Raw genomic sequence first — 51,795 nt, 5'->3', positions numbered from 1 at the left:
GGGCGGGGAGCGGGCGCCCGACTCCGGGGCGCGGGGGAATCGGTTGCCTCTTCACCTTTCTGTGTGGGGAAGTCCACAAAGCGGTCTAAGGATCTTTTCGGGCTGCGACCCTGCTCTGAACAGGTGGGACGGCCGCGCCCCGGAGGGCATGCGGCAGCCCGCCGCCCCCTTTCGCGGTTTTCGGCATCTGCTGTTGTCGCCGTTTTCACCGTCCACTGTTCATCCGCGCTCGGCACCACCCGTCCTCGGGAGATATCGACGCACGACCCGGGAAGCAGACGAGGTCCGTGACCGCTCTGGCTCGCTGGTGTCTCAGGCGCCGCATCGTGGTGCTCCTGCTCTGGCTCGCCGCCTTCGCGGGGGTCGCCGTGGCCGCGGGGGTGACGGGGTCCGCGTACTCGAACAACTACGAGGTGCCGGGGACCGAATCCAGCCAGGCCTCCGCCCTCCTGGCCAAGGCGTTCCCCGGGAGCTCCGGGGACAGCGACACGATCGTGTGGCACACGGACTCCGGGACGGTGCGGTCCGCCGGGGTCACCAAGACGATGACGCACACGCTGGAGAAGGTCGCCGGTCTGCCCGGCGTCTCCGAAGTGCGCAGCCCCTACGACGGGTCCCAGGCGGGCGCCTCCCACGGGCAGGGCGGGCGGCAGATCAGCAAGGACGGGCACACCGCCTATGCCTCGGTGGTCTTCGACCGGCCCACCGACGAACTGGACGCGGCCCAGGTCCGCAAGGTCGTCGACACCGCGCAGCGCGCGTCCGGCCACGGCCTCCAGGTCGAACTGGGCGGCGCCGGGATCGCGCTGACCGAGGCGCCGCGCGCCCAGCTGCCGGAAATCATCGGGCTGTGCGCCGCGGCCGTGGTGCTCTTCCTCGCCTTCGGGTCGCTCGCCGCGACCTTCCTGCCGATCCTCACCGCGGTGGCCGCCGTCGGCACCGCCTCGGCCGGCATCTCGCTGCTCAGCCACGCGATGACCGTCGCCGACTTCGCGCCGATGCTCGGGATGCTGATCGGCCTCGGCGTCGGCATCGACTATGCGCTGTTCATCGTCACCCGGCACCGCAAGGGTCTGCGGGCGGGCCTGTCCGTCGACGAGGCCGCCACCCGTGCCGCCGCCTCCTCCGGGCGCGCGGTCGTCTTCGCCGGGGCGACCGTCTGCATCGCGCTGCTGGGCATGCTGATCCTGCGGCTGAGCTTCCTCAACGGCGTCGCCCTCGCCGCCTCGCTCACCGTCGTGCTGACCGTGGCCGCCTCCGTCACCCTGCTGCCGGCGTTGCTCGGGCTGATCGGGATGCGGGCACTGAGCGGCCGCGAGCGCCGGCAGCTGGCCGAGCACGGCCCGCGTCGCGGGCGGCCCACCGGCTTCGCCGCCCGCTGGTCCGGCTTCGTCGAGCGGCACCCCAAACTGCTGGGCCTGACCGCCGCCGTCGTCATGCTGGTTCTGGCACTGCCGGCCTTCAGCCTCCATCTGGGCACCTCCGACCAGGGCAACAACCCGGCCACGTCCACCACCCGCAAGGCGTACGACCTGCTCGCGGGCGGCGGGCCGGGCGCGGAACGGGGGAGCGGCTTCGGGCCCGGATTCAACGGGCCGCTGACGCTGGTCGGCACCATGGACGGCGCCAAGGACCGGATCGCCTTCGACAAACTGCCGCACCGGCTGCGGGAGGTGCCCGGCGTCGCCCAGGTCAGCGGCCCGGAGTTCGACGGCGGCCGCAGCACCGGCGTGATCACCGTCGTACCGGACAGCGCGCCGCAGTCCCGGCAGACCTCCGCCCTGGTGGCCCGGCTGCGTGGCGAGGTGCTGCCCGCGGCCGAGCGCGCGACCACGCTGGATGTGCGGGTCGGCGGCATCACCGCGGGTTACGACGACTTCGCCGGGATCATCGTCGGCAAGCTGCCGCTCTTCATCGGCATGGTCATCGCCCTGGGCTCGGTCCTGCTGCTGTTCGCCTTCCGCAGCATCGGCGTGCCGTTGAAGGCCGCGCTGATGAACATCGCCGCGGTCGCCTCGTCCTTCGGGATCGTCGTCGCGGTCTTCCAGTGGGGCTGGGGCAGCGAGCTGCTGGGGCTGGGCAGCGCCGGGCCCGTCGAACCGTTCCTGCCGGTCATCATGGTGTCGGTGCTCTTCGGGCTGTCCATGGACTACCAGGTGTTCCTGGTCTCCCGGATGTACGAGGAGTGGCAGCTGACGGGCGACAACCGGCGGGCCGTACGGGTCGGCCTCACGGAGACCAGCCGGGTGATCAACTCGGCGGCGGTCATCATGATCGCGGTGTTCGCGGCCTTCATCCTCAGCGGCGACCGGACCATCGCGATGTTCGGCATCGGCCTGGCCTCTGCCGTCGCCCTGGACGCCTTCGTGCTCCGTACGCTCCTGGTGCCCGCCTTGATGCACATGCTGGGCGGCGCCAACTGGTGGCTGCCGTCCTGGCTCGGCCGGTGGCTGCCCCGGATCAGCATCGAGCCGCCGCCGGAGCAGCCGGGGGCCGGTGCCACGGCGCCGCCCGGCCCGCGGGACGGCGAGAAGCCGCTGGTGGAGGCCTGAACCAGGGGTGCCGGCCGCCCCGGAGCGGCCGGCCCGGACGGCGCGTCGCCGCCCCTCGGCCGCCCGCCGGAGCCGTTCTCATCCGACTCTCAGACACGGCACCTACGGTCGCGCCCATGGGAACGACCAGGACGACCGAAAAGCGAACCGACGAGACGACCGTGCCGGCACAGACCGCCACGGAGAGCGACGCGGCGACGGACACTGCTGCGATCCCGGAGACCACCGAGGCGGAGGCGGCCGGCAAGGCCGCCGCCAAGGCGGACGAACAGGCCGATGACAACGCCGCCCTCGCCGAGCAGGACGAGGCGAGCGAGCGCGATGCCGATGCGGCCGAGGACAGCGCGGACGGGGCGGGCACTCCCGCACGGACCGTCGGCGGGGTCGCCGCCGGTGCCGGTGCCGTGGTCGCCGCGGGGCTCGGCCTCGCCTCCGTGACCGGCACCTGGCTGGGCACGCTGATGGCCGAGCGGCAGACCCTGATGGGTCAGATCGGCCTCCAGACCGGCAAGACCAGGGACCAGATCGCCGCCGTCTACGGCACCCCGTGGCACACGACCGCGCTGGTCAACGGCGTCTTCGCGCTGCTCGCCGTGATCGCCGCCGTAGTGGTGCTCACCGGCCGGCGCGCCACCTGGGTGCGGGCCGTGGCCTGGGGCGGGCTGGCGCTCGGCGTCCTGGGGATCCTGATCTCCGCGGGCATGTACCTCGACCTGTTCGCGAGCATGCCCGTCGTCCCGAAGGGCGCCGGAGGCGGCGGTGGCCCGGCGGCGCCGTAAGGAGCCGTGCCCGCGACGAGCCGCCCGCGAAAGACCCACCGGTCCAGCCGGTGGGTCTTTGTCGTTCCGGGATGGGGTGGACGCGGCGGGCGCGGCGGGCGCGATGGACGAGGTGGACGCGGTGGATACGGCGGACATTCCCAAGTCGATTGTGGCCCGCACACTCACCGATCTAACATGAACAACTACCCTGCGTAGGCGACTGGTTGACCATCGAGGTGAGATCCGCGAACCCTTCCATCGAACCACCGTCCTTCCCCGACGATGCCGGTGCCGACTACTTCATCCGCGAGTACCGCACCGCCGTGAACCCCGCCCGGCGGGACCTCCTGGAGAACAAGCCGCCGCTGCTCGTCCTGAGCCCGCCATCGGCCGGCCCGGACGCCCGCACCCGCCGGGTGCTGGAGGCGCTGCGCTGGGCCCTGGGCCCCGAGCACAAGCGGGTCCCCCATGTCGTGCTGCACGCCGAGGAGGACGTGCCTCTCCTGAGCCTGCAGGCGGGAGCCGGGCTCGACTTCGACGTGCCCCGGAACTCGGCACCGGACCGGTTCCCCAACTTCTGGCTGATGGCGGACGTCGTCGCCCACATACAGGAAAGCGGGCCGGGCAGCAGCGGCCTCGGGGCACGGAAGTTACGTGACCACGTCTACCGTCAGCGGGCCGAACGGGGCGGGCTGCCCGGCTTCCTGTGGCACCTGGGCGGCACGGACACCGCACCGATCGGCGGTGTACGCGGCTTCTTCGTGGGGCTCGTATGGCACTCGCTGACCCGGACGCTGCCCCGTTGGGCCTGGGCGCGGCGGCAGAACCGACGGCTCGTCAGATCCAAGCGGAGCGGCTGGCTCGGCCGCCATCTCAATGCGACCGCCGGCGGGGCGCCGGTGTTCGAGCTCCTCGACCAGGTAGGGGCCCGGCAGGCCCCCCGGCTGCATCTGGAACCCAGCCACCCCCGGCACAAGGAGGGGCTCGCCGCCCTCGAACTCCTTTTGCTGCGCGCCCTGCTGGAGGATCTGCACAAGCCCGCCGTGGGGCGCTTCCTGCCCAAGCGCCGCCGCCGGGTGTCACGCCCCGTCCTGCTGGTGGAGATTCCGCCGGAGGGTGCCCCGGGAGCTGATGCGGCCGAGCGCTTCCTGCGCTCGTTCCACACGCTGCAAGCCGGCCTCGACGGGCCGGGCCCGCTCGTGATCGCGGTGGGCAGGCCCTCCGCAGCCCTGCAGACGGACCTGGGCGCCGAACGCACCAACCTCCGCCGGGCCAGCACCTTGCTCCACTCCAGCAACCCGCGGCCGCTCATCGTGCCGCTGGAGGACGAGCCCTTCGGACGGCCGGGACTGCAGATTCCCCCGGTGCAGCCGCGGAAGTTCCGGATGGGCTGGCGCGCGGTGACCGCAGTGGAACTGGCGGTGCTGGCTGCGGCCCTGGTGGGCGGGGCGACGGCCCCGACGCTCTGGGAATCGACGCGGGACCCCCGTTGCGTCGGTGGGGACCGCCCGTTCGCGGGTGCGGGGAAGAGCACGATCAGCGAGGTCAAGCCGAGGGACTGGTACGACGAGGCGCTGGAACGGATCAGGAAGCAGAACCAGGTTGCGGAGAACTACGCCAAGAGCCGGACGGTGCGCACCGTTGTCCTCTTCGAGTCGAGCCTGCCGAAGGACACAGACGACTTCATTTTCGACGGGTCCATCCCCGAATTGCGCGGCATCGCCATGTGGCAGGACTGGCTGAACAAAGACGCCCGTTCCAACCACTCCCGGGTCATGCTGCGGGTGGACGTGCGGCGGATCGAACCCGGCTTCACGAACGCGGACGCCGTCGCGGATGAGGTCATCAAGGAAGTCGGCCAGGAGGACAAGGCCGCCGCCGACAAGCGGATCGTCGGCGCCCTGGGCTTCGGGCAGAGCACGAAGCAGACACAGGCCGCCGTGGCACGGCTGGGCAGGGCCGGGATCACGATGCCGATGGTCGGCACGACCGCGACGGCGGATGAGATGCAAGGCGACAGCTACTGGCCCTTCACCCCGGTGAACAGCCGGGAGTCGAAGATCGCGGCCGACTTCGCCGGGCAGTCCAACATCGTGGAGCACGCAGCGCAGACGACGTCGCGGTCCGCGAAATGCGTCCCCGCAGAGAAGGCGCTGATCGTGCAGACCCCCGGCGATCTCTACAGCCAGGGCCTCGCCGAAGGGTTCCGTCAGTCCTTCAAGGGAGAAGCGCAGAGGATCTACTTCACCCAGGACCCGCAGCCCATCGAAAAAACGCCCGCGGGCAGCCAGAAGGCGACCACGCCGGACCGGCTGGTCGGCCAGGTCTGCCAGTTCCTGAAGGAGAACCCGCGCACCGTCGTGTACTGGACCTCGCGGGCCAAGGACTTCACCGCCTTCGTCAATGCCATGGACGTCAACGGAACCTGCAACGAGAACGGTCTCACCGTGCTGGGCGGCAATGAGCTGACGAATGTGGCCCTGGCCGGTGAGTACGACGACAATTCCTGGCTCCGGCTGTACTACTCCGCGCACCGCCTGCCCGAGGGAGACTCCCGCGCCAGCGTGCAGACGAACCAGTTCATCGGCCGCTACAACCATGAGTACCCAAGGGACCCCTGGAAGCAGGACGGACACTCCGCGGTCGCCTACGACGCGTTCCATACGCTCTCCACGGCGGTGGACGCGGCCCATGTGAACGACGACGTGAAGCGGGACACCGTCGTGACGGCACTGCGCAACGGTGTGCATTTCGACGGTGCCACCGGTGCCGTCAAGTACTCCGAGGACAGCAACGAACCTCCGCTGAACAAGACGCTGGTGATCCTCAGACAGTTGGCGGCCGGGCCCCGGGCGGTGGTGGCCTGCGGGGCCTACAACCCGGCGGTGCTGAAGGAGAAACAGGGGCCGCCGTGTCCTCCCTGACCTTCACCACGGCCGGGCTCCGGAATCCCTACGGCCTCCGGACACCATGCCTAGGCATCCCCCCACGCCCTGCCTAGGCATCCCACCGTCCGTGGCCACCGGAATCTAAGGATCACACGGGCCCGAAGATCGGGAACTCTCCCGATGTGGCGGACCCCCCTTGGCGACGAGGCTGGAGCACATCGACAAACGTCGAGGCACCACCTCACCGTCGTCAGGGAGACACCATGTTCCACTCCGAGCTGGAGATCCGGGTCCGTCACGAAGAACTGCGCCGCGCGGCCGACCGGCAGCGCCTGGTGCGCGAGGCGACCGCCGGCCGCCGCGCCGCCGCCCGCTCCGGGGACGACGAACCCGAAGGGCGGGTGAGGGCCTGGGGCCGGTGGGCGCGGGTACGCCGCGCCGCCGCGTGACCGCGGGCCGCGCATGACGACCCCCGCTTCGGCCCCGCCGCCGGCCCGCGCTCCGTCCGCCCGGTCCCTGGTGCTCAGCGCACCGGGCCGGGCGTTCCGGCTGCCGAAATCCGCTGCCGGACTGTCAGACCCCTGTGCGATGCTCGGCAGCGTGGAGACCAGGTCCGTCAGTCCCGTGTTCGTCGGCCGCGCAGCCGAACTCACCGCGCTCGGCGGCGCGCTCGCCCGCATCGCGGCGTCCGGCGAGCCGCAGGCCGTGCTGATCGGCGGGGAGGCCGGGGTCGGCAAGACCCGCCTCATCGAGGAGTTCAGCGAGTCCGCCCGCGCCCAGGGGGCGCTCGTCGCGCTCGGCGGCTGCATCGAAATCGGCTCCGAGGGCCTGCCCTTCGCCCCGTTCTCCGCGATCCTGCACACCCTCAACTGGCATCTGCGTGACGAGCTGGCCGCCGCCGTCGCCGGCCAGGAGGGCGAACTCGCCCGCATCCTGCCCGAATTGGGGGAGACACCCACCGAGGCGCACGACGAGGAGATCGGCCGCGCCCGCCTCTTCGAGCTGACCGCCCGCCTCCTGGAGCGGCTCGCCGTCCACCGCACCCTGGTCCTCGTCGTCGAGGACCTCCACTGGGCCGACCGCTCCACCCGCGAACTGCTCGCCTACCTCCTGCGGGCCCTGCACGACGCCAACGTCCTCCTGGTGGCGACCTACCGCTCCGACGACATCCACCGCCGCCACCCACTGCGGCCCTTCCTCGCCGAGATCGACCGGATGCGCACGGTCCAGCGCATCGAGCTGGCCCGTTTCAACCGCGACGAGGTCCGCTCCCAGCTCGCCGGGATCAACGGCAGCGCTCCCGAAGAGGACACCGTCGACCGGGTCTTCAAGCGCTCCGAGGGCAATGCCTTCTTCGTCGAGGAGCTGGCCCGCGGCCTCGCCGACGGCGCGCTGCACGGCCTGAGCGACCCGCTGCGCGATCTGCTGCTGGTGCGCGTCGAGGCGCTCCCCGAGGACGCCCAGCGAGTGGTGCGCACGGCCGCCGAGGGCGGCTCCACGGTCGAACACGAACTCCTCTCCGCCGTCTGCCGGATGCCCGAGGACGACCTCATCGAGGCGCTGCGGGCCGCCGTCGGCAGCAACACCCTGGTCCCCACCCAGGACGGCAAGGGCTACCGCTTCCGGCACGCCCTCGCCCGCGAGGCCGTCGTCGACGATCTGCTGCCCGGTGAGCGCACCCGCCTCAACCGCCGCTACGCCCAGGCCCTGGAGGCCAACCCCGCGCTGGTCCGGGCCGACGTCTGCGCCGCCCGGCTGGCCAGCTACTGGTACAAGGCCCATGACGCCGCCAAGGCGCTGCCCGCCGTCCTCGCCGCCTCGGTCCAGGCCCGCCGCCGCCATGCCTACGCCGAGCAGCTGCGCCTGCTGGACCGTGCCCTGGAGCTGTGGGACGACGCGCCCACCGAGGTCCGCCAGGGCGTGCGCCCGGTCGACTACACCGAGGCCTATCCGGCCTGCGGCTGCGACGACGACGCCCTGCGCTTCCTCGATCTGCTCGCCGAGATCGCGGTGGCCGCCCGCCTGTCCGGCGACGCCGAGCGGGCCTTCACGATCACCAAGCGCGCCCTGCGGTGCCTGCGCGGCGAGGACGACCCCCTGCGCAGGGCATGGTTCCTGATGCAGCGCTCGCGGCTGTGCCAGTCCACCGGCCGCGGCGACGGCTGGGAGGACCTGGGCACCGCACTGGAGCTGGTCCGCGGCCTGCCGCCGTCCCCGGTACACGCCGCCGTGATGGCGCACGTCGCCAGCTGGGCGATGCTGCACGAACCGGGCCCGGGCACCTTCGCGACCGCCGAACGCGCCGTGGAACTCGCCCTGTCCGTGGGTGACGAAGAAGCGGAACTCAACTCCCGGGTGACCCTGGGGAGCCTGCGGGTGGACGCCGGAGAGGCCGAGGCCGGCCTCGCGGAGCTCCGCTCCGCCCTCGACCGTGCCGTCGACCGCGGCTACTTCAGCATCATCGGGCGGGGCCACGTCAACCTCCCGTCCGTCCTGGAAAGCATCGGCCGCTCCCGTGAGGCCGTCGAGGTCACCGAGCAGGGCGTCGCCCTCGTCACCCGCTACGGCCTCAAGGACCGGACCAGCTGGGTGCTGGGCAACCGCGCCGAATCGCTCCAGTCGCTGGGCCGCTGGCAGGAAGCGGGCCGGGCCGCCGCGGACGCCCGCCGCTTCGCCCAGAGCCCCCGGTCGCTCGCGCTGGCCGCCAACCGCCTCACCCACCTCGCCCTGGACCGCGGCGACCTCGCCGAGGCCGAACGCGAACTCGCCGTCACCCGCGAGCACTACGGCACCCACGACCCCCAGCCCCAGCACACCATCCCCCTCGCGCGGCACGCCCTGCGCATCGCCGCCCGCCAGGGCCGCCTCCTCGACGCCCGGTCCCTCTTCGAACGGGCCCTGGACGCCGGCTTCCCGCCCGGTACCCAGCGCTATGCCTGGCCGCTGTTGTGGTCGGCGACCGCCGCGGAGTCGGACGCCCGGGGCCTGCCGGCCGCCGAGGCGGGACGGGCCGCGGTCCTCGCCGGCATCCGGCAGGCCGCCAAGAAGCTGCCCCGGCTCCTGCCGGTCTGGGCGGCGTACGGCCTCGCGGTGGATGCCGAACTCCGCCGCGCCGAGGGCCGCGAGACGCCGGACGCCTGGGCCGAGGCGGTCGCCGCCTTCGAACCGCTGGAGCGCCCGCACGAGCTCGCCCGGGCCTGCTACCGCTGGGCCGAATCACTGCTGCACGCCGGCGAGCGGGCCACCGCCGGGCTACAGGGCCGCACCCCGCGCGAGGCCGCCGTCCTCCTGCTCGCCCAGGCGCACACCGCCGCCGGAACGATGGGCGCCCGCCCGCTGGGCGAGGAGATCGAACTCCTCGCCCAGCGGGCCCGTCTCCCCCTGCCGGGCCTGATACCGGCCGACGGCGCCGGAGCCGGCCGCGGCGGGGCCGAGGAGCCCGCCGCCCCCGCTCCGTCCCTCGGCCTGACGCCGCGCGAACGCGAGGTGCTCCGGCTGGTCGCCGACGGGCGCAGCAACCGCCAGATAGCCGACGCCCTGTTCATCTCCCCGAAGACCGCCAGCGTCCATGTCTCCAACATCCTCGCCAAGCTGGGCGTCTCCGGCCGCGGCGAGGCGGGCGCGGTGGCCCACCGCCTGCGCCTCTTCGGCGAACCGGCGCCGGGCCTGCCCTCGTAGGCCCGGTCGTCACCCGACGCGCCGGGACGACGCCACCTCACCCGTCCGCAGCCTCAACCGTTCCCCACCACCCCGGACCGCGCCCCTACTGCCCGTCCGGCGGATCCTGCTGCCGTCGCGGCGCCTTGACGACCACCGTCCCTGAGGAGAGGTCGATCGGGCCCTTCGAGGGGTCGGCGTTCCCCACGTCATCGACGACCAGCGACATCTTCTGCCGCTCCTCGTCGGTGTGCTTACGCCCCGGCGCGAACAGCTCTTCCACGACATTGAACATGGTGCCTGTCCCCTCTTCGGCGTGACGTGCACCCGTCCCCCTGTACCCGAGTGTAGGCAGCTCGCACGAAAAGGGGATCAGTCGTGTCAGCTCACCGTGAGGCGGAGGATCCGGTCATCGCCCTTGTGCGGCGTGCCCCGTCCGTCCGTGTTGCTGGTGACCAGCCACAACGTGCCGTCGCCCGCTGCCACCACCGTCCGCAGCCGCCCGTAGGTGCCCTGGAGAAAGGCCTGCGGGGCGGCCACCGGCCTGGTCCCGTTCAGCGGGATCCGCCACAGCCGTTCGCCGCGCAGCGAGGCCATCCAGATCGAGCCCTTGGCGTACGCGATGCCGCTGGGTGAGGCAACCGCGGGCTTCCACTCCTCGACCGGGTCCACGAACCCCGAGCCCGCCGCCGCGCCCTTGGCCTTGCCCTCGGCCTCGGGCCAGCCGTAGTTCCGGCCCGGCTCGATGAGGTTGAGCTCGTCCCAGGTGTCCTGTCCGAACTCCGAGGCCCACAGCCGGTCGTCGTCGTCCCAGGCCAGTCCCTGCACATTGCGGTGGCCGTAGTCGTACACCACCGAATCGGCCTCGGGGTTGCCGTGTACCGGCTCGCCGTCCGGCGTCATCCGCAGGATCTTGCCGGCCGGGGACTTCTTGTCCTGGGCCAGCCCCTTGTCGCCGGTCTCGCCGGTGCCGGCGTAGAGCATCCTGTCCGGGCCGAAGGCGATCCGGCCGCCGTTGTGGATCTCGCCCTTGGGAATGCCCTTGAAGAGCGTGTCGGGCGCGCCCAGCTGATTGCCCGGCGGGCGCTTCTCGTCGTAGACCATGCGGGCGATGCGGTTGTCGGAGGCGGTGGTGAAGTACGCGTACACCTGATGGTCCGCGCCGAACGACGGGGACACCGCGATCCCCAGCAGACCGCCCTCGCCGCCCGGGTCCACGCCCGGTACCGACCCCAGCTCGGTGATCTTCCCGTTCTTCGCCGAGACCCGGACGATCTTCCCGGTGTCACGGGAGCCGACCAGCAGATCCCCGCCCGGCAGCACCGCCACGCCCCACGGCGACTTCAGCCCGGTCACCAGGGTGGCGGTCACCTTCACCGAGCCCTTGGCGGGCGGCGCGGCGGACGACGGGGAGGCGCCCGGAGAGCCGGCGGCGCCGCTCTTCGCCGGGGCCGAGGACGTCCCGGTGCCGTGCGGCGCCGCGCCACCGGACGAGCAGCCCGCTGCCAGGAGCAGCGAAGCGGCGGCCAACACGGCGGTGCGGGTGCGGCGTTCCACGGCGGGTCCTCTCGTCGGCAAGGGCGTGGACAAGAACACCACATCGCACCGCGCCACGCCCGCACCCCAGGCCGTCCGGAGCCACTCCCACCTGCCGCGATCCGACGCGGCCGGGCCGGCAACGAGCGCGTGCGTCGGGGCGGGCAGCCGGCAAACGCCGTGGGCCGGGCGAGACTTGGCGCGGCGGGGCTGCCATGGCCGTCCGCTGGGTCGGGGTCTGAAGGCCCTAATACCAGGACCCGCGCGCCGGCGGCAGTACGGCGATCTCCGCCAGATCCTCGCGGGTGAGCGTCAGTGCCGCGGCCTTGGCGTTCTGCGCGGCCCAGCGCTCCTTCTTCGTGCCCGGAACCGGGACGACATGCCGCCCCTGCGCCAGCACCCACGCCAGCGCCACCTGCCCCGGCGTCGCACCGTGCCGCGCGCCGACCCGGCGCAGCCCTGCCACCACCGGCTGGTTCGCGGCCATCATCTCGGCGGTGAAGCGCGGGTGACGGGCCCTTATGTCCTCCGGCTCGAACCCCTGCCCCGGGGTGAGGGTGCCGGTCAGATAGCCGTTGCCCAGCGGCATCGCCGCCAGGAAGCCCACACCCCGCGACTCGCACCACGGCAGCAGCGCCTCCAGCGCCTCCGGCGACCACACCGACAGCTCGGCCTGCACGCTGCTGACGGGGAACACCTGCTGGATGCGCTCCAGTTGGGCCAGCGTGCCGTCGTGCATGTGGGAGCGCCGCGGCCCGCCGCCGGCCGGCCGCCGCTCCGTACGGGCCGCGCGGGCCGGCCGTACCGCCCGTGCGCCCACCGCACACAGCCCCAGCGACCGCACCTTCCCGGCCGCCACCAGCTCCGCCATCGCCCCCCAGGTCTCCTCGATGGGCACCTCGGGATCGGCCCGGTGCAGCTGGTAGAGGTCGATACGGTCGGTCTGCAGCCGCCGCAGCGAGGCGTCGCAGGCCCGCCGGACGTAGCCGGGCCGCCCGTTGGCGACGATGTGCGCTTCCCCCACCAGCAGACCGCACTTGGTCGAGACGAACGCCTCCGCCCGCCGCTCCTTGAGCACCCGCCCCACCAGCAGCTCATTGGTGAACGGGCCGTACATGTCGGCGGTGTCGAGCAGGCTGCACCCCCGGTCCAGCGCGGTGTGCACGGCCCGCAGCGAGCTGTCCAAGCTGCGCTGCGACTCGGTGTACCCCCAGCTCATCGGCATACAGCCGAGTCCGATGGCGCCCACTTCGAGGGCCGCCGCACCGATTGTCCTGCGCTCCACCTGGTTGTGCCTCCATCCCCTCGCCCCCGGTCAAGGGCCAGACCAAACTAACGTCTGAGCAGAACATCTCTTCGCATAGCCTGCGGTCATGGCAACCGCAGACCAGCGCACCGAGGCGCACGACGTATGGCTCCCGATCCCGCCCGACGGCATCGAGGGCCTCCCCGCCGGTCTCCGCTATCTCCACTGGGACGCCGGCCTCGACTACCCGGCCGATCCGGGCCGCTGCGTTTTCTATGCGGTCCCCTATATGAAGGGCGCGGAGGTGAGCCTGCGCCCGCTGTCCCGGATGAGCCGGGTGCGGGTGGTGCAGACCCTCACGGCCGGTGTCGACGAGATGCTGCCGGGGCTGTCCCGGATGCCGTCGGGGACCCAACTGTGCAACGCCCGCGGACTGCACGACGCCAGCACCGCCGAGCTCGCGCTCACGCTGATCCTCGCGGCGCTGCGCGGCGTTCCCGACTTCGTACGGAGCCAGGACGCGGGGGAGTGGCGGCCGGACGTCCGGCCGGCGCTTGCCGACAAATCGGTCCTCATTGTGGGCTATGGTTCGATCGGCAGTGCCATCGAAGACCGGCTCACACCTTTTGAGTGTGCGCGGGTGGCGCGCATCGCACGCACCGCGCGTGACACTGTGCGCGGCCCCGTGCATCCACTCTCCGACCTGTCCGCCCTCCTGCCCGACGCGGACGTCGTCGTGCTGGCGACTCCGCTCACCGAAGCGACGCGTGGCCTGGTCGGAAGCGATTTCCTGGCGCGGATGAAGGACGGCGCACTGCTGGTGAACGTCGCGCGCGGCGGGATCGTCGACACCGCGGCACTGCTCGCCGAACTCCGGTCCGGGCGGCTGCGTGCGGCGCTCGATGTCACCGATCCGGAACCCCTGCCCGCCGGGCACCCGTTGTGGCACGCTCCCGGCGTGCTCCTCACTCCACACGTCGGCGGCCCCAGCTCTGCTTTTCTGCCCCGTGCGAAGCGGCTGCTGCGTGATCAGTTGACGCTTTTCGCGGCCGGCGAGCCCCTGCGGAACGTGGTCGCCACCGCCGGCTGAAGCGGTCGCGGGTAGCGCTACGAGTCCGTAAGACTGCGGGGAGTATGCGAATTCCGCCCTCAGTCACGCTCCGTAGAGACGCTATGTCCCTGAGTGACGGAACTGGTGTATCGTCCGAGCGGGGACGACGCCGGGAGCGACACGGCGCGTGCGAAGGATCCGGGACTCGAGGGGGGCGACGGGCGATGTACGGCCGATGGACGATTCGCGAGAAGCATGATCCACGAGCGCCCGCGGGAATACTGCGAGGCCCCCAGGAGCGCCGCTCGCGCCGCCGCCCGGTACGGGTGAGCAGGAGAATCCGGTGAGCGCCCCCGGGGCGATGCTCTCCCGGCCGCCGGCACCGGCCGGCAATCCGCCGAGCGCGGTGCCGCAGATCGTCCTCGCCGTGCTCTGCGGTGGCTATGCCGTCGGCGCCGCCTTCGGCTGGGGGTCGCCCGAAGTCGCAGCGTTCATGGGGGACTTCGGCCTCAGCTTCGCCGCCCTGCTGGCGGCCGTCTCCTGCGGTCTGTACGCCCGCAAGCGCCGCACCCGCTTCCGCCCGGCCTGGATGCTGTTCGCCGCCTCCTCCGGGATGGCCGGCCTCGGCAACGGCGTATGGGGCTGGTACGAGGTCATCATGGGGACCGCGGTACCCAGCCCCTGCCTGGCCGACTTCTGCTTCCTGCTGTTCGCGCCACCGGCCATCGTCGGTCTGCTGGTGCTCGCCAAGAGGCCGGTGACCAGGGCCGGTTGGGTCTGTCTGGGGCTCGACTCCTGGCTGATCGCCGGGTCGCTGGTCACCCTCTCATGGAGCCTCGCGCTCGCCCACACCGCGCATTTCCAGGGCCGCAGCGTGGCGCAGAGCGCGCTGTCGCTGGCCTATCCGCTGCTGGACATCGTGCTGGTGAGCATGGTGCTCGTGCTGCACTTCCGGCGCTCCTCGGTGCACCGCTCGGCGATCAACACCGCGGTCGCGGCCCTGGCGCTGACGGTGCTGTGCGACGCCCTGTTCAGCTCCCCGCTGCTGCGCGAGCACTACCGCTCCGGCCAGATCCTGGACGCCGGATGGTTCGCCGGCTCGATACTGCTCGCGTACGCGCCATGGGTCGCCCGTCGCGCGGGCGACGAGCCCACCCAGGAGGAGACCAGGCCCGCCGCGCGCCGGGTCCCGCCGCACGGCAGCCGTCCCATCGCCGGCTCGCTCGCCGCACTGACCCCGTATCTCGCCGCCGCCGTCTGCACGCTGGGCATCCTCACCAACGTCCTGGACGGGCGGCGCATCGACCGCGTGGTGCTGTTCACCGGCTGCACGGTCGTCCTCGCGCTGGTCGTCCGCCAGGGCATCATGCTGCTCGACAACATCACCCTCACCCAGGAGCTGGCGCAGAAGGAGAACCACTTCCGCTCCCTGGTGCAGGGCTCCAGCGACGTCATCATGATCGCCGCCCCGACCGGCGTGCTCCGCTATGTCAGCCCGGCCGCCGCCGGTGTCTACGGGCGCGACGCCGAGGAGCTGGTCGGCTCCGAGCTGGCGTCGCTGATCCACCCCGAGGACCTGGGCCGGGTGGTGCACGAGGTCCGCAGATTCCTCGCCGCCGCCCCCGAGGACGAACCGACCACCCGGATCGAGTGCCGCTTCCGCGCCGGCGAGCAGCGCTCCGGGGGCGACGGCTGGCTGAACGTCGAGTCCACGGTCAACCGCCACCACGGCGGCCTGATCTTCAACTCCCGCGATGTCACCGAACGCGTCCGGCTGCAGGCCCAGCTCCAGCACAACGCCTCGCACGACGCGCTCACCGACCTGCCCAACCGCGCCCTGTTCACCGAACGCGTCACCCAGGCCGTCACCGGCCGCCGCGCCAGCGACCACGACACCGCCGTGCTCTACATCGACCTCGACGGCTTCAAGCAGGTCAACGACACCATCGGCCACCAGGCCGGCGACGAGCTGCTGATCCAGGCCGCCCGCCGGCTCGGTGACTCGGTGCGCGCCGGGGACATAGCGGCCCGGCTGGGCGGCGACGAGTTCGCCGCGCTGATCACCGGCGACGGCACCCGCGACCTCGCCGCCCGCGAGTTCCGGATCCACGAGATCGCCGACCGGCTGCGCATCCGGCTCTCCGAGCCGTACCGCATCGACGGCCGCGAGGTGCGGGTGGCGGCCAGCATCGGCGTGGCCTTCGCCGAGCCCGGTGTCAGCCCCGCGGGCCTGCTGCGCAACGCGGACCTCGCGATGTACCGCGCCAAGCAGGCCGGCAAGGGCCGGGTGGAGCTGTACGCCCCGCAGATGCAGACCGAGGTGGCACACCGTGCCGAGCTCGCCACCAAGCTCCGTACGGCGCTGCACGACGGCGCCTTCTCGCTGCTGCACCAGCCGGTGGTGGAGCTGTCGAGCGGACGGGTCACCGCGGTCGCGGCGCACGCCCGCTGGCGCTCCGCCCAGGGCATCTTCTTCACCCCCGCGGAGTTCCTGCGGGTCGGCGACCGCGGACGCTTCACGGAGGACGACGGCGACCGCGCCGCGGAGCTGGACCGCTGGCAGTTGGAGGCGGCCGTCGAGCAGGCATCGGCCCGCCATCGCGCCGGCTATCCGGTCCCGGTCGCGGTCCGGCTCCCGGCCCGGCGGCTGCTGGACCAGGCGCTGTCCCCCAAGGGCGTGGAGTCGCTGCTCACCCGGCACGGCCTGCCCTCGCGCGCGCTCGTCCTGGAGCTGTCCGAGAGCGATCCGCGCATTCCGCTGGACGACCTGGAGCGCCGGCTGGTCGCGCTGCGCCGGCTCGGCGTACGGATCGCCCTGGACGGCTTCGGCAGCGGAGTCGCCGCGATCAGCGCGCTGCGCCGGCTCCCCGTCGACGTCCTGCGGCTGGACCGCGGGCTGGTCGACGGCGTGGTGGAGTCCGCCCGGCTGCACAAGATCACCGCAGGGCTGCTGCGGATCGCCGGAGACCTGGGCATGCAGTCCGTCGCGGACGGCGTCGATCTGCCCGAGCAGGTGCTCGCGCTGCGCTCCATGGGCTGCACCCACGGCATGGGCACGGCCTTCTCCGGGCCGCTCGACGAACACCGGCTGCGGCGGTCCCTGACGCACGCCCACTATCCGGTGCCGGACCTCGCGGTCCAGGGCCGGGCGGTGGTGCTCACCGGCAGCGGACTGCCCGCACGACAGGGCGGCCCGGCGGGCCCGGAATCGCTCGTGCATCCGCCATTGCGCTCAAATAGTGAGACCTCCGTCCCACCCACTTGACACCCGGTGCACGGCGGGGGGAGGGTCTGTGCCATGCGCACCCGAATTCTCGTACTTGGAAAGCGCGTCGGCTGAGGCCGGGTCACTGACGAAACCCGGCTAACCGCACCGACGCGCTCCCCTCGCTTGCCACTTGGCACGGGGGGTTTTTTGTTGCACAGCAACCTCACAAATCCGTCAAAACCCTCAGCTTCGAGAAGAGACGCAGATGACCGAGCAGGCCTCCGGGGCCCACCATCCGCAGCCGCGGGCCCGTACCTCCGGCGGACCGCAGCAGCCCGCCGTCGAGCACGTCACGGGCGCGCAGTCGCTGATCCGTTCGCTCGAGGAGGTCGGGGCCGACACCGTGTTCGGCATTCCCGGCGGCGCGATCCTTCCTGCGTACGACCCGATGATGGACTCCTCGAAGGTCCGGCACGTCCTGGTGCGCCACGAGCAGGGCGCCGGCCATGCCGCCACGGGATACGCGCAGGCCACCGGCAGGGTCGGCGTCTGCATGGCGACCTCGGGCCCGGGTGCCACCAACCTCGTCACCCCGATCGCCGACGCCCACATGGACTCCGTCCCGCTGGTGGCGATCACCGGCCAGGTCGCGTCCAAGGCGATCGGTACGGACGCCTTCCAGGAGGCGGACATCTGCGGCATCACGATGCCGATCACCAAGCATAACTTCCTGGTCACCGACCCCGCCGAGATCCCCCGGACGATCGCCGAGGCGTTCCACATCGCGGCCACCGGCCGGCCCGGCCCGGTCCTGGTCGACATCGCCAAGGACGCGCTCCAGGCGCAGACCACCTTCGCCTGGCCGCCGCACACCGAGCTCCCCGGCTACCGCCCGGTGACCAAGCCGCACGCCAAGCAGATCCGCGAGGCCGCCCGGCTGATCGTCGAGTCCAAGCGCCCGGTCCTCTACGTCGGCGGCGGGGTGATGAAGGCCGGTGCCACCACCGAGCTGAAGGTGCTCGCCGAGCTGACCGGCGCCCCCGTCACCACCACCCTGATGGCGCTGGGCTCCTTCCCCGACAGCCACCCGCAGCACGTCGGCATGCCCGGCATGCACGGCTCGGTCACCGCCGTCACCGCACTGCAGAAGTCGGACCTGCTGATCACCCTCGGCGCCCGCTTCGACGACCGGGTCACCGGCAAGCTGGACTCCTTCGCGCCGTACGCCAAGGTCGTGCACGCGGACATCGACCCGGCGGAGATCGGCAAGAACCGTGCCGCGGACGTGCCGATCGTCGGTGACGCCCGCGAGGTCATCGCCGATCTGATCGTCGCCGTCCAGGCCGAGCACGACGCCGGCCACCGGGGCGACTACGGCGCCTGGTGGAAGGACCTCAACCGCTGGCGGGAGACCTACCCGCTGGGCTACGACCTGCCGGACGACGGCAGCCTCTCCCCGCAGCAGGTCATCCAGCGGATCGGCGAGCTCGCCCCGGCCGACACCGTCTACGCCGCGGGCGTCGGCCAGCACCAGATGTGGGCCGCCCACTTCATCGACTACGAAAAGCCCTCGACCTGGCTGAACTCCGGTGGCGCGGGCACGATGGGCTACGCCGTCCCCGCCGCGATGGGCGCCAAGGCCGGGCAGCCGGACCGTACGGTCTGGGCGATCGACGGCGACGGCTGCTTCCAGATGACCAACCAGGAGCTGGTCACCTGCGCGCTGAACAACATCCCGATCAAGGTCGCGATCATCAACAACGGTGCGCTGGGCATGGTCCGCCAGTGGCAGACCCTCTTCTACAACCAGCGTTACTCCAACACCGTGCTGCACTCCGGCCCCGAGTCCAACGGGCTCGTGACGGCGGGCAAGGCCAGCGGTGGCACCCGCGTCCCGGACTTCGTGAAGCTGTCCGAGGCGATGGGCTGTGTCGCGATGCGCTGCGAGGACCCGGCCGAGCTGGACGCGGTCATCGCCAAGGCCAATGCCATCAACGACCGCCCGGTCGTGATCGACTTCATCGTCCACGAGGACGCCCAGGTGTGGCCGATGGTCGCCGCCGGGACCTCCAACGACGAGGTCATGGCCGCCCGGGGCGTGCGTCCCGACTTCGGCGACAACGAAGACGACTGATCCCAGGACGACACGGACGCACGGAAAAAGAGAGAAGACCATGTCCAAGCACACGCTCTCCGTTCTGGTGGAGAACACTCCCGGCATTCTCGCCCGGATCGCCGCGCTGTTCTCCCGCCGCGGCTTCAACATCGACTCGCTCGCGGTCGGGGTCACCGAGCACCCCGACATCTCCCGCATCACCATCGTGGTCAGCGTCGAGTCGCTGCCGCTGGAGCAGGTCACCAAGCAGCTCAACAAGCTCGTCAACGTCCTGAAGATCGTCGAGCTGGAGCCGGGCTCCGCGATCCAGCGCGAGCTGGTCCTGGTGAAGGTCCGCGCCGACAACGAGACCCGCTCGCAGATCGTCGAGATCGTCCAGCTCTTCCGCGCCAAGACCGTGGACGTCTCCCCGGAGGCCGTCACCATCGAGGCCACCGGGTCGAGTGAGAAGCTGGAGGCGATGCTCAAGATGCTGGAGCCGTTCGGCATCAAGGAACTCGTCCAGTCCGGCACGATCGCCATAGGCCGCGGCGCCCGGTCCATCACCGACCGCTCGCTGCGGGCCCTGGACCGTTCCGCCTGACCCCGCCGCGGTGCACATGGACCGCATGGCGAGACCCACCGCCCTTCCCCGCCCCGCCCGACGTACTGTGTGGGCACCCGCTAGATCCAAGGAGAGACCCGAAGTGGCCGAGCTGTTCTACGACGACGATGCCGACCTGTCCATCATCCAGAACCGCAAGGTCGCGGTCATCGGCTACGGCAGCCAGGGCCACGCCCACGCGCTGTCGCTGCGTGACTCGGGCGTCGATGTGCGCGTCGGTCTGCACGAGGGTTCCAAGTCCAAGGCCAAGGCCGAGGAGCAGGGCCTGCGTGTGGTCACGCCGGCCGAGGCGGCGGCCGAGGCCGACGTCATCATGATCCTGGTGCCGGACCCGATCCAGGCCAAGGTCTACGAGGAGTCCATCAAGGACCACCTCAAGGACGGCGACGCGCTGTTCTTCGGCCACGGCCTGAACGTCCGCTTCGGCTTCATCAAGGCCCCGGCCAACGTCGACGTGTGCATGGTCGCCCCCAAGGGCCCGGGCCACCTCGTGCGGCGCCAGTACGAGGAGGGCCGCGGCGTGCCGTGCATCGCGGCCGTCGAGCAGGACGCGTCCGGCAAGGCCTTCGCGCTGGCGCTCTCGTACGCCAAGGGCATCGGCGGCACCCGCGCCGGCGTCATCAAGACCACCTTCACCGAGGAGACCGAGACCGACCTGTTCGGTGAGCAGGCCGTGCTCTGCGGTGGCGCCTCGGCGCTGGTCAAGGCCGGCTTCGAGACCCTGGTCGAGGCGGGCTACCAGCCGGAGATCGCGTACTTCGAGTGCCTCCACGAGCTGAAGCTGATCGTGGACCTCATGTACGAGGGCGGCCTGGAGAAGATGCGCTGGTCGGTCTCCGAGACCGCCGAGTGGGGCGACTACGTCACCGGCCCCCGCATCATCACCGACCAGACCAAGGCCGAGATGAAGAAGGTGCTCGCCGAGATCCAGGACGGCACCTTCGCCAACAACTGGATGGCCGAGTACAACGCCGGTCTGCCGAAGTACAACGAGTACAAGAAGGCCGACGAGGACCACCTGCTGGAGACCACCGGCAAGAAGCTCCGCAAGCTCATGAGCTGGGTGGACGACGAGGCGTAAGCCAGGGACAGGGGGCCGCGGCGCAGGCCGTGGCCCCCGTCCGTCGCGCCGACCGGCGGCGCCTTGTCCGCCGCGTAGGACCACGCACGGGTGACCCTTCCGCAGCGGCGCAGGACGAACCCCCCACCGCCACTACACTGCATTGCACAAGCGCGTCAGGCTCACAGCGTCGTGCGTCTTCCACGCGGCTTTCCCCCTTCACCGCCTTCGGCCGTCGGGACGGCCGTCCGCGAAGGACTAGTGAGGACTGAAGACCACGTGAGCTCGAAACCTGTCGTACTCATCGCCGAAGAACTGTCGCCCGCCACCGTCGACGCCCTCGGGCCGGACTTCGAGATCCGGCACTGCAACGGCGCGGACCGCGCCGAGCTGCTCCCCGCGATCGTCGATGTCGACGCCGTCCTCGTGCGCAGTGCGACGAAGATCGACGCCGAGGCCATCGCCGCCGCCAAGAAGCTGCGGGTCGTCGCCCGCGCGGGCGTGGGCCTGGACAACGTCGACGTCTCCGCCGCCACCAAGGCCGGCGTGATGGTCGTCAACGCCCCGACCTCCAACATCGTCACCGCCGCCGAGCTCGCCTGCGGTCTGCTGGTCGCCACGGCCCGCAACATCCCGCAGGCCAACACCGCCCTGAAGAACGGCGAGTGGAAGCGCAGCAAGTACACCGGCGTCGAGCTCAGCGAGAAGACCCTCGGCGTGGTCGGCCTCGGCCGGATCGGCGTCCTGGTCGCCCAGCGGATGTCGGCGTTCGGCATGAAGGTCGTCGCCTACGACCCCTACGTCCAGCCGGCCCGTGCCGCGCAGATGGGCGTCAAGCTGCTGACCCTCGACGAGCTGCTCGCGGTCTCCGACTTCATCACCGTGCACCTCCCCAAGACGCCCGAGACCGTCGGTCTCATCGGCGACGAGGCGCTGAACAAGGTCAAGCCGTCGGTCAGGATCGTCAACGCCGCGCGCGGCGGGATCGTCGACGAGGCGGCGCTGGCCACCGCGCTCAAGGAGGGCCGGGTGGCCGGCGCGGGCCTGGACGTCTACGCCGTCGAGCCCTGCACGGACTCCCCGCTGTTCGAGTTCGACCAGGTCGTCGCCACCCCGCACCTGGGGGCGTCGACCGGTGAGGCGCAGGAGAAGGCCGGTATCGCGGTCGCCAAGTCGGTGCGGCTCGCGCTCGCCGGTGAGCTGGTCCCGGACGCGGTCAACGTCCAGGGCGGAGTGATCGCCGAGGACGTCAAGCCGGGCCTGCCGCTGGCCGAGCGGCTCGGCCGGATCTTCACCGCGCTGGCCGGCGAGGTCGCGATGCGGCTGGACGTCGAGGTGTACGGCGAGATCACCCAGCACGATGTGAAGGTGCTGGAACTCTCCGCGCTCAAGGGCGTCTTCGAGGACGTCGTCGACGAGACGGTGTCGTACGTCAACGCCCCGCTGTTCGCGCAGGAGCGCGGCGTCGAGGTGCGGCTGACGACCAGCAGCGAGTCGCCCGAGCACCGCAATGTGGTGACCGTGCGCGGCACCCTCGCGGGCGGCGACGAGGTGTCGATCTCCGGCACGCTGTCCGGCCACAAGAACATCCAGAAGATCGTCGCAGTCGGTGAGCACTCCATCGACCTGTCGCTCGCCGACCACATGGCCTTCATGCGCTACAGCGACCGCCCCGGTGTCGTCGGCACCGTCGGCCGGATCCTGGGCGAGGCGGGCGTCAACATCGGCGGGATGCAGGTCTCCCGGGCCGATGTCGGTGGCGAGGCGCTGGTCGCGCTGACCGTCGACGACACCATTCCGCCGAACGTGCTCGCCGAGATCGGCGAGGAGATCGGCGCGACCTCGGTGCGCGCGGTGAACCTCGGCGACTGATCGTAGCTTTTCGCAGGTCAACGGGCCCGTATTCCGCTTCGGCGGAGTGCGGGCCCGTTGGCGTGCCGGCATCGTACGGGCGCGGCGGTGGTGCGCGACCCGGTGCCCGGTGCTCTCCGACGGGCTCATCATTCACCCGAATGGCGTATCGGAGGGTGGGGGCGTGGAGGCCGGAAGCGTCGCCGTGGGACCGCCGTCGCCCCGGGCCGGCGGTCCTCCCGAGTCGCTGCGGAGAGGTGCGCGTCGCGCAATGGGTACTGCGCGTGCCCCGGCCGGTGCGTGCGGAAGGAGAGCGGACGCCATGAATGCACCTCTGGGTGACGCCCCGCAGAGCCTGACCGGTCTGCAGGTGGTCGACGCGGACGGTACGAAGGTGGGCAAGGTCCAGCAGGTCTACCGGGACGACGCCACCAACGAGCCCGAGTGGATCACGGTGCGTACCGGGCTGTTCGGCATGAAGGAGACCTTCGTTCCGCTCGCCGGGGCCCGCCGGACCGGCGACGAACTGCATGTTCCGCACGACAAGCACACCATCAAGGCGGCGCCGCGGATCGACGTCGACGGCCATCTCGATCCCTCCGAAGAGACCGAGCTCTATCGCCACTACGGGATGCCCCGGCCGGGCGCGTCCGGCCCGGGCGGACCGGAGGACGCCGCCGGGGAGGCACCGGCCGCCGACACGGCGTCCGACACCGCGGCCTCCCCGGGCACCGACGCGGCGGGCACGGCATCCGGTGCGGGCGCGGCCGGAACGAAGGACGCCGGGGGGCGGCCCCCGGCGGGCGGTGGCTCCCCGGGACGGCCGCCCGGTGAGCGCAACAAGCTGGTCGACGGGCCGCTGGCCGGGGCGGGCGCCGGGACGCGGTCGGGGCCGTCCGGCCCGGACGACAAGGACGCCCGGCGCGGCACGGAACAGACGCCCGAGACGGACGAGGGCACGGACCCGGGAGAGGGGTCCGGGCCGGACCGGCTCCGGTAACCGGGTGGGGTGCCCCGGACCGGGGGAGCGGCGGAGGCCGCGGTCGAGCATGCGGCCTCCGCCCGCACATCGTCAGGACGGCGCGGCGGCTGTGCGTGCATGTACGGACGTCTCATACGTACGTCTCGTACGAGCGTATGCGCAGCGATAGGCTCCCTTCATGGGACACCGTGAAGATCTCCTGGAGGGCGCCAAACGCTGTCTCCTGGAGAAGGGCTATGCGCGCACCACCGCCCGCGACATCGTGGCCGCCTCCGGCGCCAACCTCGCCTCCATCGGCTACCACTACGGCTCCAAGGACGCCCTGATGCGCCAGGCGGTCATCGCGTCCACCGAGGAGTGGGGCGCGGGCCTCGCCCGGATGCCGGCCGCCGGCGACGAGGAGGCGCGGGACGCGGACCCGCTGGACCGGTTCGCCGCCGTCTGGGACCGGGTCCTGCAACGGATCGCCACGGAACCGCAGTTCATCGCCGCACAGGTCGAGGTGCTGGGCCTGCTGCCGCGCGATGTGGGACTGCGCGAGGCCATCGGCGAGGTGCTGCCGGAGGGCGGCGAGGAACTCGTGGCGGCGTTCGACGGGGTGCCGGACACCGAGGCCGATGCCGAGACGGTGCGCGTCGTCGGCTCCTTCTACCGGGCCCTGCTCACCGGCCTGATGGTCCAGTCGCTGCTCACCCCGGACCGGATGCCCACCGGCCAGGACCTCGCCACCGCGCTGCGCCGGGTCACCACGGGCGAGGTGCCGGGGCCGGCGTGACGCACGGCGGGGCGGCGCACGGCGCGGACCCGGCCCCGGCCGGGCTCACAGCCGTGCCGCCTTGAGCGCCATGTGCAGCAGCAGCCGGTGCTCCCCGTCGCCCAGGTCGAGGCCGGTGAGCTTCTCCACCCGGCCCAGGCGGTAGTAGAGCGTCTGGCGGTGGATGCCCAGGACCTGCGCGGTCCGGCTCGCCTGGCCCGCGCAGTCGAGGAACACCTCGGCGGTGCGCGCGAGTTCGGCGTGTGCGGGGGTGAGCAGCGGGCCGATGACCGGGTCGGGCGCGGCCTTCGGCAGGGTGGTCAGCATGCGGTACGCGCCGATGGCGTCCCACTGGGTGACCGGGCCCAGCCGGGGCTCGGCGCGGACCGCGCGGGCCGCGTCCAGTGCTTCCCGCCAGGTGGCCGGGAGCGCCGTCAACTCGCTGGTGCCGGCGCCGATTCCGGCGGCACCCGGCCCGAGCGGCGCGGGCTGCCCGGCGCCGCCGGCCGGGCCACCCCGCGCCGACGCCCCGGCCGGGCTCGCGCCCGCGCGTGGGGAGCGCAGCAAATGCTCGGCCACCGCATGGGCCGGGGCGAGCGCCCCGGGCGAGCGCAGCCGTACCAGCGCGGCCAGGGAGGGGACGGCCGCCGCGGGCCGCGGACGGTCCGTGGCGCCGGAGCGGCCGCCGCCTCCCGCGTCGGGTGGGGCGGCCCGCGTCCCGTCCGCGGGCGGGACGCCTTCAGGGCCGCCGCCCGCGGGCAGGGCGCACGCGGCCAGCAGGCCCGGCAGGCCCGGCAGCGGTGCGGTGTCGGTGTCCGAGGTGTCCCAGGGCAGTACGGCGACGACGGTGAGCGGGACGCCCGGGGTGAAGCGCAGGCTGTCCCGCAGTGCGTCGCGCAGCGCGGCCGCCGCGGCCGGCCGCCCGGCGGCCGGCGCATCGAGCAACTCCCGGAGCAGTTCGCCGAGTTCGGACCCGGCGCGGGCCTCGTCGGCCAGCAGTGCGCCGATCCGGGACGCGGTCTCCATCGCCTGCGCGATCCGCGGGTCGGGCGGCGCGCCCCGGCCGCCCAGTTCCAGGTCGGTCAGGTGCCCGTCGTCCAGCAGCCAGACGTAGCCGTGCACGATGCCCCGATGGCGTACGGGCAGACAGATCCGCCCCTTGAAGACGCCGGCGGCCGGGTCCGGCGGGATGCGCAGCGCCGTCTTGGCGCGGGCGATCCCGAACGCCTCGAACCAGGCCCGTACGGCCGCCGACGAGCGGCGCTGCAGGATCGAGCGGGTGCGCACCGGGTCCATGACCTCGTCGTCGCTCTCGTGGGCCCCGAACGCAATCAGTCCGAAATCCCGGTCCTCCAGCGTCGCCGGGGCGCCGAGCGCCGCCGAGATCTCGTCCACGAGCTGCTGGTAGTCGCCCCGCATCCGCCGCCCGGCTCCTCTCCCTGTCGCCACCTCGCCGGCATCACCGGCACCTTTGGACAACCGTCACACCACGGTCATCCCTGGCATCGTCTCCCTCCCGGCATTCTCATACAACTGTCTGAGATCCCGACCACGAAGGCGTGACACCTGTCGGTGGCCGGGAAGTGGCGCGATCCTTAAATTTCAGGTGGCTCATTCTTGCCGACGCGTTCGCCCGCTCCGGTGTCCGCCCGGTCCTTGTCCCCCTGAATCGTGGAGGTGCCCATGCTGGGTCCCGTGCTTCTCGCCGCAGCGCGCAGCGACAGCATCCGCCGCATCGTCGCGGCCGCTCCGCTCACCCGCCCTGTCGTGGACCGGTTCATCGCCGGTGAGCGCCTGGACGAGTCCATGGCGGCCGTGCGGTCGCTGGCCGCCCGCGGCCTGGAGGTCACCCTCGACCACCTGGGCGAGGACATCACCGACCCGGCCGAGGCGCTGCGCAACCGCGATGCCTACCTCCAGCTGGCCGCGGCCCTCAAGGAGCACGGACTCGGCGTCAAGGCCGAGATGTCGGTCAAGCTGTCCGCTTTCGGGCAGGCGCTGCCCGGCGGCCACGAGCTGGCGCTGCAGAACGTCCGGCCGGTGGTCGAGGCCGCCGCCGAGGCCGGTACGACCGTGACCCTCGACATGGAGGACCACACCACGGTCGACTCCACCCTCGCGATCCTCGCCGACCTGCGGGAGCAGTTCCCGCAGACCGGCGCGGTGCTGCAGTCCTACCTGTTCCGCACCGAGGACGACTGCCGTGCGCTCGCCGGGGAAGGTTCCCGGGTGCGGCTGGTCAAGGGCGCGTACAAGGAGCCCGCGAGCGTCGCCTTCCAGGAGAAGCGGGAGGTCGACAAGGCGTATGTGCGCTGTCTGAAGATCCTGATGGCGGGGGAGGGCTACCCCATGATCGGGTCGCACGACCCGCGGATGGTGGCCATCGGCCAGGAGCTGGCGCACCGCAACGGGCGCAAGCCGGCCGACTACGAATTCCAGATGCTGTACGGCATCCGCGAGGCGGAGCAGCAGCGGCTGGTCGCCGACGGGCACCGTATGCGGGTGTACATCCCCTATGGCACCGACTGGTACGGATATTTCATGCGCCGACTCGCCGAGCGCCCCGCGAACCTCGGGTTCTTCCTGAGGTCGCTGGCGACCCGCGGCTGACCGCCCCGCGGAGGGCGGCGCGGGTGGATGCTGGAAGCCCGGGGTGTGCACCCGGACGGCGCCGCCCGCAGCCGCCCACCCGACGCGGCCGCGGCCGCACCACGACGTACGACAACCGACGAGCGAAATCGAAGGAGACACGGCCGCTATGGACGCTGTGACCCAGGTCCCCGTGCCGGTGAACGAGCCGGTCCACACCTACGCACCCGGCAGCCCGGAGCGTTCCCGTCTGGAGGCCAAGCTCAAGGAGCTGGCCGGCAACCCGATCGAGCTGCCGATGACCATCGGCGGTGAGCGCCGGATGGGCGGCGGCGAGCGTTTCGACGTCGTGCAGCCGCACAACCACTCGGCCCGCCTCGGCACGTACGCCAACGCCACGGTCGACGACGCCCAGGCCGCGGTCGACGCCGCGCTGGCCGCCGCCCCGGCCTGGCGCGCGATGTCCTTCGACGACCGCGCCGCGATCATCCTGAAGGCCGCCGATCTGCTCTCCGGCCCCTGGCGCGAGACGCTGGCCGCCGCCACCATGCTCGGCCAGTCCAAGACCGCCCAGCAGGCCGAGATCGACACCCCCTGTGAGCTCATCGACTTCTGGCGCTTCAACGTGCACTTCGCGCGCCAGATCCTCGCCGAGCAGCCCCCGGCGAACTCCCCGGGCGTCTGGAACCGCTCGGACCACCGCCCCCTCGAAGGCTTCGTCTACGCGATCACGCCGTTCAACTTCACCGCGATCGCCGGCAACCTCCCGACCGCGCCCGCCCTCATGGGCAACGTCGTCGTCTGGAAGCCGTCCCCGACGCAGACCCTCGCCGCCGTGCTGCTGATGCAGCTGCTGGAGGAGGCCGGGCTGCCCAAGGGCGTCATCAACCTCGTCACCGGCGACGGCAAGGACGTCTCGGAGGTGGCGCTGACCCACCCCGACCTGGCGGGCATCCACTTCACCGGCTCGACCAAGACCTTCCAGCACCTGTGGAAGACGGTCGGCAACAACATCGAGAACTACAAGACCTACCCGCGGCTCGTCGGTGAGACCGGTGGCAAGGACTTCATCGTCGCCCACCCCTCGGCCGACCGCTCCGTGCTGAAGACCGCCATGACCCGTGGCGCCTTCGAGTTCCAGGGCCAGAAGTGCTCCGCGGCCTCCCGCGCCTACGTCCCGGCCTCGCTGTGGAACAACGGCCTCAAGGAGGAGTTCGCGGCCGAGGTCGACGGCCTGGCCATGGGCGACGTCTCCGACCTGTCGCACTTCATCGGCGCGGTCATCGACGAGCGCTCCTTCGCCAAGAACAAGGCGGCGATCGACCGCGCCAAGGCCGACCCGACGGTCGAGGTCGTGGCCGGCGGTACGTACGACGACAGCGAGGGCTACTTCGTCCGCCCGACGGTCCTGGTCTCCACCGACCCGGAGAACGAGATCTTCAAGGACGAGTACTTCGGCCCGATCCTGGGCGTGTACGTCTACGACGACGAGTCCGACGAGGGCTACGACGCGATGCTCACCCAGATGGAGTCCGCCTCGGCCTACGGCCTGACCGGTTGCGTCATCGCCCAGGACCGTGCCGCGGCCGCCGCGACCTGCGAGAAGCTGCGCTTCGCCGCGGGCAACTTCTACATCAACGACAAGCCGACCGGCGCCGTCGTCGGCCAGCAGCCCTTCGGCGGCGGCCGCGCGTCCGGCACCAACGACAAGGCCGGCGCCAAGCAGAACCTGATGCGCTGGACCTCCACCCGCTCCATCAAGGAGACCCTGGTCCCGCCGACGGACTACCGCTACCCGCACATGGGCTGACGCCCACGCGCACGCCGACGGCCCGGCACCCCTCTCCCCGGGGGCGCCGGGCCGTCGGTGTCGGTTCAGGCGTTGCGCGGAGGCCCGGTGATCGCCTCGCCGATGGTGAAGCCCTTGGCGGGGCCTTCGGGGATGGTTACGTCGGTGCCGTACGCGACATGGTGCGCGTTGGTGTAGACCCCGTCGTCGGGACGGGGCGAGGTGAGCACGCTCACGGTCCCGTGGTCGTCGTAGTCGTCGATGAGGACGTAGACCGGGATGCCGGCGCGGGCGTAGGCACGGCGCTTGCGTTCCCGGTCGCGTTCAAGGCCGTCGTGGCCCGGAGAGACCACCTCGACGATCGTCTGCACGGCGGTTGCCTTGATACCGATACCGTCGTCGGTGACATGCTCCTCAAGATCTTCCGGTGCAACGAAGCAATCGGGGATCCATACCTTGCGATCGTGGACGACATTCATGTCCTGGCGTGCCACGTACTCACTTTCTGCCAGGAACACCACCAGCTTGTCCCGCAAGCGGTTGGCGATCTGGCCGTGTGCAAAACGTCCGGTGGGCGACACCTCGATGAACCCCTCGATGATCTCGGCGCGAAGGCCCTCGGGGAGTTCCATGGTTTTCCATGCCTGCCACAGCGCCTCGTCCGGATCGGAGCCGGATGTCGTGTCGTCCGGTGTTGTGATCTCCGGCGTGGTCACGGGCGCCTCCTGCGCGAGCGCGGTCATGGTGTGCACCTCCTCCTCAGTGTGGGCGAGCTTGACCTCGTGGCACAAGCGACACCCGCCACGCTAGGGAGCGCGGGGACGGCCATGACCTGCGAATGTCCGGGGATCACTCGTTCGAGCACACGCCCGCCGTCTCAGATAGTAGGAAGCCCAAGTAATTGTGCAGACATCACGGCCGAGCTGTCCTAGCGTTGTAGGAAGCCGAACGTCCCGCTCCATCGAGCGGAGGCGGATGCGGCCCGGTGCACGGCGCAGGTGACCCCTGCGGCGCCGAGGCCCCCGCCCTTTCCGGCCGCTTCTGGATCGACGCATCCCATTTGTTCTCGGGGCTCTGGCATTGGAGACGTGAATCATGGCCGAGACTGCCGTCCGCAGGACCCGTCACTCCGTCCGGACGACCAACGACGCCGACCGCCGGAACGCGGCGGCCGCCCTCCAGCGTGCCCTCGACCGCCGGGACAACGGCGGCTCCACCGGGCACTGAGATGCTCCGCGTGCGAAGCGGGTCCGTGCTGACCAGGCCGGCCTCGATGCCCTGCCGCTGCTGCTGGCGGATCCGGCTGTCCGTGGCCCGCTGGCTCTTTCTCTCCTGACCGCCCGACGGGGCGCCCGGATCGCGGGCGCCCCTGTGGCGGACCGGCTCACCGCGAGCGGGTCACCTCGAAGTGGTCGATGCGCTCGCCGGATTCGGCGAGCGCGGTGACCTTCATCCGCGGGCGGTGGCCCGGGGAGACCTCGACGGCGAGGAAGGAGTAGCCGGTGTAGCGGACCCGGGACCACTCCACGGTTTCCTTGGTCTTCACCTGGCCCTTCGACCAGTGGTACGTGTCGACGTGGTCGAGGTCCTTGACGTGGCCCTCGTAGCTGTCCGGTACGGGGAAGTCGTACAGGGCCCGGCCCGCGCCGCCGGCGGTCACGTACACGATGCCGTCCCGTGCCGTGTCGACGCTCTCGCCGACCGGCATCTTCTTGGTGACCCGGCCGCCCTTGAGCGCGTCGGTCCGCTCGTAGACGTGGTTGTGGCCGTTGACGACCAGGTCGACCTGGTGCTTGTCGAAGAGCGGCAGCCAGGCGTCGCGCACGCCGCCCTCGGAGGCGTGCGAGTTGGTCGTCGAGAAGGCGCAGTGGTGGAAGAAGACGACGAGGAAGTCGATGCCCTCCGTGCCGCGCAGCTCGGCCAGCCTGCGGTCCAGCCAGCGGGTCTGCCGGCCGCCGGTGTAGCCCTGGTTGGCGGGGATCTCGTACGAGACGTCGTTGGCGTCCAGGGCGACGACCGCGACGTTGCCGTAGGTGAACGAGTAGACGCCGGGGGCGTTCTCGGCGTCCGGGCCGTTGCCGGGCAGCGTCCAGCGGGCGTTCTGGCCGCCGTAGCCGTGGGGGGAGTACCAGGCCTCCATGTCGTGGTTGCCGGTGGTCACCATCCAGGGCACGGACTTGGCGACCGACTCGGTCTGGGCGAGGAACTGGTCCCAGACCCGGGCGTCGTAGGCGTCGTGCTCGGAGCCGTCGCCGTCGGTGTCCGCGTAGCAGATGTCGCCCGCGTGCAGGTGGAAGGACGGATTCTGACCCAGGATCAACTGGTCGTTGGCGAGGGCGTGGTAGCTCACGCCCTGGTCGCCGAAGGCCGTGAAGACGAACGTCTCGGGGCGGGCCGGGGCCGTGCGGAAGGTGCCGACGGTGGAGAAGTGCCGCGGGTCGGCCGGGTCGAAGCCGTCGTGGCCGACGCCGTAGTAGTACGTCGTTCCCGGCTGCAGCCCGTCCAGCGCGGCGTGCAGGTAGTACTGCTGCACGGCCGGCAGCTTCGCGGACAGCGAGGGGGTGTGCAGGGGGCGCACCTCGGCCTCGATCTTGCGTCCCAGGTCCCAGGGCTTCAGGCCCACCCGGACGTACGGCCGCTTGACCGGGAACGGCACCTGCCAGCTCACCCGCATCTGGCTCCTGGGGTCGGCGCCGAAGGCGAGGTGGCGGCCGAAGGGGGCGACGAGGGACCCGTCGACGGTGGCGGTGGCGGAGGAGGCGAGCAGGGTGGGGGAGGAGGCCTGGGCCGATCCGGCCAGCAGACCGGAGCCCGCCACCGTTCCCGCGGTGGCGGCCGAGGTGCGCAGCAGGCCCCGGCGGGTCAGCTTCGTACGGAGGTAGTCGTGCTGCTCGGGCATGCTCATCCGGGCCGCCAGCTGCTCCGGTATGCCGAGGCGCGGGGTGTGCGAGGGCTGCGGGGCGGCCCCCCGGGCGTTTCCAGTCATGCCGCCGAATGTCGCAGCATGATCCAACTGCCGTGGGGACGCGGGGTGAACGGCAGGTGGCCGCCTCGCTATGTCCGTATGGCGGACGTTACGTGTCAATCAATGGGACGGAGAGTAGGGTCCGCAGCATGTCTCGCAGCATTCGCCTCGCAGTGATCCCCGGTGACGGTATCGGCCAGGAAGTCGTGGCCCAGGGCCTGAAGGTCCTGACCGCGGTCCTCCCGCAGGACGTCAAGCTGGAAACCAAGGAGTACGACCTCGGTGCCCGGCGATGGCATGCGACCGGTGAGACCCTGCCGGACGAGGAGCTGGCGTCGCTCAAGCAGCACGACGCGATCCTGCTCGGCGCGATCGGCGACCCGTCCGTGCCCTCCGGCGTGCTGGAGCGCGGGCTGCTGCTCAAGCTCCGCTTTGCCTTCGACCACTTCGTGAACCTGCGCCCGTCGAAGCTGTTCCCGAACACGTCGACGCCGCTCGCCGGCCGTCCCGACATCGACTTCGTGGTCGTCCGCGAGGGCACCGAGGGGCCGTACACGGGCAACGGCGGCTCGCTGCGCACCGGCACCCCGGCCGAGGTCGCCACCGAGGTCAGCCTCAACACCGCCTACGGCGTGGAGCGCGTGGTCCGGGACGCGTACGAGCGGGCCAACGCCCGCCCGCGCAAGAAGCTGACGTTGGTGCACAAGAACAACGTGCTGGTGTACGCGGGCCACATGTGGAAGAACATCTTCGACAAGGTCGGCCAGGAGTACCCCGAGGTCACCACCGACTACCTGCACGTCGATGCCGCGACGATCTTCTTCGTCACCCAGCCCGAGCGGTTCGACGTGATCGTCACCGACAACCTCTTCGGTGACATCCTCACCGACCTCGCCGCGGCCGTCACCGGCGGCATCGGCCTGGCCGCCTCCGGGAACATCAACCCGACCGGCGAGTTCCCCTCGATGTTCGAGCCGGTGCACGGCTCCGCGCCGGACATCGCGGGCAGCGGCAAGGCCGACCCGACGGCGACGATCCTGTCCGTGGCCCTGCTCCTGCGCCACCTCGGCTACGCGCCGCAGGCCGCCCGCATCGAGGAGGCCGTCGCGGCCGACCTGGAGGCCCGCGGCGAGGCCCCGCGCAGCACCGACGAGATCGGCGACGCCCTCGCCGCACGAGTAGCGGGCTGAGGCCCGCGGCAGCGACACGCACCACCGCAGCGCCGGGCCGGGACACCACGTCCAGGTCCGGCGCTGCGCGTATTGCCCCGCGCGGCGCCACGGCCCGGCGGGGTGGGACCATCGGACCCGGAACGCGCACACGGTTCCGGCGGCCAGGACCCACGAGCGATAATCGGACGTGGCATCGCCGCCCGCGAGAACTCGGACGTCCCAGTAACGACCGGTACGTTCAGGAACTGCCGTGAGCGCGGCCGGACACACCGCACCGGTGCCGCATGGCGGGGGTCGACCCCCTCGCCCGGCCGGAGGGCTGGGCCGGTGACGCTCCTCCAGCGCACGCTGGGCGGGGCACCAGGTATCGGAACACGCAGTGAAGGACATGCATTCATGACGACGCCCACGATCGAGCTCAAGCCCTCCTCGCATCCGCTGTCCGACGCGGAGCGGGAGCAGATCCTGGCCGCCCCCGGCTTCGGCCGCCACTTCACCGATCACATGGTGACGATCAAGTGGACCGAGGGCAGAGGCTGGCACGACGGACAGCTCGTGCCCTACGGACCGCTCTCCCTCGACCCGGCGACCAACGTCCTGCACTACGCGCAGGAGATCTTCGAGGGCCTCAAGGCCTACCGCCGGCCCGACGGCACCGTCGCCACCTTCCGCCCCGACGCCAACGCCCGGCGCTTCCAGGCCTCCGCGCGCCGCCTGGCCATGCCGGAGCTGCCCGTCGAGACCTTCATCGAGGCGTGCGACGCGCTGGTCCGGCAGGACAAGGACTGGGTGCCCGCGCACGGCGGCGAGGAGTCGCTCTACCTGCGCCCGTTCATGATCGCGACCGAGGTCGGCCTGGGCGTGAAGCCCGCCAACGAGTACCTCTTCGTCGTCATCGCCTCGCCGGCCGGGGCCTACTTCCCCGGTGGCGTCCAGCCGGTCTCCATCTGGCTGTCCGAGAACCGGGTGCGGGCCGTGCCCGGCGGCATGGGCGACGCCAAGACCGGCGGCAACTACGCCGCCTCGCTGCTGGCGCAGGCCGAGGCCGCCGCGCAGGGCTGTGACCAGGTCGCCTACCTCGACGCCGTGGAGCACAAGTGGGTCGAGGAACTCGGCGGCATGAACCTGTACTTCGTGTACAAGGACGACTCCGCGAGCGGCGTCAAGATCGTCACGCCCACACTGACCGGCTCGCTCCTCGCCGGCGTCACCCGTGACTCCCTGCTGGCCGTCGCCCGCGATCTGGGCTTCGCGGCGCAGGAGGACCGGATCTCCATCGGCCAGTGGCAGGCCGACACCGAGAACGGCACCCTCACCGAGGTCTTCGCCTGCGGTACGGCCGCGGTGATCACCCCGGTCGGCACGGTCAAGAGCGCGGGCGGTGAGTGGACCCAGTCCGACGGCGAGCCCGGCAAGGTCACGCTGAAGCTGCGCGAGGCGCTGCTGGACATCCAGCGCGGCGTCGCCGAGGACAAGCACGGCTGGATGCACCCCCTGGGCTGATCCGGGCGGCGGCCGCCGCCGCCCGTCCTGCCGAGGCCGCCGCCGGCATGCTGCCGGGGCGGCCTCGGTCGTGCCCGGGCCACGTCAGCCGGCCTCCGCGGGCGCTTGGGGTGCGGCGGCGGGTGCGGCGGGCGGCCGGGCGCGTACGGCGGCGACCGGGCGGGGGTCCCGGGCGGTGAGGGCCAGGTAGGCGAGCCCGCCCACGGCCGCCGCGAGCAGGAAGCTGAGGTCGATGCCGCCGGTCAGGGGCAGCAGCGGCCCCTGGTAGAAGGGCGTGTCCACGCCCAGCACGCCGACCACCGAGCCGAGCGCCCAGGAGACGGCGGCCCGGACGTGCCAGCCGGCCCGGTACCAGTACACGCCGCCCCGGGCGCGGCGGTTGTAGACCTGGAGCGACTCCGGGTCGTAGGCGCCGCGGCAGCGGACGAAGCCGATCACGGTGATCACCGCCCAGGGCGTGCCGACGGCCGTCATCAGCAGCACGAAGGACGTCATCGCGTCCTGCGCGGCCCACAGGAAGTGACCGGCGTAGACCAGCGCGGTCGACACCGCGGCGACCACACAGGTGGCCTGGGTGCGGGTGGCGCGCGGCAGGATCGCGTCCAGGTCCAGGCCCATGCTGTAGAGCATCAGCCCGGCGTTGCCGACCGAGCCGGCCGAGGCGTTGAGCAGCAGCAGCGCCAGGTACCAGAAGGGGGCGCCGGCCACCAGCGGCCCCGCGTAGTCGGCGCCCGCACCGACGGCGAGCGCGGTGAACGTACCGAACAGCTGCGGCACCAGCAGCCCGACCACCAGGCCCAGACAGGTGGCGCCGAAGACCTTCCGGCCGCTGTGCCGGCGCGGGGAGATGTAGCGGCTGTAGTCGCCGAGCAGGGTGATGAACGCGATCGGGCCGCTCAGGCCCGCGGAGACGGCGGCCAGCAGCCAGGTCTGCCAGAAGCCGCCCAGCAGATACGCGCTGCCGTGCGGCGGGGCGGTGGTGAAGGTGCCGGCGTACGCGACGACGCCGACGGCCAGCAGCACGGTCAGGCCCAGGGCGAGCACCTTGCTCAGCCGCAGCAGCACCCGGTAGCCGTAGACCGCGCCGAGGGCGGTGGCACCGGCCAGCAGCGCGTAGACCAGCGCATAGGCCGCGCCGCCGGACGGCAGCCCGGTGAGCCGGTGCAGCGTGCCGACGACCGCGTCGCCGCCGACCCACAGGGTCAGCGCGGTGTAGCCGAGCGACAGCAGCAGGCCGATCACCGAGCCGATGAGCCGGCCGCGCACCCCGAAGTGGGCGCCGCTGCTGGTGGACAGGTTGGTGGCGCTGCGCAGCGAGACCAGGGCGAGCGGGGCGGTCAGCAGGGTGCCGACGAGGGTGCCGGCCACCAGGGAGGTCACCGAGGGCCAGAAGCCGAGCCCGAAGGAGACCGGGAGCCAGCCGAAGATCACCACGCCGAGGGCGAGGTTCGACCCGAGCAGGATCGAGACGAGATCGCGAGGGCCGCTGGTGCGTTCCTCGTCCGGGACGGTGTCGACTCCGCGTTGTTCGATCGGCATGAGGGCTCCCCTGAGAGGCCGGACAACAGTGTGTGGGCGGTGCGGCGCGCTGTCGACGCCGTGCGAGGGCGCGGTGCTCCGCGCCGCGGACGCCGAGCGCGCGGGGCGCTCCGCGTGCCGAGATCATTTAGAGCAGCGCTCTATCGCGGCCGCATCTCTAGAACAGCGCTCAATGTCGCTCATCCCTTTATCATCGGTCAATGCTTTCGCATTGCCGATTTTCGTGGTTAGAGTGTCGCTCTAATCGAGCGGAGGTGTGACGGGATGCGGTTGACCCCGACGGAACGCGACCGGCTGCTGCTGTTCGGCGCGGCCGAACTGGCACGGGCCCGCCGGGCCCGCGGGCTGAAGCTGAATGTGCCCGAGGCGACCGCGTTGATCGCGGACACGGTCTGCGAGGCGGCGCGGGACGGGCGCCGCCTCGCGGGTGCCATCGAGGCCGCCCGCGCCGTGCTCGGCCCGGACGATGTACTGCCGGGCGTGGCCGAGGTCGTCACCGAGGTGCATGTGGAGGCCGTCTTCGACGACGGCTCCCGGCTCGCGGTGGTCAGCGACCCGATCGGGGCCGGCCCCGCGTCCGGCCGCGGCGACGAGCGGCCCGCACCCGGCGCGGTGCTGCCCGGCCCGGCCGGCCCGGCGCCCGTGCCCGCGGTCGTGCTGCCGGTGCGCAACACCGCGACGGTGCCGATCAGCGTCACCTCGCACTTCCACTTCTTCGAGGCCAACCCCCGGCTGGACTTCGACCGCGCGGCCGCGTACGGCATGCGGCTGTGCGTCCCGGCCGGCTCGTCGGTGCGGTTCGACCCCGGCGGCGGCTCGGAGGTCGGTTTGGTCCCGATCGGCGGCGACCGGATCGCGATCGGCTTCGCCGGCCTCGTCGACGGCCCGCTGGACGCACCGGGCGCGAGGACCGAAGCGCTGCGGCGGGCCGCCGCCTGCGGCTACCTGGGAGCGGAGGAGCAGGCATGACGGGCGGCATCGATCCCCACGAGTACGCGTCGGTGCACGGCCCGCGGGCCGGTGACCGGGTCGTGCTCGGCGACACCGGCCTGGTCGTCCGGGTCGAGTCCGACGCCCAGAAGCCCGGCGACGAGTTCCTGGCCGGCTTCGGCAAGACCGCCCGCGACGGGCTGCACCTCAAGGCCGCCGCGGTCCGCGAGACCTGCGATGTGGTGATCAGCAACGTGCTGGTCATCGACGCGGTGCAGGGCATCCGCAAGGTGTCCATCGGCATCCGCGAGGGCCGGATCCACGCGATAGGGCGGGCCGGCAACCCCGACACCCTCGACGGCGTCGACGTCGTCGTCGGCACCGGCACCTCGATCGTCTCCGGCGAGGGCATGATCGCCACCGCGGGCGCCGTCGACACCCACGTCCATCTGCTCTCGCCGCGCGTCATGGAAGCCTCGCTGGCCTCCGGCGTGACCACGATCATCGGCCAGGAATTCGGTCCGGTGTGGGGCGTCGGCGTCAACTCGCCCTGGGCGCTGGGCCATGCCTTCGGCGCCTTCGACGCCTGGCCGGTCAACATCGGCTTCCTCGGCCGCGGCTCGTCCTCGGGCCAGGCCCCGCTGGTCGAGGCGCTCGCCGAGGGCGGCGCCTGCGGCTTCAAGGTGCACGAGGACATGGGGGCGCACGCCCGTGCCCTGGACACCGCGCTGCGGGTCGCCGAGGACCACGACGTCCAGGTCGCGCTGCACAGCGACGGCCTGAACGAATGCCTCACCGTCGAGGACACCCTGCGCGTCTTGGACGGCCGCACCATCCACGCCTTCCACATCGAGGGCTGCGGCGGCGGCCACGTCCCCAACGTCCTGAAGATGGCCGGCGTCCCGAACGTCATCGGCTCCTCGACCAACCCCACCCTTCCCTTCGGGCGGGACGCGGTCGCCGAGCACTACGGCATGATCGTCTCGGTCCACGACCTGAAGACCGATCTGCCGGGCGACGCCGCGATGGCCCGCGACCGGATCCGGGCCGGCACGATGGGCGCCGAGGACGTGCTGCACGACCTCGGGGCGATCGGCATCACCTCCTCCGACGCGCAGGGCATGGGCCGCGCGGGCGAGACCGTACGCCGTACCTTCGCGATGGCCGGCAAGATGAAGGCCGAGCTCGGGCCCCTGGAGGGGGACGGGGCGCATGACGACAACGCCCGCGTGCTGCGCTACGTCGCCAAGCTCACCATCAACCCCGCCCTCGCCCACGGGCTTTCGCACGAGATCGGGTCCATCGAGGCCGGCAAGATGGCCGACATCGTGCTGTGGAAGCCGCAGTTCTTCGGCGCCAAGCCGCAGCTGGTGCTGAAGTCCGGCTTCCCCGCCTACGGCGTCACCGGCGACCCCAACGCCGCCACCGACACCTGTGAACCCCTGGTGCTCGGGCCGCAGTTCGGGGCGTACGGCGCGACCCCCGCCGAGATCTCCGTCGCCTTCGTCGCGCGCGCCGCGGCCGAACAGGGCGGGGACCGGATGCCCACCCGCCGCCGCCGGGTCGCCGTCCGCGGCACCCGCGGGATCGGCCCCGGCGACCTCGTCCACAACTCCCGGGTCGGTCGGGTGCAGGTCGACGGGCGCAGCGGACTGGTCACTCTCGACGGCGATCCGATGCGCTCACCACCGGCCGACACCGTCTCGCTCTCCCGCCTCTACTTCCTGTGAACCAGCCCGCCTGTCACACCGTTACAGACCCCAGAGGACCCCGCATGAACACCCCTGCCGCCGACGGCTTCCGGATGCCCCCCGAGTGGGCCCGCCACGAGCGCACCTGGATGGCCTGGCCCGGCCCCAACGGCACCTTCGGCGAGGAGGGCAGCCAGGGCCTGGCCGCGGCCCGCCGGGCCTGGGCCGCCGTCGCCCGCGCGGTCCGCCGCTTCGAGCCGGTCACCGTCGTCGTCGGCCCCGGCCACTCCGAGGGAGCCCGGGCGCTCCTCGGCGCGGACATCGACCTCGTCGAGCGCCCGCTCAACGACGCCTGGATGCGGGACATCGGCCCGACCTTCCTCACCGACGGACAGGGCCGACTCGCCGCCGCCGACTGGGTGTTCAACGGCTGGGGCGCCCAGGAATGGGCCCGCTGGGACCTCGACGAGAAGATCGGCGAGGAGGTCTGCGCACTGGCCGGCGCCCGCCGCTACGCCTCCGCGCTGGTCAACGAGGGCGGCGGCCTCCACATCGACGGCGAGGGCACCGTCCTGCTCACCGAGACCGTCCAGCTCGACCCGGGCCGCAACCCGGGCCGGACGCAGCAGGAGGTCGAAGCCGAGATCCACGCCCACCTGGGCACCACCAAGGCGATCTGGCTGCCGCGCGGACTGGCCGCCGATTACGGGCAGTTCGGCACCCGCGGCCATGTCGACCTCGTGGCCGCCTTCGCCCGCCCCGGCACCGTCCTCGTCCACACCCAGCCCGACCCCGACCACCCCGACCACGCGATCTGCGCCGAGACCGTCAAGCTGCTGCGGGCCGCCACCGACGCCCGGGGGCGCCGGCTGGAGGTCGTGGAGGTGCCCGCGCCGACCGTCATCGAGGCGGACGGCGAGCCGGTCGACTACTCCTACCTCAACCACTACCTCTGCAACGACGGTGTGGTGCTGTGCGGCTTCGACGACCCGCGCGACGAGGAGGCGGCCGCGCTCTTCCGCCGGCTCTTCCCCGGCCGGACGGTGACCCTCGTGGACGCCCGTACGATCTTCGCAGCGGGTGGCGGCATCCACTGCATCACCCAGCAGCAGCCGAAGGCCTGAGCCCAGGCCCGCCCAGCCGACCCCGGAGGTCCCCGTGCCCTCTCCCGCGCGCCGCCCCCGGCGCCGGCTCCACCAGCCCCGCGAGCAGGTCCTGGCCGCGGCGATGGCGACCATCGCCGCGGAGGGCCTGGACCGGCTGACCATGGCCGGACTGGGCCGCGAGGTCGGGATGAGCAGCGGCCACATCCTCTACTACTTCGGCACCAAGGACGAGCTGCTGGTACAGACCCTCCAGTGGAGCGAGGAGCAGCTCGGCACCGAGCGCCGGGCCGCCCTCTCCCGCCGGATCCCGGCCCGCGAACGCCTCGACGCCCTGGTAGGTCTCTACCTCCCCGAAGGCCACCGCGACCCGCGCTGGACCCTGTGGCTGGAGGTGTGGAACCGCTCCCAGAACGCCGACGACGAGACCCGGGAGCGCCAGCTCGACCTGGAGCTCGCCTGGCACCGCGATCTGGTGGCGCTGCTCGTCGAGGGCGTCTCGAAGGGCGAGTTCCGGCCCGTCGACGCCGAACGCTTCGCCACCCGCACCCGCGCCCTCCTCGACGGCTTCGGCACCCACCTCGTCGTCGGCCTCCCGGGCACGGACCGGGAGCACGTCCTGGACCACCTCAGGGACTTCTTCGACGAGTCGCTGTCCGTCCCGCGGGACTGACCGCCGGGGCCGGGCGCCGCGGGAGCCCGCGGCGCCCCACGCCCGGCCGGTCGGGCCGCTACGCCCCCGGAAGGAAGTGGCGGCGGTACATCTCGACGGCCTGCTCCGGCGGGTAGTTCGGCAGCGCGCTGACCGCGCCGTCCGTCTTGGAGATCACGATGTGCGAGCCGCCCGGATCACGCGGATAGGCGGTGGGGTCCGTCCTGGGCGGGAACACCGGGTACACGAGATAACCGATGTCGAATTCGTGGACGTGCAGCGTCGGCACTTCCCCGTCCGGCCAGACGTGGGGGAAGTGCCCCCGCCCGATCTCCAGCGCCTCCTCGGCGCTGGCGGGAATCGGCCGTTGCCCTGCTTGCGGTTGCGGTTCGGACATCTCGCTTCTTTCTCTTCTCTCGTACGACTCTCGCGCACGACCCGGGCCTCACGCGGCGACCGCGGCGGTGGCACGCGTCGGGCAGCCTCGACGGCGACCCTATGCCGTACCGCCGCGGCGCGCCGCCGCGGTACGGGGACCCGGCCGCCTGCCGCCCCGTGACCACAACGCACGTAAGTACGCGGGATCGTTGCCCCCGTGGCCCTTGCCGACGGCCCACGGGTCCGCGACCGTAACCGGCTATGGGACGAGAGCAATGGAAGAAGATCTGGGTCGGCTCGGCCGGCAACATGGTCGAGTGGTTCGACTGGTTCGTCTACGCCAGTTTCGCGGTCTACTTCGCCGATGCGTTCTTCCCCAAGGGGAACGACACCGCGAACCTCATGAACACCATGGGGATCTTCGCCGTCGGCTTCTTCATGCGACCGGTGGGCGGCTGGGTGCTCGGCCGGGTGGGCGACCGCAAGGGCCGCAAGGCCGCACTCACGCTGACCGTCACGCTGATGTCCGCCTCGGCGATCCTGATCGCCGTCGCGCCCACGTACGGCACCGCCGGTTACGGCGGGGTGGCCGTACTGCTCCTCGCGCGGATGCTGCAGGGGCTCTCGGTCGGCGGCGAGTACGCGGCCAGCGCCACCTATCTCACCGAGGCGTCCGCCCCCGGGCGGCGCGGCTTCGCCTCCAGCTTCCAGTACGTGTCGATGACCGCGGGACAACTGCTCGGCCTCGGGCTGCAGATCGTGCTCCAGCGGACCCTGTCCGAGGACGCGCTGCACAGCTGGGCCTGGCGGATCCCGTTCATCATCGGTGCGCTGGGCGCCGCCGTCGTCTTCTATCTGCGGCGCAACATGCTGGAGACCGAGGTGTACGCCGAGGACGAGGGCGCCCACGCCGACCCCGCGCGCGGCACCCTCAAGGCGCTGCTGGCCCACAAGCGCGAGGCGTTCCTGGTCATCGCGCTCACCATGGGCGGCACGGTCGCCTACTACACGTACACGACCTACCTCACCAAGTACCTCTCCGGCAGCGCCGGCATGGACAAGCCGACCGCCTCGCTGGTCAGCTTCTGCGCGCTGTTCCTCTTCATGTGCCTCCAGCCGCTGGCCGGAAAGCTCTCCGACCGGATCGGCCGCCGGCCGCTGCTGATCACCTTCGCGGTCGGCTCGACCTTCCTGACCGTGCCGATCATGACGCTGCTGAAGCACGCCGGCAGCTTCTGGCCGGCCCTGGGGCTCTCGATGCTCGCGCTGGTCGTGGTCACCGGCTACACCTCGATCAACGCCTGCGTGAAGGCCGAGCTGTTCCCGACCGGCATCCGCGCCCTGGGCGTGGCCCTGCCGTACGCCATCGCCAACGCGCTGTTCGGCGGCACCGCGGAGTACGTCGCCCTGTGGTTCAAGAACGGCGGCATCGAGTCCGGCTACTACTGGTACGTCGCCGGCTGCGCGGCCGTCTCGCTGATCGTCTACGTCACGATGCGCGAGACCCGCACCATCGATCTGCACCAGGTCGGCAAGCAGGACGCGGGCGAGGGCAGCGACACCCGCGTGCTCGCATCCTGAGACGGGCCGGGCACCGGGGGTGGTCGTGTGCCAGACTGCCCCCGTGCTCTCGTTCGCCATGATTATTGGCAGCAGGCGCGCCGGTCCGCAGTGACCGCCCCGTACGAACCGAGTACGGCGTGGCCACCGTCGTCCCAGACCCGCGCGCAGACCTCTCGCACCCGCGAGGGGTCTTTTCGTTTCCGGCCCACCCGTCACCGGAGGCGGAGCGCGAGGGAGCATGGAGGGGCGGTGGAGCCGGTTATTCCGGTAGACCGAGATCCCGACAGGAGCCAGACCAGCATGACGGACGCACCTCAAGCCCACCCGTCGCCCGCCACCACCCCGAATGGGGCCGCTGCGCGGCGCCCCTCCCAGAAGCCGTCGCCCGCCCCCCGCCCCGCCGGCGCGGTGTCCGACGACTTCCACGTCTTCGACACCACGCTCCGCGACGGTGCGCAGCGCGAGGGCATCAACCTCACCGTCGCCGACAAGCTGACCATCGCCCGGCACCTCGACGACTTCGGCGTGGGCTTCATCGAGGGCGGCTGGCCCGGTGCCAACCCCCGGGACACCGAGTTCTTCCAGCGCGCCCGCGAGGAGATCGACTTCCGGCACGCCCAGCTGGTCGCGTTCGGCGCCACCCGCAAGGCCGGGGTGCGCGTCGAGGACGATCCGCAGGTCGCCGCGCTCCTGGACTCCGGGGCCCCGGTGATCACGCTGGTCGCCAAGTCCCATGTCGGGCACGTGGAGCTGGCGCTGCGCACCACGCCGGAGGAGAACCTCGCGATGGTCCGGGACACCGTCGCCCACCTGCGTGCCCAGGGCCGCCGGGTCTTCCTCGACTGTGAGCACTTCTTCGACGGCTATGCGCTGGACGCGGTCTACGCCAAGCAGGTCGTGCGCACCGCGAGCGAGGCCGGCGCCGATGTCGTGGTGCTCTGCGACACCAACGGCGGGATGCTCCCGGCGCAGGTCACCGCGGTCGTCCGGACCGTCCTCGCGGACACCGGCGCGCGGCTGGGCATCCACGCCCAGGACGACACCGGCTGCGCGGTCGCCAACACCCTGGCCGCGGTGGACGCCGGCGCCACCCACGTCCAGTGCACCGCCAACGGCTACGGCGAGCGGGTCGGCAACTCCAACCTCTTCCCGGTCGTCGCCGCCCTGGAGCTCAAGTACGGGCGCCAGGTACTGCCCGAGGGCAAGCTCGCCGAGACCACCCGGATCTCGCACGCCATCGCCGAGGTCGTCAACCTCACCCCGTCCACCCACCAGCCCTACGTCGGCGTCTCCGCCTTCGCCCACAAGGCCGGGCTGCACGCCTCCGCCATCAAGGTCGACCCGGACCTCTACCAGCACATCGATCCGGCGCTGGTCGGCAACACCATGCGGATGCTGGTCTCCGACATGGCCGGCCGGGCCTCCATCGAGCTCAAGGGCAAGGAGCTGGGCTTCGATCTCAGCGGCGACCGCGAGCTGGTCGGCCGCCTCGTGGACCGGGTCAAGGAGCGTGAGCTGGCGGGCTACACGTACGAGGCCGCCGACGCGTCCTTCGAGCTGCTGCTGCGCGAAGAGGTCCGGGGCACGCCGGTGCGCTACTTCAGCGTCGAGTCCTGGCGGGCGATCGTCGAGGACCGCCCGGACGGCTCGCACGCCAACGAGGCGACCGTGAAGCTGTGGGCCAAGGGCGAGCGGATCGTCGCCACCGCCGAGGGCAACGGCCCGGTCAACGCCCTGGACCGGGCGCTGCGGGTGGGCCTGGAGCGGATCTACCCGCAGCTGGCCCGCTTGGAGCTGGTGGACTACAAGGTCCGCATCCTGGAGGGCGACCTGGGCACCGGCTCGATCACCCGCGTCCTGGTCTCCACCAGTGACGGCAAGGGCGAGTGGTCCACGGTCGGCGTCGCCGAGAACGTCATCGCCGCCTCCTGGCAGGCGCTGGAGGACGCCTACGCCTACGGGCTGCTGCGGGCCGGGGTCGAGCCGCAGGAGTGAGCGCCGCCGCCACGGCACGACCGCGGCCCCGCACGGGCCCGGGGGAAGGGGCCGGTGCGGGGCCGCCGTCGCGGCGGGGCCGTTCGGTCAGGCCTGCGGCGCTGCCTTGACGGCGGAGATGTCGAAGAAGAGCTTGACCTTGTCACTGACCATCACCCCGCCGGTCTCCAGCGCGGCGTTCCAGGTCAGGCCCCAGTCGGAGCGCAGGATCTCGGCGCTGCCCTCGAAGCCGACCCGCTCGGCGCCGTAGACGTCGGTGGCCGAGCCATGGAACGCCAGGTCGATGGTGAGCGGCTTGGTGACGTCGCGCAGGGTGAGGTCGCCGGTGATGCGGTAGCGGTCACCGGACACCTGCTCGGCGGCGGTGCTGCGGAAGGTCATCAGCGGGAAGGTCTCGGCGTCGAAGAAGTCGGCGCTGCGCAGATGGCCGTCGCGGTCCGCGATCCCGGTGTCGATGCTCGCGATCTTGACGTCCAGGGACGCGGTGGAGCGGGACGGGTCGGCGCCGTCGAGGTGGAGCGTGCCCTCGTAGTCGCCGAATGCGCCGCGGACGTTGGTGACCATGGCGTGCCGGACGGTGAAGCCGATGCTGCTGTGCGCCGGGTCGATGGTGTAGTCGCCGGTCAGCGCGGCGAGCGCCGGGTCCGCGTCGAGGACGGCAGCGGTGGCGGCGGGGGCTGTGGTGCCGGTGTCGGCGGTGTCGGCGGTGCGCTTGCGGTGGAACAGAGCCATGGCTCCTCCTCAAAGACGGTGGTCCCGGCCCGGGGCCGAGGTTGTTTAACCTTCAACGAGATGCCACCGTAACTCCATCTGGTTCAACATTCAACCTCTTGTCGGGTCCGGGCTCCGCCGGGCGGGTGGCCCGCGGCGTTGCGGCGCGGTCATTGCCGCTGTGCGACGGCCCGTGCTAGACCATCGGAAACTCCCAAGTGCGCAGCGCCACACACCGGTTGACGCCATGGAGAGGACCGACCGTGCCGCCTGCCTCCGTCACGTCCGTCTGGTCGCCGTCCGTCTGGTCACGCCGAGGATTCCTCGCCGCCGCGGCGAGCGTGCTCGGCCGCGCCGCCCGCCCCTCGTCCGCCCTCCCCGGGCCGGCCGCGCCCGCCGCGGTGGCCGGTGACGAGTTCGCCGCCCTCCGTGGCCGCTGGTGCGCGCTCACCCTCGGCACCGGCTTCGACCCCGCCGCCCCGCCGTACGTCGCCGCCCTCCAGGAGACCGGCGCGCTCGCCGGCACCTTCCGGGCGGGCATGCGCCCGGCCGCGGACTCGCTCTGGCCGGACTGCCGCTACGACCCGCCGTCCGGCATCACCCAGAGCTACGGCCGGCTCGCCACCATGGCCCGGGCCTACGCCCAGCCCGGCACCGGCCACACCGGCGACCGCGGCCTCGCCGAGGACGTCCTCACCGGCCTGAGCCACCTCGAAGCCACCGTCTACCGCACCGGCACCACCCGCTACGGCAACTGGTGGGAATGGCAGATCGGCAGCCCCCGGCTCCTCCTCGACACCCTCGCGATCATCGACGAGCACCTGCCCGACGGCCTGCCCGAGGCCCTGCGCGAGCGCTGCCTCGCCGCCGTCGACCACTTCGTCCCCGACGCCCTGCTCGGCGACTACACCGGCACCAGCACCGGCGCCAATCGCGTCGACCTGTGCCGGGTCGTCGCCCTGCGCGGGGTCCTCGGCCGCGCCCCCGCCAAGATCGCGCTGGCCCGCGACGCCCTCTCCCCGGTCTTCCCCTACGTCACCCGGGGCGACGGCCTCTACGCCGACGGCTCCTTCGTCCAGCACACCTGGGTCGCCTACTCCGGCACCTACGGCGCTGTCCTGCTGGACGGCATGGGGCGGCTGTTCACCCTGCTCGGCGACTCGTCCTGGCAGCTCACCGACCCGGCGCGGCAGCTCGTCCTCGACAGCGTCGAGCATGCCTACGCCCCGCTGCTCCACAACGGACTGATGATGGACTGCGTCAACGGGCGGGCCGTCAGCCGCGGTTACCTCCGCAGCGACGAGCGGCAGATCATGCGCAGCGACCACTACCACGGGCATGCGCTGATCGCCGCCGTCGCGCTGCTCGCCGAGGGCGCGAGCGCCGCGGAGCGGGCCCGCTGGCACGCCATGATCAAGGGCTGGACCGCCCGGGACCGCGTCCTGCCCGTTCTGACCGACCGGCAGTACACGGTCGCCGACCTCGCCCGCCTCCACCGGATCGCCGACAGCCCGGTGCCGGCCGCGCCCGAACCCGTCGGCCACCGGCTCTTCCCCGCCATGGACCGTGCCGTCCACCGCCGCCCCGGCTGGGCCGCCGGCCTGGCCATGGCCTCCGACCGCATCACGTACTACGAGAACGGCAACGGCGAGAACCCGCGCGGCTGGCACACCGGCGCCGGCATGCTCTCCTGGTGGGGCGCGGATTTCGGCGGCGACCAGTACACGGACGCCTTCTGGCCCACTGTCGACCCCTACCGGCTCCCCGGCACGACCGTGTCCACCAAGCGGCTGGCCGACAACGAAGGCGGCGGCTGGGGCGAGCCCAAGCCCGCCGCACGCTGGGTCGGCGGCACCACGGACGGGGAGTTCGCCGCGATCGGACAGGACCTGCGCGGACTTGCCTCCACCCTCACCGCCAAGAAGTCCTGGTTCGCGCTCGCGGACTGCGTGGTCTGCCTGGGCGCGGGCATCACCGCCCGCGACGGGGTGCCGGCCGAGACCGTCGTCGACAACCGCCGCCTGGGCGGGGCGGGCACCGCCGCGCTCACCGTCGACGGGGTACGCCAGCCCGGCACGCTCGGCGCGACCCGCTCCTTCCGCCGCGCCCACTGGGCCCACCTCGCCGGGCACGGCGGCTATGTCTTCCCCGGCGGCGCGCCCCTGACGACGCTGCGCGAGGCCCGCACCGGCTCCTGGCACGACATCAACACCACCTCCTCCACCCGCCCGTTCACCCGCCGCTATGTCACCCTTTGGCACGACCACGGCACCGACCCCACCGACGCCGGCTACGCCTACCTCCTCATGCCGGGCGCCACCCGCCGCACCCTCGCCGCCCGCGCCGCCGACCGGCGCTGGCTGACGGTGCTCGCCAATGACGCCGGCCGGCAGGCGATCGCCGTCCACCCGCTCGGCGTCACGGCCGCGAACTTCTGGCGCGCGGGCAGTGCCGGGCCGCTCACCAGCAGTGGCCCGGCGAGCGTGCTGGTCCGTGAGCGGCCGTCGGGGCGGTGGCCGGGCGGCGGCGGCCGGACGGCGCGGCTGTGTGTGGCCGCCCCGGAGCGCTCCGGGGACACTCTGGAGATCACCTGGTCACGGCCGGTGCGCGCGGTGCTCGGCCACGACCCGGCGATCGAGGTGCTGGCCGCCGGACCCGCCCTCCGGCTGCGGCTGACCCCCGGCACCGCCTGCGCCACTCACACCTGCACGGTCCGGCTGCGCTGACCGGCCCGGACGGGCACGGGCCGCACGGCCGTGCCACCTCCTGGCACGCAGTTTGGTGAGACTCCTACATTTGTCGGCCCCATACAGACCCGGCGCGGCCCCGCCACCCGAACGGGCGCCAGGACGCGGGGCACGTACAGCACGGTTCTGTACTGCCTGCCCACCAAATCGCATGCGACGTTGTACGAAACCGACATCGGTGCGGGACGCCCCGCACACGTACCGTCGATACATGACCACTGTCGAAGATCTGCCCGCCGGCGCCAACGACGCCCGCGGGCGCGTCGCCGAGTTGCACGCCATCCGCGAGCAGGTCAGGCGAGGACCCAGCGAGCGGGCGACCGAAGCGCAGCGTGCCAAGGGCAAGCTGACGGCGCGGGAGCGGATCGAGCTGCTGCTGGACGAGGGTTCGTTCAACGAGGTCGAGCCGCTGCGGCGGCACCGCGCGACGGGCTTCGGCCTGGAGGCGAAGAAGCCCTACACCGACGGCGTGATCACCGGCTGGGGCACCGTCCACGGCCGGACCGTGTTCACCTACGCGCACGACTTCCGGATCTTCGGCGGCGCGCTGGGCGAGGCCCACGCCACCAAGATCCACAAGATCATGGACATGGCCATCCAGGCCGGCGCGCCCCTGGTGTCGCTGAACGACGGCGCGGGCGCCCGGATCCAGGAGGGTGTCTCCGCGCTCGCCGGCTACGGCGGCATCTTCCAGCGCAACACCAAGGCCTCGGGTGTCATCCCGCAGATCTCGGTCATGCTCGGCCCGTGCGCGGGCGGCGCGGCCTACTCCCCGGCGCTGACCGACTTCGTCTTCATGGTCCGCGAGACCTCGCAGATGTTCATCACCGGCCCCGACGTGGTGCGCGCGGTGACCGGCGAGGAGATCACCCAGAACGGCCTCGGCGGCGCCGACGTCCACGCCGAGACCTCCGGCGTGTGCCACTTCGCCTACGACGACGAGGTCACCTGCCTGGAGGAGGTCCGCTACCTCCTCTCGCTGCTGCCGGCCAACAACCGGGAGAACCCGCCGTCGGTGCCCTGCGAGGACCCCGCCGACCGCTCCGGTGACGCCCTGCTCGACCTGGTCCCGGCCGACGGCAACCGCCCGTACGACATGCGCAAGGTCATCGAGGAGATCGTCGACGACGGCGAGTACCTGGAGGTCCACGAGCGCTGGGCGACCAACATCATCTGCGCGCTGACCCGGCTCGACGGCCGGGTGGTGGGCATCATCGCCAACCAGCCGCAGTCGCTGGCCGGTGTGCTGGACATCGAGGCGTCCGAGAAGGCCGCCCGCTTCGTCCAGATGTGCGACGCCTTCAACATCCCGATCGTCACCTTCCTCGACGTGCCCGGCTTCCTGCCCGGCGTCGACCAGGAGCACGGCGGCATCATCCGGCACGGCGCCAAGCTGCTGTACGCCTACTGCAACGCCACCGTCCCGCGGATCTCGATCGTGCTGCGCAAGGCCTACGGCGGCGCCTACATCGTCATGGACTCGCAGTCCATCGGCGCCGACCTGACCTACGCCTGGCCCACCAACGAGATCGCGGTGATGGGTGCCGAGGGCGCCGCCAACGTCATCTTCCGCAAGCAGATCGCCGAGGCGGACGACTCCGACGCCATGCGGGTGCGCATGGTCAAGGAGTACAAGTCCGAGCTGATGCACCCCTATTACGCGGCCGAGCGCGGCCTGGTCGACGACGTCATCGACCCCGCCGAGACGCGCCACACGCTCATCCGCTCCCTGGAAATGCTGCGCACCAAGCACGCGGACCTGCCGGCCCGTAAGCACGGCAACCCGCCCCAGTAACCACACCCCGCACCCGCACCCGGCACCACGCCACCGCGACGACGGAGAGAAGACCGTGAACACTGCCCAGCGCACCAACCCCATCCGTGTGGAGAAGGGCCAGGCCAGCGAGGAGGAGCTGGCCGCCCTGACCGCGGTCCTGCTCGCCCGCGCCGCCCACCGGCCCGCGGTCACCACCCCGGCCGGTCCGCGCGCCACCGCCGCCCGCTGGCGCCGCCTGGAGCGCCAGAGCGGCTTCCACGGCGCGACCAGCTGGCAGCGCTGAGCGAGACGCACGCATGACATGAAGGGGCCCCGCACCTGGGTGCGGGGCCCCTCGGCGTACACCGGACCGGCCTGCGGCGCGGGTTCGGGGTGTGATGGACTCCGGCGTGGGCGGACGAGGGCAGCAGGGTGCCCGTGCCGGCGAACGTGGCGTCGTATCCGCCGTTGACCGTTCGTCACCATTCGTTCGACGGTGTTCCGGTTCGGTAGTTCGCGTCCGAATCAAGGCGTAGGTTCACCCCAACCCTGGGGAGCAGAGCTGTTCAAGGCGCCCCGTCCCGTGCTGGCATGCGCTCGTCATTCCACTCCTGATGTTCCGCGCCGCGGGCCACAGGACGACCGGAAGGAAAGAGCCCATGCTCAGCAGGCTCAGTGCTGGTGCCGCAGTGGCATCGTTGCTCCTCGCCGGATCGGCATCCCCCACCGCCGCAGCAGGGTTCGGCGACGAACCGCCGACCGGAAAGATCACGATCACCGTTGCCACGGTCAACGGCTCGGGCTGCAGACCCGGCAGCGCCGCCGTGGCCATCGCCCCCGACAACACCGCCTTCACCGTTACGTACAGCGAATACCTCGCCCAGGCCGGCGCCGGCACCAAGCCGACCGACTCCCGCAAGAACTGCCAGATCGCCTTGAACGTGCATGTCCCGCAGGGGTTCACGTACGCGATCGCCCGGGCCGACTACCGCGGCTACGCCTCCCTGGCCAAGGGCGCCAGGGGACTGGAGCAGGCGGGCTACTACTTCCAGGGCCAGCAGCAGACGGCCCGTAAGAGCCACACCTTCACCGGCCCCTACGACGCCAACTGGCAGACGTCGGACGAGACCGGTGTCGACGCGCTCGTCTACGCACCCTGCGGCGAGGAGCGCTACTTCAACATCAACACCGAGATGCGGGTGGACGCCAAGTCGTCGGACCCCAAGTCCACCAGCTACATGGCCATGGACTCCACCGACGGCAGCATCAACACCGTGTACCACTTCGCATGGAAGCAGTGCCCCGCGCGCAAGTGAGGCCGGCCCGTCGGCCCCGGGCCCGTACGCGGCTGCGTGCGGGCCCCGCGGCCGGGCGTGCACCGGGCCGGCCCGGCCGACGGCAGGGCGGCCAGGCTCCCCCCTGAGCGCCCGTGGACGCCGGCAACGACGAAGGCCCCCGCACCTGACCGGTGTGGGGGTCGTTCGTCGTACGACGCTGCGGGCACCGAAGCGCCCGGACGCGGCCTGAGCCGGCCCAGCGCAGGCGGGCGCCCAGCGCAGGCGGGCGCCTAGCGCAGGCGGGCCATCAGCGCGTGTTCCACGAGCGTGATGAGGGCGCTCTTGGCCTCGCTGCGGTGCCGGGCGTCGGTGGTGATGATCGGCGCGTCCGGGCCGATCTGGAGCGCCTCGCGTACCTCGTCGGGCGTGTACGGCTGGTGGCCGTCGAAGCCGTTGAGGGCGATGACGAACGGCAGTCCGCTGTTCTCGAAGTAGTCGACGGCGGGGAAGCAGTCGGCGAGGCGTCGGGTGTCGACCAGGACGACGGCGCCGATGGCGCCGCGGACCAGGTCGTCCCACATGAACCAGAAGCGGTCCTGGCCGGGGGTACCGAAGAGGTACAGGATCAGGTCCTGGTCCAGGGTGATCCGGCCGAAGTCCATGGCCACGGTGGTGGTCGTCTTGTCCGGCGCGTGCGTGAGGTCGTCGATGCCCGCCGAGGCGGAGGTCATCACGGCTTCGGTGCGCAGCGGGTTGATCTCTGAGACGGCCCCGACGAACGTGGTCTTGCCCACGCCGAAGCCGCCCGCCACCACGATTTTCGCGGAGGTGGTGGAGCGGGCTGCACCGCTAGAGCTTGCGAAGTCCACTGAGCACCCTTTCGAGCAGTGTCACATCTGGCTGTCCGCCGGCGGTCTCGTCCCCGCCGGGCTGATGGATGGCGACGAGTCCGGCCTCCGCCAGGTCGGCGACGAGGATCCGGGCGACGCCGAGGGGGATGGAGAGTAGCGCGGAGATCTCGGCAACGGACTTGATCTCGCGGCAGAGGTGGCAGATGCGCTGGTGCTCCGGCAGCTGGCCCTGCATCTTGGAGGGGTCGGCGGTCGTGCTGACCAGTGCCTCGATGGCGAGCTGGTAGCGCGGCCGGGTCCGGCCTCCGGTCATGGCGT

At 71.8% G+C, this 51,795-nt stretch carries 40 protein-coding genes; 28 read left to right on the top strand and 12 right to left on the bottom strand.

Annotated features, from left to right (window positions below; genetic code table 11):
- Nucleotides 1–287: 287 nt before the first annotated feature.
- The 5 genes from EST54_RS17235 (at nt 288) to EST54_RS17215 (ending at nt 9,879) form a co-directional block, all read left to right on the top strand.
- The gene (locus EST54_RS17235) at nt 288–2,552 is read left to right on the top strand and encodes an MMPL family transporter (RefSeq protein ID WP_129248523.1); all 2,265 of its coding nucleotides are present in this window, start codon (nt 288–290) and stop codon (nt 2,550–2,552) included.
- 116 nt (nt 2,553–2,668) lie between these two features.
- Nucleotides 2,669–3,331 carry a hypothetical protein gene (locus EST54_RS17230; RefSeq protein ID WP_129248522.1) on the top strand — a complete coding sequence of 221 codons (663 nt, stop codon included), beginning with the start codon at nt 2,669–2,671 and terminating at the stop codon, nt 3,329–3,331.
- 206 nt (nt 3,332–3,537) lie between these two features.
- Complete coding sequence (locus tag EST54_RS17225; RefSeq protein WP_129248521.1) at nt 3,538–6,237, top strand: type 1 periplasmic-binding domain-containing protein; 2,700 nt, start codon at nt 3,538–3,540, stop codon at nt 6,235–6,237.
- A 227-nt stretch (nt 6,238–6,464) separates the two neighbouring features.
- The gene (locus tag EST54_RS17220; protein ID WP_129248520.1) at nt 6,465–6,650 is read left to right on the top strand and encodes a hypothetical protein; all 186 of its coding nucleotides are present in this window, start codon (nt 6,465–6,467) and stop codon (nt 6,648–6,650) included.
- Between the two features lie 139 nt (nt 6,651–6,789).
- Nucleotides 6,790–9,879, top strand: coding sequence for a helix-turn-helix transcriptional regulator (locus tag EST54_RS17215; protein ID WP_129248529.1), 3,090 nt, complete (start codon nt 6,790–6,792; stop codon nt 9,877–9,879).
- A gap of 85 nt (nt 9,880–9,964) precedes the next feature.
- On the opposite strand, the gene EST54_RS17210 is transcribed toward EST54_RS17215, so the two are convergent.
- The 3 genes from EST54_RS17210 to EST54_RS17200 all read right to left on the bottom strand — a co-directional run bounded on the left by EST54_RS17210 (nt 9,965) and on the right by EST54_RS17200 (nt 12,679).
- The gene (locus EST54_RS17210) at nt 9,965–10,153 is read right to left on the bottom strand and encodes a DUF6191 domain-containing protein (RefSeq protein ID WP_129248519.1); all 189 of its coding nucleotides are present in this window, start codon (nt 10,151–10,153) and stop codon (nt 9,965–9,967) included.
- 86 nt (nt 10,154–10,239) lie between these two features.
- Nucleotides 10,240–11,415: a PQQ-dependent sugar dehydrogenase gene (locus tag EST54_RS17205; RefSeq protein WP_129248518.1), complete on the bottom strand. Its 1,176-nt coding sequence runs from the start codon at nt 11,413–11,415 to the stop codon at nt 10,240–10,242.
- 226 nt (nt 11,416–11,641) lie between these two features.
- A complete protein-coding gene (locus tag EST54_RS17200) occupies nt 11,642–12,679 on the bottom strand; it encodes an aldo/keto reductase (protein ID WP_129248517.1) in 1,038 nt (345 codons plus the stop codon).
- A gap of 88 nt (nt 12,680–12,767) precedes the next feature.
- Here EST54_RS17200 and EST54_RS17195 point away from each other — a divergent pair, with 88 nt between their 5' ends.
- Nucleotides 12,768–13,730, top strand: coding sequence for a 2-hydroxyacid dehydrogenase (locus EST54_RS17195; RefSeq protein WP_129248516.1), 963 nt, complete (start codon nt 12,768–12,770; stop codon nt 13,728–13,730).
- Between the two features lie 787 nt (nt 13,731–14,517).
- Here EST54_RS17195 and EST54_RS36180 read toward each other — a convergent pair.
- Nucleotides 14,518–14,889: a putative alpha/beta hydrolase gene (locus EST54_RS36180; protein WP_372448216.1), complete on the bottom strand. Its 372-nt coding sequence runs from the start codon at nt 14,887–14,889 to the stop codon at nt 14,518–14,520.
- 168 nt (nt 14,890–15,057) lie between these two features.
- Between EST54_RS36180 and EST54_RS17190 the strand changes: the two genes are divergently transcribed.
- The 7 genes from EST54_RS17190 (at nt 15,058) to EST54_RS17160 (ending at nt 24,287) form a co-directional block, all read left to right on the top strand.
- Nucleotides 15,058–16,956: a putative bifunctional diguanylate cyclase/phosphodiesterase gene (locus EST54_RS17190; RefSeq protein ID WP_372448215.1), complete on the top strand. Its 1,899-nt coding sequence runs from the start codon at nt 15,058–15,060 to the stop codon at nt 16,954–16,956.
- A 208-nt stretch (nt 16,957–17,164) separates the two neighbouring features.
- A complete protein-coding gene (locus EST54_RS17185; RefSeq protein WP_129248515.1) occupies nt 17,165–19,033 on the top strand; it encodes an acetolactate synthase large subunit in 1,869 nt (622 codons plus the stop codon).
- A 40-nt stretch (nt 19,034–19,073) separates the two neighbouring features.
- Complete coding sequence (ilvN, locus tag EST54_RS17180; protein ID WP_006602925.1) at nt 19,074–19,598, top strand: acetolactate synthase small subunit; 525 nt, start codon at nt 19,074–19,076, stop codon at nt 19,596–19,598.
- Between the two features lie 103 nt (nt 19,599–19,701).
- On the top strand, nt 19,702–20,700 hold the full coding sequence (gene ilvC, locus EST54_RS17175; protein WP_006602924.1) for a ketol-acid reductoisomerase: 999 nt from the start codon (nt 19,702–19,704) through the stop codon (nt 20,698–20,700).
- A 258-nt stretch (nt 20,701–20,958) separates the two neighbouring features.
- Nucleotides 20,959–22,551, top strand: a complete 1,593-nt coding sequence (gene serA, locus EST54_RS17170; RefSeq protein WP_129248514.1) for a phosphoglycerate dehydrogenase — start codon at nt 20,959–20,961, stop codon at nt 22,549–22,551.
- Nucleotides 22,552–22,852: 301 nt separating this feature from the next.
- Nucleotides 22,853–23,530, top strand: a complete 678-nt coding sequence (locus EST54_RS17165; RefSeq protein ID WP_129248513.1) for a PRC-barrel domain-containing protein — start codon at nt 22,853–22,855, stop codon at nt 23,528–23,530.
- Nucleotides 23,531–23,690: 160 nt separating this feature from the next.
- Nucleotides 23,691–24,287, top strand: coding sequence for a TetR/AcrR family transcriptional regulator (locus EST54_RS17160; protein WP_129248512.1), 597 nt, complete (start codon nt 23,691–23,693; stop codon nt 24,285–24,287).
- A gap of 45 nt (nt 24,288–24,332) precedes the next feature.
- Here the strand turns inward: EST54_RS17160 and EST54_RS17155 are convergent, their stop codons facing one another.
- Complete coding sequence (locus tag EST54_RS17155) at nt 24,333–25,685, bottom strand: PucR family transcriptional regulator (protein WP_129248511.1); 1,353 nt, start codon at nt 25,683–25,685, stop codon at nt 24,333–24,335.
- Nucleotides 25,686–25,949: 264 nt separating this feature from the next.
- On the opposite strand from EST54_RS17155, the gene EST54_RS17150 reads away from it, so the two are divergent.
- Together EST54_RS17150 and pruA are read left to right on the top strand one after the other, a co-directional pair.
- Complete coding sequence (locus EST54_RS17150; protein WP_129248510.1) at nt 25,950–26,876, top strand: proline dehydrogenase family protein; 927 nt, start codon at nt 25,950–25,952, stop codon at nt 26,874–26,876.
- 148 nt (nt 26,877–27,024) lie between these two features.
- Entirely contained in the window at nt 27,025–28,665 is a 1,641-nt protein-coding gene (gene pruA, locus EST54_RS17145) for an L-glutamate gamma-semialdehyde dehydrogenase (protein ID WP_129248509.1), read from the top strand.
- Between the two features lie 65 nt (nt 28,666–28,730).
- Here the strand turns inward: pruA and EST54_RS17140 are convergent, their stop codons facing one another.
- Nucleotides 28,731–29,387, bottom strand: coding sequence for a Uma2 family endonuclease (locus EST54_RS17140; protein WP_129248508.1), 657 nt, complete (start codon nt 29,385–29,387; stop codon nt 28,731–28,733).
- Between the two features lie 352 nt (nt 29,388–29,739).
- Between EST54_RS17140 and EST54_RS35915 the strand changes: the two genes are divergently transcribed.
- Nucleotides 29,740–29,871: a hypothetical protein gene (locus EST54_RS35915; protein WP_006602915.1), complete on the top strand. Its 132-nt coding sequence runs from the start codon at nt 29,740–29,742 to the stop codon at nt 29,869–29,871.
- 157 nt (nt 29,872–30,028) lie between these two features.
- Here the strand turns inward: EST54_RS35915 and EST54_RS17135 are convergent, their stop codons facing one another.
- The gene (locus tag EST54_RS17135; protein ID WP_167511556.1) at nt 30,029–31,630 is read right to left on the bottom strand and encodes a fibronectin type III domain-containing protein; all 1,602 of its coding nucleotides are present in this window, start codon (nt 31,628–31,630) and stop codon (nt 30,029–30,031) included.
- A gap of 128 nt (nt 31,631–31,758) precedes the next feature.
- Between EST54_RS17135 and EST54_RS17130 the strand changes: the two genes are divergently transcribed.
- Entirely contained in the window at nt 31,759–32,799 is a 1,041-nt protein-coding gene (locus EST54_RS17130) for a 3-isopropylmalate dehydrogenase (protein ID WP_129248507.1), read from the top strand.
- A gap of 378 nt (nt 32,800–33,177) precedes the next feature.
- Nucleotides 33,178–34,284 carry a branched-chain amino acid aminotransferase gene (locus EST54_RS17125; RefSeq protein ID WP_129248506.1) on the top strand — a complete coding sequence of 369 codons (1,107 nt, stop codon included), beginning with the start codon at nt 33,178–33,180 and terminating at the stop codon, nt 34,282–34,284.
- A gap of 84 nt (nt 34,285–34,368) precedes the next feature.
- On the opposite strand, the gene EST54_RS17120 is transcribed toward EST54_RS17125, so the two are convergent.
- Nucleotides 34,369–35,823: a cytosine permease gene (locus tag EST54_RS17120; protein WP_129248505.1), complete on the bottom strand. Its 1,455-nt coding sequence runs from the start codon at nt 35,821–35,823 to the stop codon at nt 34,369–34,371.
- Nucleotides 35,824–36,087: 264 nt separating this feature from the next.
- On the opposite strand from EST54_RS17120, the gene ureA reads away from it, so the two are divergent.
- The 4 genes from ureA to EST54_RS17100 are packed head-to-tail and all read left to right on the top strand — an operon-like array spanning nt 36,088 to nt 40,220.
- Complete coding sequence (gene ureA / locus EST54_RS17115) at nt 36,088–36,792, top strand: urease subunit gamma (RefSeq protein ID WP_129248504.1); 705 nt, start codon at nt 36,088–36,090, stop codon at nt 36,790–36,792.
- Nucleotides 36,789–38,483 (top strand): urease subunit alpha, encoded by a 1,695-nt coding sequence (locus tag EST54_RS17110; protein WP_129248503.1) that lies wholly within the window; start codon nt 36,789–36,791, stop codon nt 38,481–38,483. Before ureA ends, EST54_RS17110 begins: the two co-directional genes overlap by 4 nt.
- A gap of 44 nt (nt 38,484–38,527) precedes the next feature.
- Complete coding sequence (locus EST54_RS17105) at nt 38,528–39,568, top strand: agmatine deiminase family protein (RefSeq protein WP_129248502.1); 1,041 nt, start codon at nt 38,528–38,530, stop codon at nt 39,566–39,568.
- 34 nt (nt 39,569–39,602) lie between these two features.
- Entirely contained in the window at nt 39,603–40,220 is a 618-nt protein-coding gene (locus tag EST54_RS17100) for a TetR/AcrR family transcriptional regulator (RefSeq protein WP_129248501.1), read from the top strand.
- Between the two features lie 58 nt (nt 40,221–40,278).
- Here the strand turns inward: EST54_RS17100 and EST54_RS17095 are convergent, their stop codons facing one another.
- Complete coding sequence (locus tag EST54_RS17095) at nt 40,279–40,596, bottom strand: hypothetical protein (RefSeq protein ID WP_239012719.1); 318 nt, start codon at nt 40,594–40,596, stop codon at nt 40,279–40,281.
- 242 nt (nt 40,597–40,838) lie between these two features.
- On the opposite strand from EST54_RS17095, the gene EST54_RS17090 reads away from it, so the two are divergent.
- Complete coding sequence (locus tag EST54_RS17090) at nt 40,839–42,158, top strand: MFS transporter (protein WP_129248500.1); 1,320 nt, start codon at nt 40,839–40,841, stop codon at nt 42,156–42,158.
- A gap of 282 nt (nt 42,159–42,440) precedes the next feature.
- Nucleotides 42,441–44,135, top strand: a complete 1,695-nt coding sequence (gene cimA, locus EST54_RS17085; RefSeq protein WP_239012718.1) for a citramalate synthase — start codon at nt 42,441–42,443, stop codon at nt 44,133–44,135.
- Between the two features lie 87 nt (nt 44,136–44,222).
- Here the strand turns inward: cimA and EST54_RS17080 are convergent, their stop codons facing one another.
- The gene (locus EST54_RS17080) at nt 44,223–44,867 is read right to left on the bottom strand and encodes a YceI family protein (RefSeq protein ID WP_129248499.1); all 645 of its coding nucleotides are present in this window, start codon (nt 44,865–44,867) and stop codon (nt 44,223–44,225) included.
- Between the two features lie 242 nt (nt 44,868–45,109).
- Here EST54_RS17080 and EST54_RS17075 point away from each other — a divergent pair, with 242 nt between their 5' ends.
- From EST54_RS17075 to EST54_RS17060, 4 genes are all read left to right on the top strand, one after another.
- Nucleotides 45,110–47,572, top strand: coding sequence for a polysaccharide lyase 8 family protein (locus EST54_RS17075; RefSeq protein WP_174857450.1), 2,463 nt, complete (start codon nt 45,110–45,112; stop codon nt 47,570–47,572).
- Between the two features lie 232 nt (nt 47,573–47,804).
- On the top strand, nt 47,805–49,388 hold the full coding sequence (locus tag EST54_RS17070; RefSeq protein ID WP_129248498.1) for an acyl-CoA carboxylase subunit beta: 1,584 nt from the start codon (nt 47,805–47,807) through the stop codon (nt 49,386–49,388).
- Nucleotides 49,389–49,443: 55 nt separating this feature from the next.
- A complete protein-coding gene (locus EST54_RS17065; RefSeq protein ID WP_129248497.1) occupies nt 49,444–49,653 on the top strand; it encodes an acyl-CoA carboxylase epsilon subunit in 210 nt (69 codons plus the stop codon).
- 355 nt (nt 49,654–50,008) lie between these two features.
- The gene (locus tag EST54_RS17060) at nt 50,009–50,665 is read left to right on the top strand and encodes a DUF4360 domain-containing protein (protein WP_129248496.1); all 657 of its coding nucleotides are present in this window, start codon (nt 50,009–50,011) and stop codon (nt 50,663–50,665) included.
- 251 nt (nt 50,666–50,916) lie between these two features.
- Here the strand turns inward: EST54_RS17060 and EST54_RS17055 are convergent, their stop codons facing one another.
- Nucleotides 50,917–51,495, bottom strand: a complete 579-nt coding sequence (locus tag EST54_RS17055) for a GTP-binding protein (RefSeq protein ID WP_073447656.1) — start codon at nt 51,493–51,495, stop codon at nt 50,917–50,919.
- On the bottom strand, nt 51,476–51,795 hold a 320-nt coding region (locus tag EST54_RS17050; protein WP_135789060.1), incomplete at its 5' end, for a DUF742 domain-containing protein. The genes EST54_RS17050 and EST54_RS17055, both read right to left, overlap by 20 nt.

Origin of the sequence: Streptomyces sioyaensis (assembly GCF_004122735.1) — a bacterium.
GTDB classification, from domain to species: Bacteria; Actinomycetota; Actinomycetes; order Streptomycetales; family Streptomycetaceae; genus Streptomyces; species Streptomyces sioyaensis.
This window is presented reverse-complemented; position numbering and strand designations above follow the sequence as displayed.

Bases quoted from the DNA above. Each gene is read 5' to 3' on its own strand.
- ureA (WP_129248504.1), top strand. From the start codon at position 36,088: ATGCGGTTGACCCCGACGGAACGCGACCGGCTGCTGCTGTTCGGCGCG.
- EST54_RS17120 (WP_129248505.1), bottom strand. From the start codon at position 35,823: ATGCCGATCGAACAACGCGGAGTCGACACCGTCCCGGACGAGGAACGC.
- EST54_RS17155 (WP_129248511.1), bottom strand. From the start codon at position 25,685: ATGCGGGGCGACTACCAGCAGCTCGTGGACGAGATCTCGGCGGCGCTC.
- EST54_RS17135 (WP_167511556.1), bottom strand. From the start codon at position 31,630: ATGACTGGAAACGCCCGGGGGGCCGCCCCGCAGCCCTCGCACACCCCG.
- EST54_RS17070 (WP_129248498.1), top strand. From the start codon at position 47,805: ATGACCACTGTCGAAGATCTGCCCGCCGGCGCCAACGACGCCCGCGGG.
- cimA (WP_239012718.1), top strand. From the start codon at position 42,441: ATGACGGACGCACCTCAAGCCCACCCGTCGCCCGCCACCACCCCGAAT.
- EST54_RS17190 (WP_372448215.1), top strand. From the start codon at position 15,058: ATGCTGCTCGACAACATCACCCTCACCCAGGAGCTGGCGCAGAAGGAG.
- EST54_RS17210 (WP_129248519.1), bottom strand. From the start codon at position 10,153: ATGTTCAATGTCGTGGAAGAGCTGTTCGCGCCGGGGCGTAAGCACACC.
- EST54_RS17160 (WP_129248512.1), top strand. From the start codon at position 23,691: ATGGGACACCGTGAAGATCTCCTGGAGGGCGCCAAACGCTGTCTCCTG.
- EST54_RS17230 (WP_129248522.1), top strand. From the start codon at position 2,669: ATGGGAACGACCAGGACGACCGAAAAGCGAACCGACGAGACGACCGTG.
- EST54_RS17110 (WP_129248503.1), top strand. From the start codon at position 36,789: ATGACGGGCGGCATCGATCCCCACGAGTACGCGTCGGTGCACGGCCCG.
- EST54_RS17140 (WP_129248508.1), bottom strand. From the start codon at position 29,387: ATGACCGCGCTCGCGCAGGAGGCGCCCGTGACCACGCCGGAGATCACA.
- EST54_RS17060 (WP_129248496.1), top strand. From the start codon at position 50,009: ATGCTCAGCAGGCTCAGTGCTGGTGCCGCAGTGGCATCGTTGCTCCTC.
- EST54_RS17130 (WP_129248507.1), top strand. From the start codon at position 31,759: ATGTCTCGCAGCATTCGCCTCGCAGTGATCCCCGGTGACGGTATCGGC.
- EST54_RS17090 (WP_129248500.1), top strand. From the start codon at position 40,839: ATGGGACGAGAGCAATGGAAGAAGATCTGGGTCGGCTCGGCCGGCAAC.
- EST54_RS17125 (WP_129248506.1), top strand. From the start codon at position 33,178: ATGACGACGCCCACGATCGAGCTCAAGCCCTCCTCGCATCCGCTGTCC.
- EST54_RS17150 (WP_129248510.1), top strand. From the start codon at position 25,950: ATGCTGGGTCCCGTGCTTCTCGCCGCAGCGCGCAGCGACAGCATCCGC.
- EST54_RS17185 (WP_129248515.1), top strand. From the start codon at position 17,165: ATGACCGAGCAGGCCTCCGGGGCCCACCATCCGCAGCCGCGGGCCCGT.
- EST54_RS17105 (WP_129248502.1), top strand. From the start codon at position 38,528: ATGAACACCCCTGCCGCCGACGGCTTCCGGATGCCCCCCGAGTGGGCC.
- ilvN (WP_006602925.1), top strand. From the start codon at position 19,074: ATGTCCAAGCACACGCTCTCCGTTCTGGTGGAGAACACTCCCGGCATT.
- EST54_RS17095 (WP_239012719.1), bottom strand. From the start codon at position 40,596: ATGTCCGAACCGCAACCGCAAGCAGGGCAACGGCCGATTCCCGCCAGC.
- EST54_RS35915 (WP_006602915.1), top strand. From the start codon at position 29,740: ATGGCCGAGACTGCCGTCCGCAGGACCCGTCACTCCGTCCGGACGACC.
- EST54_RS17220 (WP_129248520.1), top strand. From the start codon at position 6,465: ATGTTCCACTCCGAGCTGGAGATCCGGGTCCGTCACGAAGAACTGCGC.
- pruA (WP_129248509.1), top strand. From the start codon at position 27,025: ATGGACGCTGTGACCCAGGTCCCCGTGCCGGTGAACGAGCCGGTCCAC.
- EST54_RS17215 (WP_129248529.1), top strand. From the start codon at position 6,790: ATGCTCGGCAGCGTGGAGACCAGGTCCGTCAGTCCCGTGTTCGTCGGC.
- EST54_RS17080 (WP_129248499.1), bottom strand. From the start codon at position 44,867: ATGGCTCTGTTCCACCGCAAGCGCACCGCCGACACCGCCGACACCGGC.
- EST54_RS17195 (WP_129248516.1), top strand. From the start codon at position 12,768: ATGGCAACCGCAGACCAGCGCACCGAGGCGCACGACGTATGGCTCCCG.
- EST54_RS17165 (WP_129248513.1), top strand. From the start codon at position 22,853: ATGAATGCACCTCTGGGTGACGCCCCGCAGAGCCTGACCGGTCTGCAG.